Raw genomic sequence first — 56,570 nt, forward strand, 5'->3', positions numbered from 1 at the left:
GGTCCCCCCGGCGGGATTGCTCTGGTGCATCGGCTGCCCGTCAGGGCTCGTGTCCCGTCCATAGTCGCGGTTCTGCTGGCTGTCGGCAGCCGAGGGCGGCCTGTTCGGCTCGGGGCGATTGGCGCCCGGCGCATGCTGTGTCGCGCCGCTGCCAGTGCCCTGCTGGGGCGCCATTCCCGACGATCCCGAGCCAGTCCCGGTGCCCTCCTTGTGTTCCGGCCCGGCCATCGAGGGGGATGGTGCCGGCTGGGCCTGTGCATGAGCCGCGCACAGCAAGGCAGTCAGTGCCGTCCCGAAGAGGAACGCTCGCATGGGGTTTGAACTCATTGGATTCCTCCAGCGCGATTTCGCCTCACACGGAGGACCACAATCAGCTAACGTCAGCGCCGCGAGCAGGGTTCCAGCGGCCCGGAACCCGACTTCGAGGCATGCAGAGGGCCGGAGGTTCAGCCAATGCCTGAGAACGTGTCCAAGCAGGATCTCGACGACCAGATTGCGATCGCCCGACGGAATATCGCCGATCTGATGGAGCAAGCCACCGCGACCTCGGGATCGGGCGCGGAAGAGGCCATCGCGAACCGGATCGAGGAACAACAGGACCGGCTCAACACATTGCTGAAGCAGCGCGAGGCGATGGGGTAAGGCGGCGACCGAGGGTCTGGGCTGAAGGCGCTTCGCAGCCACGACACCACAATTGCATTTCCTGCCATTAATATACGGCTAAGGAATCACTCCGTCATAATGCGGCGCACAGAACAACGGGCGCCTGAAAAACCATGCGGCGAGCAGGTGGTGTCGTAGCGCTCTTCGCTGGCGCAATTGGCGTTGTCACCGGCTTCGTGATGCTCGGGCAGCAGGGCTTTGGAGCGAGCATCGCGGCGCCCACTGCGCACGCGATCTTCATTCATGAGGGCGGCGGACTGCTCTGCGCCCACGCCACGCTCGTCCTCGGAGCCGTCTGCATGAGAGCGACCTCCTGGCTGTCCGGAGGGCTCCTGGTGATGACCGCGCTTTGCGGGGTTTTCCTCGGCAGTCCCCATGTGTCGGCCTGCATGGTGCTGGCCCTTCTCGGCGGGCTTCTCGTCATCGCGGAAGCTGAAGCCATGCGCCGATGAGCACAATCTCCTGGGCCGCTGCTCCCGACCGATCCTTGCTCCCGATGTCGGGCCGGCGACGACGGCACCTGCCCCCCTGCGCGTCAAGGGCCGGTATTGCGGCCAGCAGCTACCATTGCGGCAATGGCTTGTAGCGACGCTCGGCAACGATCTCGCGGACATGGTCGCGGCCGGCCAGTGCCTCGCCGCGAAGCCTGTCGATATCGATCGTCGTGAAAGCACCGTTGGAATAGAGCACCTTGCCCGCAACGATCGTGCTCGTGACCTCGGCTCGGCTGGCATAACGCAGCAATTCGCTCGAGAGATGCTGCATCGACATCAGATGCGGACCGCTTCCATCCAGTACGACGATGTCGGCCGCCTTGCCGGGCTCGAGCGATCCGGCGATGTCGTCGATTCTGAGCACCGAGGCGGCCTCGATCGTCGCCATGTCGATGATGTCGCCGGCGGCGAGAAAATCCGCATCATAGCCGGCGATGCCCCATTTCGCGCCATGGATGAGCCAGGCTGCGCGCATGTTGACGAAGATGTCGTTGGCCTGGTTGTCGCAGCCGAGAGCGACCCGGATGCCGGCCGCACGGAAGCGCGGCAGGTTCGGGATCGCGTTGAGATTGGCGACGCATTCGACCGGGGAATGCGCCAGGCCGGCATGGCCGCGCGCCAGCAGCTCGATCTCCTTTTCGCTGGCAAGCACCGCATGGACGGCAACGAGATGCTCGTCGATGACACCGAGATCCGCCAGGCGCTCGACGGGCCTGCGGCCGAAGACCGACAGGCAGAACTCGACCTCCTCGCGATCGCGCCCGATATGGACCTGGATCGTCGTATCGTGCCGCCGCGCCAGCTCCGCCCCGCCGCGGAAATAGGCCTCGGAGAAATTCATCAGGGCCGACACGTTGACGGAGCCGCGGATCAGGCCGTCGCCGCGCGGCGGATGGCGTCTCAGGAACTCCTCGGTGGCGGCGAGCTCGCGCTCGGCCTCTCCCTCCCGGGCCTTGTACCAGGAGCGGTCGGCGATCTGGCTGTAGAGCGCGGCGTGATGGAAATCCTGGTCGGCGGCACCGCGCGCCATGACGCAGCGTATGCCGGTCTCCTCGATCGCGGCGACGATTGCCGGCTCGTGGGCCGGGTTCAGCGTGCCCTCGCACATCGTGGTGATGCCGGAGCGCAGGAGCTGGGCTGCGAGCAGGCGCACCGTCGTACCGGCCTGTTCGGCGTTCAGCGAGCGCTGTGCCGGGCTGTAAAGACGCGGAATCATCGGCAATTCGCCGCTGGTCAGCGAGCGCACGAAACATTGCGTGCAATGGGTGTGGGCGTCGATGAAGCCCGGCATGATGATGGCGTGCTCGTCGCCAAGAACCTGCTCGCAACGGTAGCGCGAGGCGATCTCCTGGCGCGGGCCGACTGCGAGGATACGTCCGCCGCGCGAGACGACCATGCCGTCCTCGATGACGGCCCGGTTCCTGTCCATGGTGACAATGCGACCGCGGACTCCGAGGTCGACGCTTTCCTGCTGCACTGACGGCTCCTGTATCGGGTTCAGAGGATGAAAGGCTCGCCCGGGCGCAGTGCGTCATAGGCTTGGGAAATCGTGTCCATATGCGTCATCACGGCCTGCCAGGCCTCATGGGCATCGCGCCGGGCGATAGCCTCCGCGATCCGCCGGTGTTCGGCGCTGAAATGGGCGCGCCGCTCCGGCCGCAGCACGGCGCGGCGCATGGCGCCCCAGACGATCTCCTTGCGAGCCCGGTTGACGGTCTCGAACAGCTCGATCGCCAGCGGATTGCCGCAGGCGGCGGCGATCGCGCGGTGAAACCCCTCGTCGAAGACCTCGTAGGCATCCATGTTGCGCGCAGCCGCACAGCGGCGGCAGGCGGCCTCGATCTCGGCGATCTGAGCGGCTGAGGCGTTCACGGCAGCGAGCGAGGCGAGCGACGGCTCGAGCATCCTGCGCGCGTCGTGGATATTGCGCGGACTGCAATTGGCCACCGTGCCTTCCGTCGCCGCCTCGGTCTCCGTGCGCCGGCCGCGAAAGGTGCCCCGGCCGACATGGCGCCAAAGTGAGCCGCGGGCCTCGAGACGCTCCAGCGCGTGCCGGACGGCATGCCGGGTCACGCCAAGGCGCGCCGCGAGTTCACGCTCGGTCGGCAGGCGGCGGTCGCTGTCCTGAATGGTCCCCTCGAAAATCAACTCGATGCTCTCCTCGAGCGTCGATCTAATCTCATCGGTCATCCGCTGGCGAGTCATAATTGCAACCAATCATCTGTCTGGTTGAAAAGCAGATGCCTAAGCTTTGCGCCACATGTCAAGAAATAACGAGCACATACCCCATTGACAGCGCCCATCGTGACGTGTGGATTATCAACCAGACGGGACACAATGCGATAAAAATCGCAACCAATATAGCAACCAATCGATCGGGATGGAGATCTTCGACATGGCGGTACGGAACGGACTGGCTGCCGGGCTGGCGCTCTTCGCATGCCTTCTGCCCATGGCGGCGGCCGCGGATTCAATCACGGTGGCGAATAATGGCGGTGCTGCCGGCGCGGGTTATCGCGAGGCCTATTACAAGCCCTTCACGGCGAAGACCGGTCACGTCGTCGTCGACGATTCCTTCAACCAGGAACTCGCCAAGCTCCGTTCGCAGGTCGAGACAGGCAATCTCGTCTGGGATGTGGTCAGCCTGACCGCGATCAACGAGGCGACAGCCTGCGAAGAAGGCCTGATCGAGCGCATCGACTGGGCGCGCTATGTCGATCCCAAGGACTTCGCCGCTGTCGGCGGCTTCGGCCAATGCGGATTGCCGAACAATTTCGTGTCCGGCTCCCTGGTCTACGACACCAAGCGCTATGAAGGCGGGGAGGCCCCCAGGACCTGGGCGGATTTCTGGGACGTCAAGAAATTCCCCGGCAAGCGCGGCCTGCTCTACCGCGCCGAGCAAACGCTCGAGGTCGCGCTGATGGCCGATGGCGTGCCACCGGCCGAGGTCATGACGGTGCTCGCGGCGCCGGGCGGCGTCGACCGCGCCTTCAGGAAGCTTGCCGAGCTCAAGCCCCATATCAAATGGTGGAAGAGCGGCGACGAGTCGATGCAGAACATCCTGACCGGCGAGGTCGTCATGACCTTCGCCTGGAACGGGCGGGTCGCGATCGCCAACCGCACCAATAATCGCGCGCTCAAGATCGAATTCGGCGCCGGCCATGTCTCAGGCAGCCAGATGATCGCGATCATGAAGGGCACCAGGAAAAAGGACATCGCGCTGGATTTCCTGGCTCTCGCCTCCTCTCCCGAGCCACAGGCGGCCTTCGCGCGGACCATCGACTACGCCCCGGCCAATGCGAAGGCCTATGCCTTCATGAGCGAGGCCGAGCGCGCCACGCTGCCGGCCAATCACCTGCACCTCGCCTCGCTGCAAAGCGGCCAGCTCTATCTCGACTTCTGGCTCAACAATGGCGACGCGCTGCTGCAACGCTTCATCACCTTCGCCGCCCAGTAATCCAGCCGTCCCCGGCACAGGGAGCCGTGACATGAAGACCTCGAAGGCCATTCTCGCCATCGGGCTGGCGTTTGCCGGACTTGCCGTCCAGCCCGCCACGGCCCAGTCGCTTACGGTCGCGAACCAGGGCGGCCAGCCCGGCGAGCTTCAGCGCAAGACCGTGTTCGAGCCCTTCACCGCCGAGACGGGCATCAAGATCAATATCGACACGTTCAACCAGGAACTTGCCCGCATCAGGACGCAGGTCGAAACCGGCAACCTTGTCTGGGATGCCATCAGCCTGAACCCGATCAACGAAGCGGCCGGCTGCGAAGAGGGGCTGCTGGAGAAGATCGACTGGTCGAACTATGTCGATGCGAAGGCCTTCGAAGCAGTCGGCGGCTTCGGTGCCTGCGGTGCCCCCTATCTCGCCTCCCCCGGCACGCTGGTCTACGATTCCGACAAGCTCAGCGGCGATGCGGCGCCCCGTAGCTGGGCCGATTTCTGGAACGTCGCGAAATTTCCCGGCAAGCGCGCGCTGATGTACCAGCCCGACCAGACCGTCGAGATCGCGCTGATGGCTGACGGCGTCGCGCCCTCAGACGTGGTCAAGGTGTTGACCGGACCGGGGGGCCTCGACCGGGCCTTCCGCAAGCTGGCCGAGATCAAGCCGCATGTGAAATGGTGGAAGAGCGGCGACGAGTCGATGCAGCTCCTGCTCACCGGCGAGGTCAGCATGGGCTATGGCTGGCTCGGCCGCGTCAACGCCGCCAATGCCTCGAACAACCGCAAGCTGCGCATCGTCTGGGATGCCGGCTACACCAACGCGCTGATCTATTTCGGCGTCCTGAAGGGCTCGCCTCGCAAGGATGCGGCGGCCAGGCTGATCGCCTATCAGCTGTCGCCGCCCGCCCAGGCCCGCTACATGGAGCAACTCGGCAACCCGCCGGCCAATTCCGACGCGAATGCACTGCTCAGCGAGGCCAGGCGCGCCGCCCTGCCCGATCCCAAGGCGCGCAACGGCATGATGCAGGCGGGCCCGACCTATATCAATTTCTGGCTGGACAATGGCGACGCCATCCGCCAGCGCTTCGCAACCTTCGTGGCCCAGTGATGAGCATGGCCGCGACCTCTCACGAGATGGCAGCAGCGCCGACGCCACGGACGGCCAGTCTCGCCGCCCAGGTCGGCGCAGCGGAGCGCCGCCATCTCTGGCGGATGCTGGCGCTGCTCGCGCCGAGCGTGCTGTTCACCGCCTTCTTCTTCGTCGTGCCGCTGGCGCTGTTCATGTTCCGCAGCGTCGACAATCCCGAGGTGCCCGGCTACCTGCCGCAGACCGCGGCAGTGATGCAGGCCTGGTCGGGCCAGGGCGAGCCGGACGAAGCGGCCTTCGCCGCGCTTGCCGCGGACCTGCGGGCAATCCGCGACACCCCGGCGCTCGGGCTGATCGGCCGCCGGCTGAATTACGCGCTGCCCGGCTTCCGGGGTCTACTGACCCGCACGGCGCGGCGCCTGCCGGCCGCAGATGACGGCGCGACGAAGGCTGCCTTCCTCGCCATCGACGAGAAGTGGCGGGATCCGGCGATCTGGGGCGTGCTGCACCAGCAATCGGGCCGCCTGACGAGCTTCTACCTGCTGACCGCGCTCGACCTCGAAAAGGCGCCGGACGGCGAGATCCGCCGCGTCGCGCCGGAGCAGCGCATCTTCATAGATCTCTACGGCCGCACGCTGACGGTCAGCCTCGGCGTCACGGCGCTGTGCCTGCTGATCGGCTATCCCGTCGCCGCCGTGATGAGCAGGGCCGGCCCGCGCGCCGCAAGCTGGATGCTGATGCTGGTGCTCGTGCCGTTCTGGACCTCGCTGCTGGTGCGCAGCACCGCCTGGGTCATCCTGCTGCAGAACGAGGGGCTGGTGAACAAGAGCCTGATCGCGCTCGGCCTGATCGACCAGCCGCTGGCGCTGATCTTCAACCGGGCCGGCGTCTTCATCGCCATGGTCCATGTGCTGCTGCCCTATGCGATCCTGCCGATCTACAGCGTGATGAAGGGCATTTCCGGCAATCACCTGCGTGCAGCCGCTTCGCTGGGCGCGCCGCCGCTGCGGGTCTTCCGAACGGTCTACCTGCCCCTGACGCTGCCCGGCCTGGCAGCGGGCGGAACGCTCGTCTTCGTGCTCTCCGTCGGCTTCTACGTCACCCCGGCGCTCGTCGGTGGGCCTGGCGACCAGATGATCGGCTATTTCATCGCCTATTTCACCAATTCGGCGGTCAACTGGGGCCTGGCCTCGGCGCTGGGCGCCCTCCTCCTGCTCGTCGTCGCGGCGATCTATCTCGCGCTCGGCAAGCTCGTCGGCTTCGACCGGCTCAGGGTGCGCTGACATGGCCGCTGCAACTCACATCCCCGCCACCGAGCGGGCCGTCCTGATCGGGTCCCGGATCTTCGCGACCCTGGTCTTCATCTTCCTGATCGCGCCGATCTTCGTCGTCGTGCCGCTGTCGCTGACCGCGGGACAATTGCTCGTCTTCCCGCTGCCGGGGCTTTCCCTGCAATGGTATCGCGAGTTCTTCACCAACCCGCTCTGGACCGGCGCGCTCGCCAACAGCGTCTTCGTCGCCCTCGTCACCACGGTCGCGGCGACGACGTTGGGAACCACGGCGGCGCTCGGCCTGCACGGCGCCCGCTTCCGGTTCAAGCCGATCCTGGTCGCCCTGCTGGTGACGCCGATCGCAGTTCCGGTGGTGATCATCGCGGTCTCGGCCTTCTATTTCTTCGCGTCGATCAATCTCGTCGGCACCTATCTCGGGCTCATCCTGGCCCATATCGCGCTGGCGCTGCCCTTTGTCGTGATCACCGTGTCGGCGACGCTGCAGAGCTTCGACCCCAATCTGCCGCGGGCCGCGGCCAGCCTGGGCGCCTCGCCGCTGCGGACCTTGCGTACGGTGACGCTGCCGATCATCGCGCCGGGCGTCGCCTCGGGCGCCGTCTTCGCCTTCGTCACCTCCTTCGATGAACTCGTCATCGCGCTGTTCCTCACCAGCCCGCAGCAGCGGACCCTGCCGCGCCAGATCTTCAGCGGCGTCAGCGAGAACATCTCGCCGACGATCACGGCAGCGGCCGTGGTGCTCCTGGTCGTCTCGGTGCTGCTGATGCTGGTCATGGAGTGGCTGCGCGCCCGCTCGCAACGCTTGCGAAACCCCTTGGAGACCGCCTGATGCCCGCCGCTACCGTAGACCTGCTGATCGAAGGTGGAACCGTCATCGCCTTCGACGGACAGGAGCACCGCTATCTCGAGGGCGGCAGTATCGCCATCTCCGGAGACGAGATCGTCGCCGTCGGACCGGGCTTTGCCGGAGAGGCGAAGCGGCGCATCGATGCGCGCGGGAGGATCGTCATTCCCGGCCAGATCAGCACGCATGCCCATATCGGCGCGCATGAAGGCCCGCGACAGCTGATCGACAGCGGCCGGCGCGACTTCATCCGCTCGAGCTTCCTGCATTTCCTGCCGGCGAGCCGCTCCGGCCGCCCCGGCTTCCTCGCTCCGCAGGATGCACGCGCCTCGTTGCGCTATGGCTTCGCCACGCTGCTTCGGCATGGCGTCACCACCGTCCTCGCCTTTGCCCCAGCCGGGCCGCGCGACGGCGAGCTGATGCTGGAGGTGGCGCAGGAATTCGGCATCAGGCTCGTCTGGGCACCGATCGTCGCCGGCGGGCGCTACTGGCTCGAGGATGACGGACGGGTCGTGCGCGAACTCGACGACGCCGGCGGCCTGAAATCGCTGGAGGCCAGTGCCCGTTTCATCGAGACGCATCGCGGCGCCCTGGACGGCCGGCTGTCCGGCGTGATCGCGCTCGACGAATATTATGTCTCGACTCCGGCGCTGCGGCGCGAGGCCAAGCAGGTGGCCCGCACGCTCGGTGTGCCCTTCACCCTGCATTTCGTCGAGCAGCACCGCGAGTTCTTCGAGACGATGGGTGCGACGGGCAAGACCCCGGTCCAGTGCCTGGCCGAGGAAGGCCTGCTCGACGAAGCAACCATCCTGGCGCATTGCGTCTATATCGCCTCGCACCGCGCGGTCGGCTATCCGCTCGAGGACGACATCGCGATCCTCGGCGCGGCCAAGGTCAATGTCGCGCATTCCCCGGTCGCCTTTTCCCGGCGCGGGCTCGCTCTCGAGAGTTTCTCCCGCTATCGCCGGGCCGGCATCAATGTCGCGCTCGGCACCGATACCTATCCGCTCGACATGTTCTCGGAGATGCGGATGGCGGCGCTGATGAACAAATTCGCCGACAACAATCATGAGGAGGCTCCGGCGGAGAGCGTCTTTTCCGCGAGCAACCTTGCCGGCGCGCAGGCGCTGGGACGCCCCGATCTCGGGCGGATCGCGCCCGGCGCCAAGGCCGATCTCGTCGTCATCGACCCGCGCTCGCTCACCTTCGGCCCCAATCCAGACCCGGTCAGGGCGATCGTGCATCTGGCAACGCCGGAGATGATCGACAGCGTGATCGTTGCCGGCCGTCTGCTCGTCGACGGCAAGCGGCTGCTGGTCGCCGACGAAGACGAAATCATCGACGCCGCCGCCCGTTCGAGCCGGGCCGTCTGGGACGGTCACGCCGCACATGACATCCTCGGCCGCAGCGCGGCCGAGCGCTTCCCGCCCTCCCTGCGCGCCTGGACGGAGTAGGCCATGACCCTCACCGCAACCACACATCGCGACGCGCCTGTCCCCAGCGCGCCGCTCGTCAGCTTCTCGCATGTCCAGAAGAGCTATGACGGCCAGGTCCTCGTCGTGAAGGATCTGTCCCTCGACATTGCCCGGGGCGAATTCCTCACGCTGCTCGGCCCCTCAGGCTCGGGCAAGACGACGAGCCTGATGATGCTGGCCGGCTTCGAGACGCCGACCAATGGCAGCATCACCTTGCAGGGCCGCGACATCACCGCGCTGCCGCCCTACAAGCGCGGAATCGGCATGGTCTTCCAGAACTATGCGCTGTTTCCGCACATGACGGTGGCCGACAATGTCGCCTACCCCCTGCGGGCGCGAAAGCTATCCGAACCGGAAATCGCGCGGCGGGTGGCGACTGCGCTCGACATGGTCAAGCTCGGGGCGTTCGGCAAGCGCATGCCGGCGCAGCTTTCAGGCGGCCAGCAGCAGCGCGTCGCGCTGGCCCGCGCGCTCGTCTTCGAGCCCGAGCTGATCCTGCTCGACGAACCGCTGGGCGCGCTCGACAAGCAGTTGCGCGAGCGCATGCAGTACGAACTGAAGCAGATCCACGAACGGCTCGGCGTCACCATGGTCTATGTGACCCATGATCAGGAAGAGGCCCTGACCATGTCGGACCGGATCGCCGTGTTCGACCAGGGCAGGATCCAGCAGCTCGCGACGCCGGAGGAACTCTACGAGAGCCCGGCCAATGCCTTCGTCGCGGGCTTCGTCGGCGAGAACAACAGTCTCGACGGCGTCGTCATCGGCCGCAGCGATGCAAGGGTCACCGTGCGCCTCGCCGACGGGGTCGAGGTGGTGGCGCAGTCCATCGATGCGCTCGCGATCGGGGACGAGGCGGTGCTGTGCCTGCGCCCGGAACGGATCGCCCTGACGCCGGGAGAGACCGAGAACAAATATGTGCTCGAGGTCGAACGGCTGGTCTATCTCGGCGAGGCGACCCGCGTCGTCTTCCAGCTCGGCGGGCAGGAGCTGATCGCGAAGGCCGATCCGATGCGCTTGCCCCAGGAGCTCGCGCGCGGCGCCCGGATCGAAATCGGCTGGCGCGCGGACGAGTGCCGCGCCTTTCGCAAGGGCTGAACCGCTTGAACGAGAACCGTGCGAGCACGCAGAGCACGATCGTACGGGGCCGCCATGTCCTGTGCGGCGTCGACGGCGATGACCGCGCCCGGATCATCACCGACGGCGCCCTGCTCATCGAAGCTGGCCGCATCGCCGAGATCGGGCCGGCCTCTGAGCTGATCGCCCGCCATCCCGGCGCCGCATGCATCGGACGGCCGACCGATCTCGTCATGCCCGGGCTGGTCAACGCCCATCACCATACCGGACTGACGCCGCTCCAGCACGGCACGCCCTTCCTGCCGCTGGAGCTCTGGCTGCCGCGCTTCCTCGGCTGGCGCGGGCTCGACCCCTATCTCGACACGCTCTATTCGGCGATCGAGATGATCGAGTCGGGGGTGACCTCCGTCCAGCACCTGCATGGCGGCCCCGTCGGCCCACGCGAGCGCTGGCTCGATGCGCCGGACGCGATCATGCGTGCCTATGCCGAGATCGGGATGCGCGCGTCCTTCTCCTTCATGTGGCGCGACCGGAACAGGATCGTCTACGGGGCCGACGAGACTTTTCTGGCAAGCCTGCCGCGGCCGCTCCGCGAACAGCTGGTGGCGATCCTGGCAACAGCCCAGACCTCGGTCGAGACATTGACGGAGCATTTCGAAGCCCTGGCGGAACGCTGGGGCCGACCCGCCGATGGCATGAGCCGGGTCCAGCTGGCACCGTCAAACCTGCAATGGTGCACGCGCGAAAGCCTGATCGCGCAGGGCGACCTCGCCCAGCGCCATGATGTGGGGCTGCATATGCATCTGCTGGAGACGCCCTATCAGCGCCGGTTCGCGGAGATGGACACCGGCGGCTCCGCGGTGCGTCACCTCGCCGATCTCGGCCTGCTGGGCCCGCGCATGACGATCGGCCACGGCATCTGGTGCAGCGACGCCGACATCGCGCTGCTTGCGGAGAGCGGCACCTGCGTCTGCCACAACGCGAGTTCGGGTCTGCGGCTGCGCAGCGGCATCGCGCCGGTCAAGGAGTTCGACCGGGCCGGCATCCCGGTCGCGCTCGGCATCGACCAGGCCGGCATCAATGACGACCGCGACATGCTGCAGGAGATGCGCCTCGCCTGGAACCTGCAGCGCACGCCGGGGCACGCTTACGAACCGCTCTCCGAGGCGCGCATCTTCCGGATGGCCAGCGAGCACGGCGCGGCGACGACGGGCTTTGCCGGCCTGATCGGCCGTCTCGAACCCGGGCGCGCGGCCGACATTGTGGTGATCGACTGGGAACAGCTGGCGCGGCCCTATCTCGATCCCGACACCGAGATCGTCTCGGCGCTGGTGCAGCGCGCCAAGACCGGAATGATCCGCGATGTGCTGATCGACGGGCGCCATGTGCTGCGCGACGGGCGCATCGCCACGATCGACAAGGAAAAGCTGCTCGGCGAGATCGAAACGGCTATGCAGCGCCCCCCGAGCGAGGCCGAGACGGCACGGCGCGCCTTCGTCAAGGCGCTCGACCCGCATCTGCGCGCCTTCTATGCGGACTGGCCGCGGCCATCCGCGGCGGAGGCCTATCGCAGCTTCAACGCGCGGCGCTAGGTTCTGCTGGCGAGATCGGCTGGGTGCGGTCACTCACATGGCTGAGGCAATTTTCGTCGGGCAGAGAGGCCAGATTGCAAGAGGCAGCGACCTGCCGTCGAACAGCCGACGTGCTGCACCATCGGGGACCGGCTCGGCCCTTCGGTTACATCGTCACCAAGTCGACGAGAAAACTAAACCCCAACGCCAGCGCCATAACTCCGCAGCTTAGACCGAGGTCGCGCCTTCTTTCTGAAGTCCACCGCGCCGCTCCAAAGAGAGGAATGTTCCAGAACACCGCCGCAGAAACCCCGGCGAGAGCAAAGACGTTTCCCAGTCTCACGACCACGCGGCCAGAATTCCAAAGATCAGGGCAAGGAAAACCAGAACAGAGGGAATGATTGCGAGCGGTCGGGGGATGCGATCGCCTGGCATCGAGAACTCCTGGCGCCGGCAGCCGTCAGCCCTTCGAACCGGCAAGGCATGCATAGCACGGACTGTCCAGAGGTCAGCAACTGGCGCAAACGACCATTGCGGACCAAACCTTTGAGCGGCAGGAATGGCTGGGACATTTCCGCGGCGCCCTGGTTCCCTGTGGACTGAACCGGGAGCAGCCTGCGCTGCCTGCGGATAGCGCCTATGCGACATCTGCAGGACAGGCGCCGCCATTTTGGGTCAGTCTAGCGACGTTGCCTGCCGGTCGGCTCGCACGTTACTCACGGTGCCTCCTGATGAACAAGCACACGCCCTCAGCGGAGCTTTCGACGATGCCATTCGAGGTCGGCCAGCCCGTCCCGCGCAACGAGGACCCCGTGCTCGTGCGCGGCGAGGGCCGCTATACCGATGATGTCTCGCTGGAGGGGCAGCTCTACGCGGCCTTCGTCCGCAGCCCGCACGCGCATGGCGTCCTGCGCGGCATCGATATCTCGCAGGCCGAAGCCATGAAGGGCGTCGTCGCGATCTATCGGGGGGAGGATCTCGCGGGCCAAGGCTACGGCTTGCTGAAATGCGTTGTCGAGCATCCCAATCGGGACGGCAGCCCGATCAGGAAGCCCGCCCGCAACGCCCTGGCGACCGACAAGGTCCGCTTTGTCGGCGATCCCATCGCGATGGTCGTGGCTCGCACGGCCGTCCAGGCGCGCGATGCGGCCGAGGCCGTGCTGCTCGATATCGAGATCCTGCCCGCGGTCACGGCCAGCGAGGATGCCCTCAAGCCGGACGCGCCGCAACTCTATGACGACGTCCCCGGCAATGTGGTCCTCGACTATCATTTCGGCGATGCCGGCAAGGTCGCGGCCGCTTTTGCCAGCGCCGCCCATGTCACGAAGCTGCGCATCGTCAACAGCCGCATCGTGGTGAACCCGATCGAGCCGCGTGCGGCGGTCGGAACCTATGACCGCAAGACCGGCCGCTACACGCTGCATGCGCCGAGCCAGGGCGCGTTCGGGATGCGCAACAACCTGGCCGCAGCAATGGGCGTGCCGGCGGAACGGATGCGGCTGCTCACCGGCCATGTCGGCGGCTCCTTCGGGATGAAATCCTCGGTCTTCCCCGAGTATGTCGTGCTGCTGCACGCGGCCCGCCTGCTGAAGAAGCCGGTGAAATGGACCGATCAGCGCTCCGAGAGTTTCGTCTCGGACTATCATGGCCGCGACATGGTCTTCGAGGCCGAGCTGGCGCTCGACGCGCGCGGCCGGTTCCTGGCGACGCGCTTCAGCGGCATCGGCAATATGGGCGGCTATCTCTCGCCTGTCGGGCCGATGATGGCGACGACGAATATCGGCAAGAACAGCATCGGCATGTACCGCACGCCGCTCGTCGAGGTGCAGACCAAATGCGTCGTCACCAACACGGCACCGATCGGCGCCTATCGCGGCGCCGGGCGCCCCGAAGGCAATTACTTCATGGAGCGGCTGATCGATGCGGCCGCCGTGGAAATGGGGATCGACAAGACCGTCCTGCGGCGGCGCAACCTCGTCGCTCCGCAGCAACTGCCCTGGGCGACGCCGGTCGGGACGCTGTATGACAGCGGCGATTTCCCGGCCCTGTTCGCAGAAGCGCTCAAGGCGGCCGACTGGAAGGGCTACGGGGCGCGGCAGCGTCAGAGCCGGAAGGCCGGCAAGCTCCGCGGCCGCGGCATCGGCTGCTATCTCGAGGTCACCGCGCCGCCGAGCAATGAAATGGCCGGCCTCCATTTCGAAGCCGATGGCAGCGTGACCATCGTCACCGGCACGCTCGATTACGGACAGGGCCACTGGACGCCCTTCGCCCAGGTGCTGACGAGCAAGCTCGGCGTGCCCTTCGACAAGATCCGACTCGTCCAGGGCGACAGCGACCGGCTGATCGCCGGCGGCGGCACCGGCGGCTCCAAATCGATCATGGCGAGCGGCTCGGCCATCATGGAAGCGGGCGATCGCGTCATCGAGAAGGGCAAGCTCCTGGCCGCCCATTTTCTGGAAGCCGGCGTCCCCGATCTCGAATTTGGCCGTGGCCGGTTCACGATCGCCGGGACCGACCGCTCGATCGGTATCATGGAGCTCGCGGAACGGGTGCGCATGACCCCCGACCTGCCCAAGGAACTGCCCCAGAGCCTGGATGTCGACCATGTCTTCAAGTCGGCGCCATCGGCCTATCCCAATGGCTGTCATGTCGCCGAGGTCGAGATCGATCCTGAGACCGGAGAGGTCGCGGTGGTCAGCTATGTCATGGTCAATGATTTCGGCACGATCGTGAACCCGTTGATCGTCGCGGGGCAGCTGCATGGCGGCGTCGCGCAGGGCATCGGCCAGGCCCTCTACGAGATGACCGCCTATGACGAGGCCGGCCAGCTCATGACGGGGTCCTATATGGACTATGCGATGCCGCGCGCAGCGGACCTGCCCTTCTTCTCATTCGCCAGCCAGGGCAGCCCGACCGCGACCAATCCCGTCGGCGCGAAGGGCTGCGGCGAAGCCGGCTGCGCGGGCTCGCTGCCCTCGGTGATGAACGCGCTCGTCGATGCGCTCTCGCCCTATGGCGTGCGGCATGTCGACATGCCGGCGACGCCACAGGCGATCTGGCGGATGATTCACGGGGGGAAGTGAGAGATCATTTCGGCAGGGAGCCCGCCCCGAGCTGCTGCGCATATCTATCGAAATGCACCTGCACATGCTGGAGGCGCTGGTCGGCGAAGGGGCGTGCGGCTGCCGCGTCACGGGCTTCACCCGGGGCCATTCCGAAGCGCGCGCGGAAGGCACGGTGAAACTGGGCGCTGTTGGAGAAGCCCTGTTCATGCGCGATCTGCGTGATCGAGCGTGATGGCCCGGCGGGGCTGGCCAGCTCGCGAAACGACGCGTCGAGCCGCTTCTCGCGGATGATCGTGGCGACACCGCCATCGCCGGCAAACATCCGGTAGAGATGCGCGCGCGAAACCCGGAAGCGGGAGGTCAGCACGGCCGGGTTGAGGCCAGGATCCGAGAGATTGGCCTCGATGAACGCCAGGATGCGCTGACGCAGGATGTTTCCGAGCGCCGGGTCCTCAAGAGCTATCCCCGGCGCGTGACGTGCGAGGCCCGAGGCGATGAGGAAGATCGCCGATTCCTCGATCGCCCGCAGGTCGTCGTCGCTCATCGCGGGCGAGACATGGGACAGGCTGACGATGAAATCGCTCAGAAGGCGCGTGACCGGAGCCCCGGCCCTGAGCACCAGGCCATGCAGGTTGCGGCCGCCCGCCACCCGGTCGACCCGCTCCCGCGGCAGGACCAGCGACAGCGTGGAGCCGGCCCGGACTCTGCTCCTGAAGGTCCGGGCGAGATCGAAGACGCAGATATCGCCGGGGCCGACCGATATCGCCTCCCCCTCGCAATCGGCCTCAAGCGTGCCGGCGACGAAGAGCTGGACGAAATACTGATCCAGTCCGCCCTGCAGGATGCTGCGCCGGTCCCGGCTGTATTGCTGCTGGTTGAAGCTGGTCGGGCCGATCAGCAGCGCGCCAAGCGCCCGCGAGCGGATCGAGCCCTCGAGCCCGGCCGCGCTATCGTCGGGATGCGCAGTCGTCTCGAAGAACGGGCGGGAGATCTCGCGCCAGAGATCGCTGCGCAGGTCAGGCTCGACCATGTCGGTCGACAGGACGAGCTCTTCCGCCGCCACCGGAGCAGTCGCCCCCCGGGCCTGCCGCATCGCTCGCTCTCCCCCGCCAAGATCGGAACTTGCCCCGCACGTTCGGAACCTGCGCCATCACTCCTAGGGTGATTTGCCTGGTGGAACCAATGCCGCCGACGCAGGGGCATAGGCCGTCCCAGGACGAGACGACGTCCGGACGATTGAGACGCAGCGTCATCACAAATGAGACGCAGCGCTACAGGCGGGCGCTCGCGAATATGCGATCCTGGCAGCGCGGCGGCACTGCTGGGGGGCATGTTGCGCGGCCTTTTCGGCTGCGCGCGCCGCCTTCGGCACCTTTCGGCATGGCCTCTCATATCGCAGCGCGCTCCGGGGGATGAGGCCTCCGGTTCTGGAGTGGCCTATGCCTATCGATTCGACCCGTCTTTCGACGAGACGCCCGTCTTCATCCAGGTCTCGTACGCTCAGCACAGGCGTCTCGGCGTTGTCGCTCGCGATCGCCTGCCTGGCGTCGGCGCAGGTGCAGGCCCAGAGCTACACCTATGCCGATGGAGAAATGCGCGGCATTGGCGTCACGGCTCCCTCGACACTGACCGTGGGCGCGGGGGCCAGCGCAACGCAATCGGGAGTTATCACGGGCCCCGGCACTGTGACCAAGGCGGGTGACGGCACGCTGATCCTGACGGCTGCGAGCAGCTTCGCGAAGATGACGATCTCCGAGGGCGCACTGCAGATCCGCAATAGCGGCAGCGTGATAACCAGCGGCAATCTCACCTTGAGCGGCGCCAATGCCAGCCTGACGATCAGCGGAGCGGGGTCGAGCCTCACGACGTCCGCCAATGGCGGCCTCATCGGCTCGGCGGCCGGCGTCACGATGACGCTCGAGAACGGCGGTACGTTCCGCGAGACGGTTGGAGCCGTCGGCGTAGCGCAGCTTGCCGGCACCAAGGCGACGCTCAACGTCATCGGGGCCGGCTCGGTGTTCAACGGGGGGTCGGCCATCAATTCGCAACATGGCGACGCCACCTACAACGTCATCGGCGGCGGCACGATCGTCCATGCCGGGCAGCTTGCCATGGGGGCCGCCATTTCCGGCGCCGGTTCGGGAAGCGCGACGATCCTGATCTCCGGCGCCGGATCGCGCTGGCAAAGCTCCCACGGCTATTTCGGCAATGTATCGCTCAGGATCCTCGATGGCGGCGTGATGCAGAACGGCAACCTGTCGATCGGCCATCTCGCCGGCAAGACCGCCAATATCCTGATCTCCGGCGCCGGTTCAGAGCATCGCGTCAACAGCCTGACCTTCGGCACCAACGGAACCGGCGCCATCACCGTTGCCGACGGCGGCACCTTTGGCTTTGTCGCAGTCGCGCCTTCACGCGTTCTGACCATCAACAAGGGTGGGACGATCAATATCGGCGGTGCGGTCGGCGGACCGGCTGCGGCCGCCGGCACGCTCGATGTCGCCTCCATCGTCTTCGCAGGCGGCACGAGCGCGCTGAATTTCAACCACAACAACAGCAATTACGTCTTCGAGCTGCCATTCACCGGCAATGGCACCATCAACCAGACCGGCTCCGGCACCACGCGCCTGAACGGGGACTACTCGACCTTCACCGGCGTGACCACGGTGCAGGCCGGCACACTGTCTGTGAACGGCGCCCTTGGCGGCACGCTCGCGGTGCGGGGCGGCCGGTTGCAAGGCATCGGCACGGTCGGCTCCACGACCAACGCGGCCGGTGGGACCATCGCGCCCGGCAATTCGATCGGCACGCTGACGATCAACGGCAATTATCTCGGCAATGGCGGCAGGCTCGAGATCGAGACGGTGCTCGGCGGCGATGCCTCGCCTTCCGACCGGCTGATCATCACCGGCAGCAGCGCCGGGTCGACGCTGGTCAACGTGCTAAACCAGGGCGGGACTGGCGCACCTACCGTCGAGGGCATCAAGATCGTCGATGTCGGCGGCGCCTCGAATGGCAGCTTCACCCTCGCCAATGGCGACTATGCCTTCCAGGGGCAGCCCGCCCTGATTGCAGGCGCCTATGCCTATACGCTGCAGCAGAACGGCGTCAGCACGCCCAACGACGGCGATTGGTATCTGCGCTCGGCCTATGTCCCGCCGGCAGCCGCGGCGGCTCCAGTCGGCAGCCCGGCGCGCACCGTGCCGATCCTGCAGCCCGGCGTGCCGGTCTACGAGGCCTATGGCCAGGTGCTGCAAAGCCTGAACGGCCTGCCGACGCTGCGCCAGCGCGTCGGCGACCGCATGCACAGCGACGGTACAGCCCCGGCAGGCACGCCCGAGAGCCGGGCGATCTGGGCCCGGATCGAGGGCGCCCATAGCCGGATCACGCCCAGGCTCTCGATCAGCGGCACCTCCTACGAGATCGATAGCTGGCGCCTCCAGGCCGGGCTCGAAGGGCAGCTTCTGGCCAATGGCGCCGGCACGCTGGTCGGCGGCCTGACCGCGCATCACGGCGGGGCCACGGCCGATATCGCCTCGGTCTTCGGCCGCGGCAAGATCGCGACCAGCGGCACCGGCTTTGGCGGCACGCTGACCTGGTATGGCGAGAGCGGGCTCTATGCCGATGCCCAGGCCCAGGCGAGCTGGTTCGACAGCGATCTCAGCTCGACGACGCTCGGGCGCCGGCTCGCCGACGGCACGGGCGGGTTGGGCTATGCCTTCGGCCTGGAGCTCGGCCAGCGGATCGCGCTGAACGGCGCCTGGTCGCTGACCCCGCAGGCGCAGCTGATCTATTCCAGGGTCACCGCCGACAGCTTTACCGATCCGTTCGGCGCCCGCGTCTCGCTCGGGGACGGCGACAGCCTGAAGGGCCGCCTCGGGCTCGCCGCGGACTACCGCAGCAGCTGGCGCGACAGCGCCGGACAGCTCGTCAGCACCACGCTCTACGGCATCGCCAACCTCTCCTACGAGTTCCTCGACGGCACCACCGCCAGTGTCGCCGGCACACGCTTCACCAGCGCCGAGGAGCGGCTCTGGGGCGGGGTCGGCCTAGGCGCGAAATATGATTGGGGCCGCTACTCGCTCTATGGCGAGGCCTCCGTCAGGACGAGCCTCGCCCAGTTCGCCGACAGCCACGAGCTCAGCGGACGCGCTGGCTTCCGCATGAGCTGGTGAGCCCTCCCCTGAACCAAACGAACCCGAGAGGAGGACCCATGCGTCTTCGTGCATCGTCCCCATGGCGCCACGCCAAGCGCGCCGCTATCGCCACGCTGGTCGCGGCGATGCTGGCGACACCCCAGTCCGTGCTCGCCTGCACGAGTTTCCTGATCCGGACGACCGATGACGGCGCCGTCTATGGCCGCACCATGGAGTTCGGCTTCGAGCTCGAATCGCGCGCGATGGTGATCCCGCGCAACTACAAGCTGGCCTCGACCGGGCCTGGCGGAAAACCGGCGATGAGCTGGACCGGCAAATATGCGGCCGTCGGGCTCAATGCGCTCGGCGTCTCGGCCCTTGTCGACGGCATGAACGAGAAGGGCCTTTCCGGCGGCATTCTCTATTTCCCGGATTATGCCGGCTATGCCGACCCGGCGAAGACCGACCCGGCCAAATCCCTCGCGCCCTGGGACCTGCTCACCTGGGCTCTGACCAGTTTCGCGACGGTCGCCGAGGTCAAGGCGGCGATCGGCGACGTCGCCGTCATCCATGTCGTGCAGGAGGCGATGAAGATCGCGCCGCCAGTGCATTACACCTTGCACGATGCCTCCGGGGCCTCGCTGGTGATCGAGCCGGTCGATGGCAAGCTCAAGGTCTATGACAACCCGCTCGGCGTGATGACCAACTCGCCATCCTTCGACTGGCACCTCACCAATCTGCGGAATTATGTGAAGCTGTCGCCGGTCAACGCGCCGCCGCTGAAGGTCGGCGAGCAGTCCTTCGCGCCGCTCGGCCAGGGCTCGGGCATGCTCGGCATTCCCGGAGATCCGACGCCGCCATCGCGTTTCCTGCGGGCGCTCGGCTATACGATGTCCGTCGAACGCAAGCCGAGCGTCCCGGAAAGCGTCCGGCTGGCAGAGCATATCGTCAATAATTTCGATATCCCGAAGGGCTGGATCAGGCTGCAAGACAAGGGCAAGGACAACAAGGGCCAGGGAGACAAGGGCCAGGGAGACAAGCCCAAGGAGCCGCTGGAATACACGCAATGGTCGACGGTGGCCGACCTCGTGAACCGGGTCTACTACGTCAAGACCTATGAGGACCCGGTCCTGCGCGGCATCGACCTGAAGAGCTTCGACCTCGACGCCAAGACGATCGTCAGCGCGGCGCTGGTGCCGGCGATGACGCCTCCCGCCCTGCCCTTCGCCAAACCCTGATCAGTGATCGCGTCCAGGCAGGCGCCGGCGGCCATGGCCGTCCGGCCGCCTTGCCGCGGCGCACATCCTTCATCCGCATCTCATCGATATCGCCAGGGCCGGGGGGCCATAGCACCATGACGTCAGCGACATCCGGCAAGCGGCATCGCTCCCGCCGGACCAGAGCCATGATCGGCGCGGCCGCCCTCCTTGCGGCGGCGGCGCCTGCTGCGGCAGCCGATCTCACCCCTGTCCGCACCGCGCAGGCAGGCCCCCCCTCGCCCAGAGCGACTGGTCGGTCACCCTCAGCCCCTATCTCTGGGCCGCCTCGCTCAACGGGGACGCCGCCGTGCTCGGGATTCATCGGCATGTCGACGTCTCGTTCCGCGACACGCTGAAGAATCTCGACCTCGGGCTGATGGGCAATCTCGAGATCCGCCGCGGCGCCTTCGGCGCCTATGTCAATGGCGAGTATGTCGATGTCTCCAGCGACGAAAAGATCGCCTCCCTCAACATCGGCACCGGCATGAAGTCCTATCTGGTCAGCGCCGGCGTCTTCTACCGCGTCCATCAGTCCGAACTCGGCGGCAATACCGTGTTCGGCGCACCCCGCGTCTTTGCACTGGAACCGACGGCGGGCGCCCGCTGGACGCGCCTGACGGGCCGCATCCGGATCGCCGGGCTGCATGTCTCCGACAGCGAGAGCTGGCTCGACCCCTTCGTGGGGGCGAGGCTGAATCTCGACCTGACCGACCGCTGGAATCTCTTCATGGAAGGCGATGTCGGCGGTTTCGGCGCCGGCTCGCGGCTGAGCCTCAATGGCCAGGCGCTTCTCGGCTACCGCACCACGCTGGCGGGCTACAAGACCATGGTTCGCGCCGGCTACCGCGTCCTGCACCAGGACTACCGGGATGGCGGCTTCCAGTGGAAGGTCACCCAGCACGGGCCGATCATCGGTGCGTCGATCGAGTTCTGAGCCCCAAGGACTGCGCCAAGCGCGCTATCGCGGGCGGGCCTGGCAAGCGGCGGTTGAGGCAGAAGCGGTCCGGAAGATGTCGATGAAGAGGCTGTGAAACTGGCGTGGGGCGACGACAAGGCTGCGGCAGTGCAGCGGGTCGCCCTCGCCATCGATTTCCGTCGCGATGCAGCCGGCTTCGCGGGCGATGATCACGCCCGCAGCAAGGTCCCAGAGATCGAGCTTGGCGCCCGAGGTCCAGAACCCGTCGAAGCGCCCTTCCGCGACATAGGCGATCTCGAGGGCGGCGGAGCCCGGACTCCTGATCCCTGAAACCTGCGGCATGATCGCTGCCATTTCACGCGCGGCTTTCTCCGTGTCGCCCTTGCCATGATAGGGGAAACAGGTGCCGACGACGGCATGGGCGAGCGAGTTGCGCTTCGAGCCCGTGAGGCGCTGGTCGCCGAGAAAGGCGCCCTCTCCTTTCGCGGCCCAGAACATGTCGTGGCTAAGCGGATGATAGGTGACGCCCGCTGTCACCTCGTCGCCCTCCATCAGGGCGAGCGACACGGAAAACTGCGGGATGCCGTGCAGGAAGTTGTTGGTGCCGTCGAGGGGATCGATGACGATCCTGCGACCGTCACTGGCGCCTGGGGATGCGCCGCTCTCTTCGCCGAGCACCGCGATATCGGGCAGCGTGTCCCCGAGATGCGCGATGATCAGCCGCTCGGATTCGATATCCGCGGCAGAGACGAAATCCGACGGTCCCTTCTCCAGGATCGGCAGGGCGGCGAGGCGGGCAAAATTCCCGGCGAGCGATGCGCCGCCGATCCGGGCAGCCTCCTTCATGCACTCGACGATATGGCTCCTGGAACGGTTGCGGTCATGCATGGCAAAATCTCGACTGGGGATTGTGAGTGCTGCGCCCGGCGCGGCTGCGTGAGCCCTGGCCGAACACCGGTTTGGAATGCGGCATCGCTCGCCGCGTCAGGCTGCCGGCAAGGTTCGGTGCGCGGGCGCGATCCTGCCCAGCGCGGCAGCGTGCAGGGCGGGGTTTGCCGCGGCCAGGCAATGCCCGCCCGAGCGGATCGTCAGCGGCGCGCCGTCCCAATCCGTCATGACGCCGCCGGCATGGGTGATCACGGCGACATGGGCGAGGTAGTCATGCGGATTCTCGAAGCGGTCGATGGCGATGTCGATCGCCCCGGAGGCTAGCCGTCCATAGGAATAGCAACTGCCGCCATAGACGCACCAATGGACGGAGGATCGGAGGGCCTTGAAGGTCGGCAGGCTGTCCGCGTCATAGAGTTCGATATTGCTCGTCGACATCACCGCTTCCGACAGGACGCGCCGGCCCGAGGTCGTGACGCGCGCGCCGTTCAGCGTCGTCGGAAAGCCCTCCGCGCCGACCCAGCGTTCCCGCGTCATCGGCTGGTCGATGACACCGAGGATCGGGACGCCACGATGGGTGAGCGCGACGAGCGTGCCGAAGACCGGGATGCCGGCGACGAAGGCCTTGGTCCCGTCGATCGGGTCGACGACCCAGACGAAATCCTCGTCCATTCCCTGCGAACCGAACTCCTCGCCGAGGATGCCATGGCCGGGATAGGCCGCTTCGATGCGGCGGCGGATCTCGGTCTCGGCGCGCCGGTCGATCTCGGTGACGGGGCTGTCGTCGCCCTTGGAGATGAAGGCGTTGTTGTGCCTTGCCGCCTCGCGGATGATCTCGCCGCTCGCCTCGACCAGCTCCTGGGCGAAGGCGATGAAATTCCTGATATCGCTAGTCGGCATGTCTGACCTGTCCGGGGATCGCTACGCTGCTCTTGAGCGGGCGCTGGTGCTTGCTGAGGCTGTATTCGGCGAATTTGAAGCAACGCGTGATGACGAGCGTGATCGAGAGATAGATCAACGCAGCCATGATGAAGATCTCATAGGGTGAGAACGTATCGGCCACGATGGTATTGGCCACGCCGGTCAGCTCCATCAGCGTGATCGTGCTTGCGAGCGAGGTGCCCTTCAACATGCCGATAGCCTGGTTGCTATAGGCCGGCAGCATCAGCCGCAGCGCGATCGGCAGCACGATCAGCCGCTGGACCTGGAAGGCCGACATGCCGCAGGCGCGCGCCGCCTCGACCTCGCCGGCTGGCACCGCCTGGATCGCGCCGCGCAGGATATTCGCGGTATAGGCGGCGGAATGCAGGGCACAGGCCAGCAGGGCACAGATGAAGGGCTTGCGCAGATACGGCCAGAGAAAGCTCTCGCGCACGAACTCGAACTGCGCGAGCCCGTAATAGACGATGAAGATCTGGACCAGCAGCGGCGTGCCGCGAAAGAAATAGACGAAGCAATAGATCGGCGCCCGTACGCCCCTGCTGCCATTCGCGTAGAGAATGCCGAGCGGCAGGGCGAGCACGAAGCCGATGATCTCGGTCAGCAGCAGAAGCTGCAGGGTGACGACCGCGCCTTCGAGCAGGCGCGGGATGCTCTCGATCATAAGCGAGATGTCCATGATCAGACCCTCCGCACGCCGCGGTTCGCGCGGGTCTCGAGCCATTCGATGGCGAGGGAATTGATGATGGTCAGCGTGAGATAGATGACCGCCGCGAGCAGGTAGAAATGGAACGGGCTGCGCGTCACAGAGGTGGCGAGATAGCTGACGCGCATCAGCTCCTCGAGGCCGACGACCGAGATCAGCGACGTGTTCTTGATCAGCGAGATCCAGATATTGCCGAGGCTCGGCAGGGCATAGCGCCACATCAGCGGCATGCGGATATGGATGAACAGCGTCAGCGGCGACATGCCGAAGGCCTTCGCCGCCTCGATCTGCCCCGGCGGAATGGCGAGAAAGGCGCCCCGGAAGATCTCGGCCGCGTAAGCACCGAAGACGAGGCTGAGCGCGAACACGCCGGCCGCCATGGCCGGGATCTCGACATAGATCTCCGGTCCCGCGATCCAGCGCAGCATCGCCGAGAGCGCAACCGTGCTGCCGAAATAGACCAGCAGGATGATGAGCAGTTCGGGCGTGCCGCGCACGCAGGTCGTGTAGAAATCACCCGCCGCGCGCAGGAACCGTGACGAGGAGAGCTTGGCGAGCGCAACCGCCAAGCCGATCGCGAGGCCCGCCAACAGCGACAGGAACGCAACCTGGAGCGTGACCATCGTGCCCCAGAAGAGCTGCGTTCCCCAGCCCTGGAAGAGGTCTGCCGTCATGAATCGGTCCTGTCGGGGCGAAGGTCACGCGGGGCCGTTTCAGCCGCGCGGGCTGTGCCGGGCAGCGGCAGGCGCCGCCCGGAGAGGGTCATTGGGTCCAGACGCTCGGGAGCACCGTGAACTTCCAGTATTTCTGGTTGATCGCCTTGAAGGTCCCGTCGGCGAACATGCCCTTCAGCGCATTATTGACCTTGTCGAGCAGTTCAGGCTCGTTCTTGCGCAGTCCGACGCCGACACCGGGCCCGAAATACTTGATGTTCTCGAGCTCGGGGCCGATATACTTGAAGTTCTTGCCCTGGGCGTCGTCGAAGAAGCCCTCCATCTTGATCGGCCCGGCCATGATCAGGTCGACGCGGCCGGAGACGAGGTCGAGCAGCAGGGTCTCGTAGTTCTCGTAGCGCGAGATCTGGACGCCGGGGAACAGCTCCGTGAAATAGCGGTCATAGGTGCTGGAGCGGATCAGCCCCACGACCTTGCCGTCGAGCGCCTTGGGATTGGGCTGCCCCTCGGCGGTGACGGGCGCGAGCGTGGACGATTTCGGGCCGACGAACCGACCGGTCGACGAGCGGTAGGGGATGCTGAAATCGATGCTCTTCTGGCGCGCTTCGGTGATCGAGAGACTGGCGAGGATGAGATCGAATTTGCGCGCCGTCAGGGCCGGGAGCGCGCCATCGAGCGACTGGCAGACGAATTTGAGGTCGAACCCTTCGCGCTTGCCGATCTCACGGGCGATATCGACGTCGAAACCTGCCAGTTCGCCGCTGGCGGTGCGGTAGTTGAAGGGTGGATTGGTGCAGTCGGTGCCGATCTTCACCTCGCGGGCGAAGGCTGGGCCAGACAGCAGCAGCGCTGCGCCCGACAGGAAGGCGAGAGCGGTCTTTCTCATGGTTCTTCTCCTCAAAGAACGCGCTGCAGAAAGCGCCTGCACCGTTCCGACGTCGGGTTGCCGAAGATCTGATCGGGACTGTTGCGCTCTTCGATCTTGCCTTCGTGAAGGAAGAGCACCTCGTTCGAGACCTCGCGGGCGAACGCCATCTCATGGGTCACGACGATCATGGTCCGCCCCTCCTCCGCGAGAACGCGCATGACGCGCAGCACCTCGCCGACGAGCTCGGGGTCGAGCGCCGAGGTCGGCTCGTCGAAGAGCAGCAGCTTGGGCTCCATCGCCAGGGCGCGGGCGATGGCGCAGCGCTGCTGCTGGCCGCCGGAAATATGAGCGGGGTAATGATAGCGCTTGTCGAACAGCCCGACCTTCGCCAGCAGCGCCTCGGCGCGTTCGATCGCCTCGGCCTTCGCAACGCCCAGCACCTTGATCGGCGCGATCGTGACGTTCTCGAGCACGGTCAGGTGGCTCCACAGGTTGAAGCTCTGGAACACCATGCCCATCCGGCTGCGGATTCGGCTGATCTGCCTGGCGTTCAGGACCGGCGGGCGGTCTCCGCTGCGCTGGAGCTTGATCTCCTCGCCCTCGAAGGAGATCGTGCCGGATTCCGGGGTCTCCAGCAGATTGATGCAGCGCAGGAAGGTGCTTTTGCCCGAACCGCTGGCGCCGATCATGCAGATCACGTCCCGTTCGCGGGCCGCGAGGCTGACACCCTTGAGAACGGGAAAGTCGCCATAGCTCTTGTGGATGACGTCCGCGGTGAGGACGGTCTTCGCCTCCGGTCGAGACACGTGATCCTCCCCTTTGCACTGCTGGATCGGCTCTGTCCGACCTCGATTGGCAGGGACGGTATCGGCGGCCCCTGGCCGCCTCAAGTACCAATTCTTCCAAACGGTACAGACCAATTACGCCGAGCGGCTTGACCCTGCCCCCTGCGGGCGGCTCAATTCGCCCCGTGAAGGGTGAGGTGGCGACGCGCACGCTTTCGGCCTCGCGAAGGGTGCAACGGGACATGAATTCGGCCTTCAACTATCCGTTCTGGAATGCGCTGGCGCTGGAGCGGGACGGGCCGGAACCGCTCTACGACCAGATCGCGGGGCAGCTCCGTGCGATGGTCGTGGCCGGCGCCATCCCCCGCGGAGCACGGCTGCCACCGCAGCGAAAGCTCTCGGACGAACTCGATGTCTCCCGCTCGACGATCGTGCTCGCCTATGCCCGCCTGAAGAACGAGGGCTATGCGCATGGCCGCACCGGCGCTGGGACCTATATCGAGACCGACCTGCCGGAGGATCTGCACCGCCGCCTGGACGCCCCGGCCCCGGCCGGGCCGCCGCGGCAGCCGCGCATCCTGGCAAGGCGTGGCAGCGCGCTGATGGGCCTGCCGCTCCCGAGCGAGCGTGAGCTCGGCTACGATCTCAGCCCCCTGCTCCCGGCGCTCGACGAATTGCCGTTCAGCGACATCCGCCGCAGCACCGCCGAATACTGGGGCTCTGAGCCCTGGCCCCAGTTCAGCTTCAGCGAGCGCCTCGGGCTCCCGGCCCTGCGTCAGCAGATCGCCAAATATCTCGGCGAATACGAGGGCGTGCCCTGCGCGGCCGAGCAGATCGCGGTCGTCGCCAGCACTACACAGGCCTTCATCCTTCTCGCCCAGCTGCTGCTCGACCCAGGCGACGGCGTCATCGTCGAGGATCCGGGCTATCCGACCCGGGTCGCCGCGCTCGTGGCGAATGGTGCCCGCGTCCTGCCGCATGCGGTCGATCATGACGGGCTCTGCGTCGATCGCTTCAGCGCGGAGACTGAGACCGCCCGGATGGTGATCGCCTCGCCGACCAATCAGTTTCCCTACGGCTCGACGATGCCGATGGCGCGCCGGCTTTCGCTGCTGGCCTGGGCCCGCGCACGGGACGCCTGGGTGATCGAATATGATTACAGCAGCCCGATCGGCATCAACCGCCAGCCCCTGGCTTCCCTGCTGTCGCTCGATACCGACCAGCGCGTCATCTTCATCGGCAACATCAACCGGATTTTCTCCCCGTCGCTCGGCCTGACCTATCTGGTCCTGCCTCCCGATCTGGTCGAGCTGTTCTACCGGGCCAAGCTGGTCTTCTCCTGCTATTTGCCGCCGCCGCTGCAGCAGATGGTGGCCGATATCATGGGCCGGGGCGTGCTGGCCCGGCATGTCAGGCGGATGCGGCTTCTGTATCGCGAGCGGGCGGCCATCCTCGTCGGAGCCCTGCGTGAGGCGCTCAGCGATCGGCTGGTCATTCCCGAGGTGACGGCGGGGTTGCATCTGACCGCCCATGCGCGCGGCCCGCTCGACGACCGCGCGATCACCGATGCGGCCCGGCAGCGCGGCATCGATGTGCCGGCCCTGTCCCGCTACCGGCTGCAGAGCCAGGAGGCGACGGGGTTCATCTTCGGCTTCGGCAATACCGCGCCCGAGCGCATTCCGCCGGCGGTGCGGCGCTTTGCCGAGATCGTGGCGGCGACCTAGCGTGGCCGTGGCGAAGAATTTTGAATTTGACGCCGGGGCTCGAAGAAGCACCGGCCTGGGGGAGAACGAGATGATCGATGAGAATGGATTGGCGCAGCGCTTGATGCGCGAGCACGAGGAACAGGTGCGCTTCCGCCCCTTCGCGGCGGCGAGCGGCATCGCTTCGCTCGAGGACGCCTACAGGGTGCAGGACCGCTATGTCTCGCTGCTGCAAACCCGGTTCGGTGACGGGATCGGCTACAAGATCGGCCTGACCTCGCAGCGCATGCAGACGATGTGCGGCATCGACCAGCCGATCGCCGGGGTCGTCCTGGCCGACCGGCTGCACCATTCCGGCGCGAAGGTCGCAATCTCCGGCTATGGGCGGATCGGTCTCGAATTCGAGATCGCCGTGCGCCTGGCGAACGATCTTCCCGTCGGCGGCCCTGCTTTCACGCCCGAGACGATCGCTGCCCATGTCGGCGGCGTCTGCGCCGCGATCGAAATCGTCGACGACCGCGCCGCCGACTATGCCGAGCTCGACGTGCTCTCGCTCGTCGCCGACAATTCCTGGAACGGCGGCATCGTCCTCTCCGAATTCCGCAGCGCATGGCCCGCGCTGGATGCGGTCACCGGCGTGGTCCACCGCAATGGCGTCGAGATCGACCGCGGCCACGGACGGGACGTGCTCGGCCACCCCTTCTCGCCGCTGGCCTGGCTGGCGAACGCGCTCGCTGCCAAGGGCCGGACGCTACGTGCCGGCGATGTGGTCATGACCGGCAGCCTGGTCACCACCCGCTTTCCGACCGAGACGGAAACCTACACTTTCGCGTTGGACGGCATCGGAGCCGTCGAACTCACTGTCGAAGCCGGCAAGCCTGGCTGAAACAGGTTTGCTCCCGCCCCCTCTCCTTGCAGGCGTTTGTACCGTCGTGGCTGACTGGAAAGCCCCCGGTGCAGACGGTAAGCAAGAGCCATGGCGCAGCAGGACCATGATCTCTGTGTCCCGATCGGTGCCGGACTTGTTCGACGATTGATCGCCGCACAATTCCCCGCATGGGCTGACCTGCCCATCGAGCCGATCGAGCCGGGCGGCTGGGACAATCGTACCTTTCGTCTGGGCGATCAGATGTCGGTCCGCCTGCCGAGTGCGGCTGCCTATGCGCCTCAGGTCGAGAAGGAGCACCGCTGGCTGCCAAAGCTGACGCCTCACCTCCCATTGCCGATCCCCGTGCCAATTGCCCTGGGCGCTCCAGCGGAGGCCTACCCGTGGCCATGGTCCGTCTATCGCTGGCTTGACGGCGAGCCAGCCGCGACCAATCCGATTGCCGATCTCACACACTTGGCCCATTCGCTTGCGGACTTTCTCGTCGCACTTCAGCGCATCGACGCGACTGGCGGGCCGGCGGCGGGGCAGCATAACTTTCATCGGGGCGGCAGCCTGGCGGTCTACGATGCCGAGACCCGGTCCGCGCTTTCTGCGCTTGGCTGCCGCACCGACATCGCTGCGGCCGAGAGCGTATGGGCCGCCGCGCTCGGTTCGCAGTGGCGCGGCGCGCCTGTCTGGGTCCATGGCGATATCGCCCTTGGCAACCTGCTCATGAGGAATGGCAAGCTCGTTGCTGTGATCGACTTCGGGAGTTCGGGCGTCGGCGACCCGGCCTGCGACCTCACGATCGCGTGGACGGAGTTTACCGGAGCGAGCCGCGACATGTTCCGTGCCGCGCTTTCCCTCGACGACGACACCTGGGCCCGCGCCCGCGGCTGGGCCCTGTGGAAGGCGCTCATCACGGTTGCCGGCCACGATCGCAACCAGCGCGATGCGGACAAATCATGGCAGGTGATCGAGCGCGTATTGGCGGACCACCGGCAGTTCAAAGGCAAATAGGTGAACCCACACATCCCCGCCGGGAGCGCGCCTCTCCGGGCTTATCCCGGTCGGCGGTTTGATCCATGGGATCCGCCGCTGTCCAGGCCATCCAGGCAATCTTCGAGCTGCCGAAGCAGGCTTTGCAATTCGGCAAGACGCTCGCTGCCGTAACGTCCCGTGATCTCGCGATAGATCGCCTCGGACTCGACGCCGGCCCGCTCGATCAGCTCAAGACCCAGCGGCGAGATCGAGACGAGCCCCCGGCGCAGATCGGCCTGCGAGGTGCGCCGCAGGATGAGGCCGCGTTCGTCGAGGTCCTTCAGGATGCGCGAAAGACTGGGCGCGAGCAGGAACGTGTCCTCCGCCAGCGCCGTCACCTCGATCGTGTTCACGGCCGTCAGGGCGCGCAGAACGCGCCACTGCTGCTCCGTCATGCCGAAATGCCGAAGGCTGGCACGGAAATGGCGCATCACCGCTTCCCGGGCCCGCAGCAGGGACATCGGCAGGGATTTGGAGAAATGGCGCAGGCGCACGCGCGCTGCCGGCTGCCCGGTTTCGGCAGGCAGGTCCAGGCCCTCGGCTGGCGTCCGGTCGCTCATCAATCCCCCCGCTGCCAGGAATGGCCTGGCCAGCCCCATTTTCCGGCCTGCCGAGTCGCCCTTTTCAGGCCGACATCTTCTCTGGAATACCGCGCTGCTTCAAATACTCGCGGTAATTGCTCGTCTTGAAATTGACCGTCTCATCGGCCTCTTCCATCTGCACGGAAATGCCGAGGGGCCGCGACGCGCTGACCGGGGCGAGCAGCGCCTTCACCGCCTCGAACACCCGGCTGCCCGCCGTCTTGCGGTCGGCCTCGGAGCGCCCGGCCGCGATCCGCAGCAGGACATGCACGAACGCGTTATCGGGGTGACCGTCGACGATGAGATAGTTCGCGACGGGCACGCCGCGCGTGCGCGCCCCGGCGAAGGGGAAGATGCTGCCGTCGCCGATCAGGGCATCCTGCACGGTCTTCAGCAGCGCGGGCACGTCGACGCTGGCTTCGAGATTGGTCGAATACTCGACCCAGATATGAGGCATGGATACGATCCGTTGCTGGATTAGCGGAGGGCGGCAGCGGCGGCAGTGATGCCGGCACCGACTGAGGGGACGGGGTGACCGAGCGCAACAAGCGTGCGTTCGAGAAAATGCAGGTCGGTCAGGATATCGGCTTCGCTGATCTGGCCCATCGTGCCGATGCGGATGACCCTGCCGCTCAGCCGGTTGCGCGCACCGGCGATCATCGTGTTGTAGGTCTCGTTGAGGTGCTTGACGATCGCCCCGCCCGTCAGGGGCTCGGGCACCGACGCGACGACAACGGTCTGGGAGGCCACGGCAGGATCGCCGAAAGCCGGCAGGCCAAGCGCGACACAGCCGGCGCGGAGCGCGCCCGAGAGCCGCTCGTGCCGCGCGAAGACCTGCGGCAGCCCCTCCTCGTGAATCATCTTCAGCGCCTCGTGCAGGCCAAAGAGCAACGAGACCGGGCAGGTGAAGGCGGTCTCCTGGTTGTCGACGACGGCCAGCGCCTTGCGCATGTCCCAGTAGAAGCGCGGGCAGCGGTCGGTGCGCTCGATGACCTTGCGGGCCTTGTCGCTGACGCTGGCGAGGCCGAGGCCGGGCGGGCACATCAGCGCCTTCTGCGAGCCGGTGACGACGATGTCGACGCCCCACTCGTCCTGGCGCAGCTCCATGCCGCCGAGCCCGCTGATCGAGTCGACGAGGAACAGCGTCTCGCGCTCGCGCAGGAGCGCGCCGATGCCGGCAAGATCGGTCACCGCACCGGTCGAGCTCTCGTTATGGACAGCGATCACGGCGCGGTACTCGGCCTTGTCGAGCTCGGCGGCGACCCGCGCCGGGGTCGGCGCATGCCCCCATTCGCTCTCGATGACGTCGACCTGCGCGCCCAGTGCCCGCGCGATCTGGGCATAGCGCTCGCTGAACTGGCCGTGGACCAGCGCCAGCACTTTCTCGCCGGGAGCGAGAATATTGACGAGGCTCGCCTCCATCACGCCGGTTCCGGAGCTGCCGAAGACCAGCACCGGCGCCTGCGTGCCGAAGAGCGGCTTGATCAGGCGCTGGATCTCGCCCAGCACGACACGCATCTGCGCGCCGCGATGGTTGACGATCGGCAGCGCGGTGGCACTGCGCACGCGCTCGGGGATCGAGATCGGCCCGGGGATGCGCAGGCGATAGGGATAAGCGGCGGAAGGCGTCGTGCTCACGGGGTTCAGGCTCCGGACTGGAATGATGGCTGCGGCTGGGCCGGCCGGTTAGTGAATGACCTGCTGGATGAACTGGCGGGCGCGCTCGGTTCGCGGCGCAGAGAAGAAGGCGTCCGGCGTCCCGACTTCGGCGATGGCGCCGTTATCCATGAAGACGACCCGGTCAGCCACGGCGCGCGCAAAACCCATTTCATGGGTGACGCAGATCATCGTCATGCCGGTGCCGGCGAGCTCGATCATCACGTCCAGGACCTCCTTGACCATCTCGGGATCGAGCGCCGAGGTCGGCTCGTCGAAGAGCATGACGTCCGGTTCCATGGCGAGCGCCCGGGCGATAGCGACGCGCTGCTGCTGGCCGCCCGAGAGCTGGTTCGGGAACTTGCGGGCCTGCTGGCCGATATGGACGCGTTCGAGCAGCTCCATGGCCTGGGCTTCCGCCGCGGCGCGCGGCAGGCGCCTGAGCTTGATCGGGCCGAGCGTCAGGTTGTCGAGGATCGACAGATGCGGGAACAGGTTGAACGACTGGAAGACCATGCCGACGCGCTGCCGGATCTTCTCGATATTGTCGTCGCCCTGAGACACGGTCTCGCCGCCGACCGTGATCCTGCCACCCTCATAGTGCTCGAGGCCGTTGATGCAGCGGATCATCGTCGACTTGCCCGAGCCCGACGGGCCGCAGACCACGATGCGTTCGCCCTGCTTCACCGCAAGGTCAATGCCGCGCAGGACATGGAACTGCGAGAACCATTTATCGACGTTCTCGAGCCGGATGATGGGATTTTCCATGATTGCAATACCCAATGCGGTCAGGCCCGGTCGGCCCGTGCGAAGCCGCCCTCGATGGCGCGGCTGTAGCAGGACAGCCCAAAGCTCATGAGCCAGAAGACCAGCCCGACGACGAAGTAACCCTCGGCCTGCGAGCCGACCCAGAGCGGGTCCGCGACGCCGGCGGAGACGATGTTGAGCAGGTCGAACAATCCGACGACCATCACCAGCGTCGTGTTCTTGAGCAGCGAGATGGTGGTGTTGACGATGCCGGGCACGACCTTCCGGATCGCCTGGGGCAGGATGATGTAGAGCATCGTGCGCCAGTAGCCGAAGCCGAGCGCCATGGCCGCCTCGTACTGCCCCTTCGGCAGCGCCTGCAGGCCTCCGCGCACCACCTCGGCCATGTAGGCAGCCTCGTAGAAGATGATGCCGACCACGGCGAGCGCGAGCGGATCAGGCTTCATGCCGGAAGGCAGGAAGAAGGGCAGCATCACGATGGCCATGAACAGCACCGTGATGAAGGGCACGCCGCGGCAGAATTCGATGAAGCCGATGCAGAACCAGCGGACCAGCGGCATCTGGCTGCGCCGCCCGAGCGCGAAGAGCGCGCCGAAGGGCAAGGAGAAGCTGATGCCGGAGACGGCAAGGATCAGCGTGAGCAGGAGCCCGCCCCATTTGTCGCTGGGCACCACCGGCAACCCGGCGACCCCGCCATGCAGCAGGACGAAGGTGACGACCGGCAGGACCACCATCATGAACAGGCCGGCATAGCCCTTCCCCGGAATGCGGGGCACCATCAGCCAGGTCAGCCCGGCGATCAGCAGGGCAAAGACGGTATCCGGGCGCCAACGTTCCAGCGGAGGGTAGAAGCCGTAGATGAACTGCGAGGCCTTGGCTGCAACGAAGCCCCAGCAGGCACCGCCCGGCACGCAATCGGCCCGGCTTGCAGCGGTCCAGGTCGCCTTGAACAGCGCCCAGGGCAGGATGGTCCAGGCGATCGCCCCGAGGATGAGGGCGACCGCGAGCGACAGCAACGCGTCGCGCCAGGAGGCGAAGATGCGCCGGCGCAGCCAGAGCGCGATCCGGGCCGGCGCACCGGCATGGGCGGCCGGGCGGCGCGGCGTATCGGAGATGAGGGCGGCTTCGGTCACCGTTCGACGATCCTGGTCATGTGGTTGAACAGGTTGATCAGCGCGCCGATCAGCAGGCTGATCGCGAGATAGACGGCCATGGTCATGCCGACGATCTCGATGGCGCGGCCGGTCTGGTTGATGCTGATGCCGGTGAAGACGCCGACGAGATCGGGATAGCCGATCGCCACCGCGAGCGAGGAGCCCTTGAGGATATTGAGATACTGGTTCGACAGGGGCGGCAGCAGGACGCGCACCGCCTGCGGGATCACGATGAAGCGCAAGGTCCACCACCAGCCGAAGCCGAGCGCGGCCGCGGCTTCGCGCTGGCCCTTGCTCACGGACTCGATGCTGGCGCGTACCAGCTCGCCGATGAAGGCAGCGTTGTAGATCGCCATGGCGAAGACGAGTGCCGTCAGCTCCGGCACCAGGGCCCAGCCGCCGATGAAATTGAACCCTTTGAGCTGCGGCACGGAGACCGAGACCTGCGTGCCTGTCAGCGCGACAGTGAGGACCGGCAGGAGCACGAGCACCGCCAGCGACGGCAACCAGGCGTTCACCGAACGCCCCGTGCGCTCGGCATAGGAGGTCAGGCTGCGGAACAGGGCGAGCGCCGCAACGACTGCAATGAGGATGGCGATGACCAGGAGCCCCGGGCGATCGCTTGTCAGCGCCGGCAGGAAGACGCCGCGGTTCGAGAGATAGACCATGTCGCCGATACCGACGGCGACGCGCGGAGCGGGGAAGGCCCGGAGCGCGACATTGTACCAGATCAGGATATGGAGGAGCTGCGGCAGGTTGCGGACGAGCTCGACATAGATGCGAGCGGCGCGCGACACGGCCCAGTTGCCGGAGAGCTGCGCGATGCCGATGGCGAAGCCCAGGATCGTCGAGAGCACGATGGCGATCGCCGTCACCAGCAGCGTGTTGGTGATGCCAACGAGGAAGACCCGCCAGTAATTGTCGCTCGACGTATACGGGATCAGGTGGAACGCGATCTCGAAGCCCGCCTCCTGCCACAGGAAGTCGAACCCGAGCTTGAGGCCGCGGGCCGCGAGATTGTCGTAGAGGTTGCCGATGGCGACATGGGCCACCCAGGCCAGCGCGACCACGAGCAGCGCCTGGAAGACCCAGCCCATGACGCGGCGGCGTCCCGGCAGCGCAGTACGCTGAGATGATCGAACGGCAGGTGTGGTGGTCATTGTCCGGCTTGTCTGCGTGTGGGGAGATCGAGGCCGGCGGCTGGCGCCGGCCTCGCGCCTTTCGCTCAGCGGAGCAGCGGCGACGACATCAGGCCCTTGTTGTTCCAAAGGTTGTTGAGGCCGCGCTCGAGCTTGATCGGGCTCTTGTTGCCGAGATTGCGCTCGAACATCTCGCCGTAATTGCCGACGGCCTTGATCGCGTTGAGCGCCCAGTCATTGCCGAGCCCGAGCTTGACGCCGAAATCACCGGTCACGCCGAGCAGGCGCTGGACCTCCGGCGAGGTCGAACTCGCCTTCAGCTTCTCGACATTGGCCTGGGTGATCTCCAGCTCCTCGGCGGCGATCAGCGCATTGAGCGTCCAGCCGACGATATCCCGGAAGCGGCTATCGTCCTTGCGCACGACCGGGCCGATCGGCTCCATCGAGATCAACTCGGGCAGCACGACCCAGTCATCCGGCTTGCCGAGCTTCGACACGGCTCCGGCCAGGGCGCTCAGAACATTCGCATAGACGTCGCAACGCCCGGTTTCGAGGTTCTTCTCGTTCTGGTCGCGCGAATTGGCGGCGACCGGGGTGAACTTCAGGCCGTTCTTGCGGAAATAGTCGGCGAGGTTCAGCTCGTAATTGGAACCAGCGGAGACGCAGATCGACGCGCCATCGAGCTCCTTGGCGCTTTTGACGCCGAGCGACTTCTTCGCCAGGAAGCCCTGGCTGTCATAGAGATAGGCGCCGGGCCAGGCGACGTTCAGCTCGATATCGCGAACAAAGGTATGCGTGGCGGTGCGCGCCAGCAGATCGATGCCGCCCGACTGGAGCGTGGCGAACGCCGTCTTGATCTCGAGCGGCACGAACTTGATCTTCTCGGCATCGCCCAGCACGGCGGCGGCGACGGCACGGCAGAAATCGACCTCGAAGCCATTCCATTTCGCTGCGCTGTCGAGCGTGCTCATGCCGGTCTGCACGCCGCTGGACACGCCGCAATTGAGCAGCCCGCGCGCCTTGATCGTCTTCTGCGTGTCGCCGCTCTGGGCCGAAGCCACTGTCACGGCAGCCAGCATGCAGCCGGCAGCGAGGGTCCATTTGTTGCGCAGATATCCGAGCATTCCAATTCTCCCAGCAATTCCTACGGAGCGGTCATCGCGATCGGGGCCGCTCCGAAAACCGGACCCCGATCTCACATAACAAGTTAATTATCAAGTTAATTATATCGGAGCGGGGAGCCGAAGAGATTGCATTCCCATTCCGATTTGATCTGGTTTGTCAGATGCTTGACTACGCGCCGGGGCTGCCGTCGCCATGACCGGGGCTGCATGGAGAGCCGACGGCTCCCCTGCCGAACGCATGCGGTGCGGCGCCCCCGCCAGCACTCCACCACTGGAGCCGAACGCCGCAAGCCGGCGCCGGCGCGACACGGCGCCGCGGGGGCCGTGGCCGCCCTCCGGGGACGCCGCCCCTTGCCCTTAGGGCAGAGGGAGCGACAGGCGTCTGCCTATTCGAAGAAGCAGCTGACGCTGCCCAGCGGGCCGTAATCGCCGGTGATGGTGTCGCCATGCCGCGCTTCCACCGGGCGAATGAAGGAGCCCGCCAGGACGATCTGGCCGGCCTCGATATGGTCGCCATAGGCGGCGAGCCGGTTCGCAAGCCAGGCGACGCCACGGGCGGGATGGTTCAGCACGCCAGCTCCGAGCCCTGTCTCCTCGACCTGGCCGTTGCGCGAGACGATGGCGCCGACCCAGCGAAGATCGACTTGGTCCGGCCGCATGGCACGGCCCCCGACGACGATGCCGGCATTGGCGGCATTGTCGGCGATCGTGTCGACGATAGTGCGGGCCTTCCCGCTCTGCGGATCGACGCGCAGAATGCGGGTATCGAGGATCTCGAGCGCCGGAGTGATGTAGTCGGTGGCATTGAGCACGTCGAAGATCCCGATATTGGGGCCCTTCAGCGGCGCCTTCATCACGAAGGCGATCTCGGCCTCGATCCGCGGCTGGATGAAGCGGTCCTTCGGCACGCTGTCGCCATCGGCGAACATCATGTCGTCGAACAGCACGCCTGAATCCGGGATGTCGATATTCAGCGCGTATTGCATCGCCTTGGAGGTCAGGCCGATCTTCCAGCCGATCACCTTTCGACCGGCGGCGATCTTGTGCTTCACCCAGGCGCCCTGGATGGAATAAGCGTCATCCATCGTCATCTGAGGATGCCTGAGCGACATCAGCCCCGTCTGGCGGCGCGTCCGTTCGGCCTCGTCGAGGCTCAGCGCCGCGGCGGCGATTTCATTGGCGTTCAGCATCGATCAGGCCTCGTCGGCAATGGTGTTGCGGAGAAGGCCGATCCCCTCGGCCTCGACCTCGACGACGTCACCGGGCTTCAGCCAGACCGGCGGCTCCAGGCGAGCCCCTGCCCCGGTCGGCGTGCCGGTGACGAGGATGTCGCCCGGCACGAGCGTGGTGAAGGTCGAGATGTAGCTGATGATCCGGCGGAAGGAGAAGACCATCCGGCTGGTCCGGTCCTCCTGGCGCAGCTCGCCGTTGACGCGGGTCGTCAGCGCGATATCGGCGATCTGCGCCTCATCGCTGAAGGGAACGAGCCATGGCCCGATGGAGCCCGAGCGGTCGAAATTCTTGCCCTGCGTGACGTTGAACTTGGCGTGCCGAACCCAGTCCCGGATCGTCCCCTCATTGCAAAGCGACAGGGCCGCGACATGGTTCAGCGCGTCGCGCTCGGCGATGCGGCGCCCCGCTTTGCCGATGACGATGACGATCTCGCCCTCATAATCGAGCTGCACGCTCTCGGGCGGGCGGATCAGCGGCTGGTCATGACCGGTGAAGGAGCGGGGAAAGCGCGGGAACAGGGAGGGATTGGCCGGGGCGGCCTGACCATCCTTGTATTCGGCGTTGCGGTCGGGAAAATTGACGCCCACGCAGATGATCTTTTCGGGCGCGGCAATCGGAAGCTCGTAGCGGATCGCCTGGAACGGCAGATCCGGAGACAGCCCCGCCGCCGCGTCGGCAAGCTTCGCAAAGGCGCCCTCGGCTACCACCTCCTTCAGGCTCGGCCACCGAGCCGAGAAGCGGCTGGACAGGTCAATGACGCCCCCTTCCACGGCCAGGCCGTATCCGGCGCGGTTTTCAGCGGAGAAGCTGATGAATCTGGGGGCAAGCATGAATCCGGTCCTTCTGTCGCCTCGTGCCTTTGGCCGAGATCGACGTCTTCGAGAGTTGATTGCCAGGGGGATGGCGACGCGGCGGGCTGGCTTCAGCAACGGCGCAGGACCACACCGCCACGCAGGATTTATGATTATCATGTTAATTAGATAGCATGACCCGATCAAGAGGCGATCCGGCCTTATCCCCTACCCTGCCCTGACGTCCTGAGGTCGCGGCGGACATGTCGGGAAACCGCGCAGCGAAACCTGCGGTTCCGCATCGGCGCGCCATCGCTACGTGATCGATAGACGAGCAGTGGGGCCACCGGCGCCCGCCTTCACATCTGGGGAAGGCCGCCCTGACCGTTGGCGCCCATGCCGACGTCCCGTCAGCATTCCAGCCATCTCGACGCCCGACTGACGCTTGACAGCCCGCTCGATCAAACCATAGCATATCAAATAACAAAATGATGTTTCATTATATGAAATGAGACACAGAGGGACGCTCCTTGACGCTCGATACCGACAAAGCCTCCGCCAAAGCTGTGCCTGCCGGCACAAGCACGCTCGACCTCGCCCTGCAGGCAGTCGAGTATCTGGTCCGGCAGAGCCGCCCCGTCGCGCTGGCGCAGATTGCCGAGGCGCTCTCCTCCTCCAAGGCCACCATCTACCGGCATCTGGTGACGCTTCAGCGCCACGGCTTCGTCCGTCAGGATCCGAATACCGGCCGCTACGATGCCGGCATCAAGCTGATGGTCCTCGGCGAGGCGCTGCGACAGCGCTTCGATATCGTCTCGGCAGCGCGCGAGGAGTTGATGACGCTCCGCGACCGCTCCGGCCAGGCTGTGACGCTTTGCGACGTGATCGATGAGGAATTGATCGTCCTCGAGCTGATCCAGGGCCGCACGATGATCGAATTCGCGATGCGGCCGGGCACGCGGCTCGCCTTCCACGCCAGCGCGCATGGCAAGATCTGGCTCGCCTTCGGCTCGCCGGAACGCAGTCGCACCGTTGCAGCCGGCGAGTTGAAGGCGTGGACGCCGAGCACGATCGTCTCCGGAGAGGCGCTTCTGGCGGAAATCGCACGCGTCCGCGAGTGCGGCTGGGCCACTGCGCCCGACCAGGTGATCACCGGCGTCAACACGCTGGCCGCCCCGGTCTTCGACCACCGCAAGGCGCTGGTCGGCTCGATCGCCATCGTCGGCTCCACGCAATTCATCGCGCCAGAACCCGATCCCGAACAGATCCGCGAAGTCGTCGGCGCAGCCGCACGCATCTCGCGCGGATTGACCTGGAAAGACTGAGATCATGACCTATTCCTTGGCCGTCGATATCGGCGGCACCTTCACGGACATCGTCCTGCGCGACTCCCGCGGCAGCCTCAGCGTCGACAAGACACTGACCACCCACCACGACCTGCTGGAGGGCTTCTTCCGCGGTGTCGATTCCGTGCTGGGCAAGGCCGGCATCGCGGCCGGCGCGATCGATGGTGTCGTGGTCCACGCCACAACGGTCGTCACCAACGCGCTGATCGAGCGCAAGGGGCTGCCGACGGCGCTCGTCGTCACGGAGGGCTTCCGCGACGTGCTCTCGATCCGCAACGAGCACCGCTATGACATGTACGATCCGCAGATCGAGTTCCCCGAGCCGCTGGTGACGCGCGAGCTGACCTTCGGCATCAAGGAGCGGGTCCTGGCAGACGGCACCCTCGCGCTTGCTCCGGCAGCCGAGGACATTACCGAACTCGCAGCCGAGATCCGCGCCTCCGGTGCTCGCGCCATCGCGATCTGCTTCCTCAACAGTTTCGCCAATCCTGAAAACGAGGTCGCGGTCGCGGCTGCCCTCTCTCGCGAACTCAACGACGTGTTCATCTGCACCTCGGCCGAGGTCGCGCCGCAGATCCGCGAATACCAGCGCGCCTCGACGGCGACGGTGAATGCCTACGCCATGCCGATCTCGCAGCCCTATCTCAAGCGGCTGAGCGACCGGCTGCGCGTCGAGGGTTTCGCCAACACGCCGCTGATCATGCTGTCCTCGGGCGGCGTCGTCGGCGCCGAGACAGCGGGCAAAAATCCCGTGCGCATGATCGAGAGCGGTCCGGCAGCCGGCGCCCTTGCTGCCTGCCACTATGCGGAGCTGCTCGGTATCGATCGACTGATGTCCTTCGACATGGGCGGCACCACGGCCAAGGCCTGCCTGATCGAGAACCGCACGCCGCTGATCACCGGGCTGTTCGAGGTCGACCGGCGCTACCGCTTCCGGGAAGGCAGTGGCCTGCCCGTCACGGTGCCTTCGATCGACTTGATCGAGATCGGGGCCGGCGGCGGCAGCATCGCCCATGTCGACGATCTCGGCCTGCTCAAGGTCGGGCCCGAAAGCGCCGGCTCCAATCCGGGACCTGCCTGCTACGGCCGCGGTGGCAAGAACGCGACCGTCACCGATGCAGATCTCGTGCTCGGCCTTATCGATGCCGAGAACTTCCTCGGCGGCGACATGTCGCTCGACAAGGCAGCCTGCGACGCCGCGATGGCGCGGCTCGGCGATGCGCTCGGCCTCAACGCCGTCCAGGCGGCGCGCGGCATCTACCGCATCGTCACGGAGGCCATGGCCTCGGCGGCGCGGACCCACGCCACCGATCGCGGCGTCGATTATCGCGGCCTGCCGCTCTTCGCCTTCGGGGGTGCCGGTCCGTTGCACGCCTGCGGCGTCGCGGACCTGCTGCAGAGCACCAGCGTGATCGTACCGCCGCAGTCGAGCGTGCTGTCGGCCTTCGGCACGCTCGTCACGCCGGTCCGGCTCGATCTGGTGCGCAGCGACCTGACGCGGGTCGATCATCTCGACTGGGGCCGCGTCGACCGTGTGCTCGGCGAGCTCGAGAGCGAGGGGCTGACGGCGCTCGGCGTATCCGGTTGCGCGGCGTCCGACGTCACGATCCTCATCGGCGCGGACATGCGCTATGTCGGCCAGCAGCACGAGGTCACGATCATCTTCGAGACCGACCCGCGCAAGAGCCGTGACAGCGCAGCGCTGACGGCACAGTTCGAGGCTGCCTATCGCACCCTCTACGGCGTCAACCCCTCGCATGTCCCGATCGAACTCGTGACCTGGCGCGTCGTGGCACGCGGTCCCCTGCCGCATTTCGACGGCCAGGCCAGGCCCCAGAACACAGCCGGTGCACCCAAGCGTCATCGTCCGGTCCATGCCTGGGAAGACGGTCAGTCGGTGCCGGTCTACGAGCGCTCCGCCCTCGCCACCGGCCAGACCATCGCCGGCCCCGCCATCATCGAGGAGCGCGAGACCACGACCGCGCTGCCTCCCGGCTGGAGCGCGACGATCGACGCGCTCGGCTGCATCGTCGCCACGAAAGGCTGAAATCCGATGGACGGAGTCGAACTCGAAATCCTCTGGTCGAACCTGATCGGTATCGTCAACGAACGCGCCAAGGCGCTGCAGCGCATCGCCTTCAGCCCGATCGTGCGCGAAGCCGGCGACCTCGCCTGCGCGCTCTTCGACCAGCGCGGACGCATGGTGGCGCAGGCCAATACCGGCACGCCCGGCCATATCAACTCGCTCGCCATCGCGGGAGCCCATCTCGTGCGCCTGTTCGAAGGGCGCTGCGAACCCGGCGACGTGCTGATCACCAACGACCCCTGGCTCTCGGCCGGGCACTTCTTCGACATCACGATCCTGACGCCGATCTTCAACGGCACGAAACTGCTCGCCTATATCGGCTCGACCATCCACCACACCGATATCGGGGGCTACGGCATCGGCGCCGGCGCCCGCGACGTGCATGAGGAAGGCCTCTGGATCCCGCCGCTCAAGCTCTACGAGCGCGGCAAGCCGAGCGAGATGCTGCACGACATCATCCGCCGCAATGTGCGCACGCCCGACGCCGTCTTCGGCGACCTGTCGGCGCAGGTCTCTTCCGGCGAGGCCGCCGCCGAGCACCTGATCACGCTGTGCGAGCGCTACGGCATCGAGGACATCGAAGCCCTGTCCGACGAGATCATCGATCGCTCCGAGGAGGCGACGCGCAACGCCATCCGCAAGCTGAGGCCCGGCACCTATCATGGCGAGGCCGTCTTCGACGTTCCCGGCGGCGAAATCATCACCCTGAAGACGGCTGTGACCGTCGATGCCGAAAGTGGTTCGATCATCGTCGACTTCGACGGCTCCTCACCGCAGACGACGACCGGCATCAACGTGGTGCTGAACTACACCCACGCCTATTCGACCTTCGCGATCCGCTCCTGCCTCAATCCGGACCTGCCGAACAACACCGGCTCGCTCGCGCCGATCGAAGTCCGCGCTCCCGTGGGCTCGATCATCAACTGCGCCTATCCGGCGCCGGTGAATGCGCGCCATGTGGTCGGCATGTACGTCCCGATGCCGATCCTGAAGGCGCTGCATCAGGTCATGCCGGAACGGGTCCTGGCGGAAGGATCAGGCGCGGTCTGGACTATTCAGATCCAGGGCCGGCGTCCGAGCGGCGAACCCTTCACCTCGTCGATGTTCAACTATTCCGGCGGCATGGGCGCGCGCGCCGGCAAGCCGGGGCCGAGCGCCACCTGCTATCCGACAGGGGTCGCGGCTGTGCCGATCGAGATCCTGGAAGCAGCGATGCCGATCGTCTTCGACCGCAAGGAACTGCGGCCGGGGTCCGGCGGCAAGGGCCGGATGCAGGGCGGGGACGGCCAGATCATCCAGTTTCACATGCGTACCGACCATGCCTGGCTGCTCAACGCGGTGCCGAGCCGGCTCGAACGCGGGCCTGACGGGATCGATGGCGGCCTCCCGGGGGCGCCCGGGCGCTTCCTCGTCAACGGCACATCCGTCAGCGAGGCGAAGAAGCTGACGATGAAGGCCGGCGACGTCGTGCTGCTGGAGACGCCCGGCGGCGGCGGCTACGGCAAGCCGGCGGCCTGAGAACTGCCATCGGGCGCAAGACCAAATCGTTGCACAAGACCAAGAAAAAGGCGGAGCCCCGCACCGGGGTGACCAGTCGAAGCCAAGGGAAACCGGGAGGACAGTTGATGAAGCAGACCCTATTTGCGGCCGGCATCGCCGCAAGCGTCGCGATGGTCGGCGCGGCGCCCGCCCGCGCGCAGGAGCCCTACAAGATCGGCGTCTCGGCAGGTCTGACCGGCTATGCTGCGACGGTCGATCGCGCCTGGCGCGACGGCGTCGAACTGGCAGTCGCGGCGGTGAACGCCAAGGGCGGCGTCATGGGCCGCAAGATCCAGGTTGTCGTCGAGGACAACCGATCCGAGCCGCAGGAGGCGGTGACCGTCTATCGGAAGATGCTGAGCTCGGACAAGGTCGACGTCTTCGTCAGTGGCTGCGTCTCGGCCGGCAATTTCGCCGCCGCCGGCCTGCTCTTGCGCGCCAAGGTGCCGATGATGCTGTGCTCGATCCTGCCGCAGCAGGCCGAGCACCTGCCCTGGGCCTTCACCACCCTGCCGCCGGCCGGCTTCGAGGTCGACAAGCGCCTGGAATACCTCAAGGAAAAGACGCAGATCCGAAAGATCGCGGTGCTGCATGACCCGACCCCCTACGCCAATCTCCAGAAGGGCGTGGCCGAGCGCAACGCGGCCAAGTACGGCCTCGAGGTCGTCTCTGTCGATCAGTACAAGCAGGACGACCCTGATCTCAGCGTCCAGATCAGCAAGGCGCGTTCGGCGGGCGCCGGCGCGATCCTGAAGATCGGACTCGGCGGCACGACGCTGACCGCGGCCAAGAACATCAAGCAGCTCGGCGCCGACATGCTGCTGCTGACGAGCCTCGAGGACCTGGCCGTGTTCGGTCCGGTCTCCGAGGTGCTGGGCGACAAGTTCTTCTTCGTCGCCTCGCCGTCGCAGGTCTATGAGGCGCTGCCCGAGGGCACCCTCAAGACCGGCATCAAGGCCTTCCTCGAGCCCTGGCGCGAAAAATACAGGGATCGCGACCCGAACTGGGCCTCGCGCGGCTGGGACGGCGTCATGCTGACGGTCGCCGCGATCGAGAAGGCGAAGTCCTTCGAGGGCGAGAAGGTTCGCGCCGCCTATGAGGAGTTGACCGGCTTCCAGGGCACGACCGGCATCTACAATTTCCGGCCGGACCTGCATCAGGGCATCACCGAGAACCCCTTTGTGCTGGCCACCATCGAAGCCGGCAAGGTCAAGGTGGTGCAATGAGCCTCGCGGTCGCGACCAAGATAGAAGCGAGCGCTGCTCCGCCGATCCTGGCCGCGACCGGCCTCTCGGCGCGCTATGGCCATGTCGAGGCGCTGCACGGGGTCGATCTGCACATCGGCGAGGGCGAACTCGTCGCCGTGCTCGGCCCCAACGGGGCCGGCAAGTCGACGCTGCTGCGCGCGATCATGGGGCTCTCCGCCAATAGCGGCGAGGTCCGTTTCCGGGGCCAGGCGCTGTCGCGGCACGATGCAGTCGCGGTCGCTTCGCGCGGCATCGTGCTGGTGCCGGAGGGGCGCGGTCTCTTCGCCCCGATGTCCGTTGCCGACAATCTCGAACTCGGCGCCTATCGCTTGCGGGACAAGGCCGAATTCAACCGCCGGCGCGAGCGCGTGCTGACCCTGTTCCCGCGCCTGAAGGAACGGCTCGGACAGGCCGCAGGCTCCATGTCCGGCGGCGAGCAGCAGATGCTCGCCCTTGGCCGTGCGCTGATGGCCGGGCCGAAGCTGCTGCTGCTCGACGAGCCCTCGCTCGGCCTCGCGCCGCGCGTCACCGAGGAAATCCTGGAGACGCTCGGCCTCCTGAACCGCGAAGGCCTGGCGATCGTGCTGGTCGAGCAGAAGGCGCCGCTCGCGCTCGAACTTGCCAACCGCGTCTACCTGCTTTCGCTCGGGCGCATCGTCGCCGAACTCGATCCGCGTGACATCACCTCCCATGACGAACTCGCTCAGCATTACTTCGCCTGAACGGCGCCCGCTCAGGCTGGTGGGCCTGCTGCCCTGGCTCTTCGCCGGGCTCGTCGTCGGCTATGCCATGATCGTGGGCGGCTATGCCGCAACGGTCGTCGCCTTTGCGCTGATCTACGCGGTCTTCGTGACCGGGCTGAACCTGTTCATGGGCTTCGCCGCGCAGGTTTCCTTCGGGCAGAACGCCTTCGCCGCGATCGGCGGCTATATCTCCGCCGTGCTGACCGCCACCCATGGCTGGAGCCCCCTGCCCGCCATGGTGCTCGGCATCGTCGCGGCCGTGATTGCCGCCGCGATCGTCGGCTATCCCGCGCTCAGGCTGAAGGGCCATTACCTCGCGATGGGTACGCTGGCCATCGGCCTGATCACCTACGAGATCACCGTCGAATGGCAGTCGGTGACGCAGGGCTATATGGGCATCTCCGGCATCCCGCCCTTCGGGATCGGTCCCTATGAGATCACCTCCGACCGCGGCCAGCTCATCCTGCTCTCGCTGGTTGTCGCGGCTTGCGCCTTTGCGGCAGCGCGCATCCGCCGCTCGCGTTTCGGCCGAGCGCTCTCGGCTGTCGCCGGCAGCGAGGAGGCGGCGACGGCGCTCGGCATCGACGTCGCGCGCTACAAACTCGCGGCCTTCCTGCTCTCGGCCGGTTTTGCCGCGCTCGCGGGCTCGCTCTTCGTGCATGTCGTCGGCTTCGTCAGCCCCGAGGTCTTCGGGCTGCACATGGTCATCGTCACCTTCACCATGCTCTATGTCGGCGGCATCGGCACGGTCGCCGGACCTTTGGTCGGGGCGCTGATCGTCAGCCTGCTGCCGGAGACTTTTCGCGCCTTCAAGGACTATCAGGACCTCGCCTATGGCGCGGCGCTGATCCTGCTGCTGATCTATGCGCCGCGCGGCCTCGCCGGCCTCTTTGCCCCGCGGGGGCGCTCGTGAGCCGGCTTCGCCTGGACGGCGTGACGCGCCGCTTCGGCGGCCTCGTCGCAGTCGACGATGTCTCGTTCGAGGTCCCTGCCGAGGGCGTCACCGCCGTGATCGGCCCCAATGGCGCCGGCAAGACGACGCTGTTCAACCTGATCTCCGGCTTCCTGCCGCCGAGCGCAGGCCGGATCGTCTTCGAGGGCAAGGACATCACCGGCCGGCCGCCCGCAGAGATCGCCACTGCGGGACTGGTGCGGACCTTCCAGCTCGTCAAGCTGTTCGAGGATCTGAGCGTGCTCGATAACGTCAAGGTCGGGTGTCACCTGCAGGGCAAGGCCGGCCTGTTCTCGGCATTGCTGCGGCCGGCCTCTGCCCGCCGCGAGGAGGCAGCCGTCGAAGCCCGGGCGCGCGACCTCCTCGCCTTCGCCGGTCTCGCAGGGATGGCCGACGAACCGGCATCGGGCCTGCCCTATGGCCGCCAGCGCATGCTTGAACTGGCGCGCGCCATGGCGGCGGGGCCACGGCTCATCCTGCTCGACGAGCCGGCGGCCGGCCTGAATACCGAGGAATCAGCCGTGCTCTCGCGCACCATCCGGCGCATCGCCGACGAAGGCACCAGCGTGCTCCTGATCGAACACGACATGACGCTGGTGATGAATACCGCCGACCGCGTCGTCGTGGTGGATTTCGGCCGCAAGATCGCAGAGGGCACGCCGGCCGAGGTCCGCGCCGACCCGGCCGTGATCGCGGCCTATCTCGGCACCGGCAAGTCTTTCTCGAACAAGTCCTCCTCGGACAAGTCTTCCCTGAACAAGTCTTCCACCGACACGCCCGGCACGCAGGAGGCGGCCCATGGCTGACTTGTCCTATATCCCGCAAGTGCTCGTCAGCGGGCTCGGCATCGGCTGCGTCTACGGCCTGATCGGCATCGGCTTCTGCGTGATCTACAACGCCAGCGGCATCGTGAATTTCGCGCAAGGCGCCTTCGTGATGCTCGGCGGCTTGATTACCCAGGTGCTGTTCGCGCGTAACGGCGTGCCGCTGCCGGTCGCCGCCCTGATCGCGATCGCAGCCGTCGCCGTGCTCGGCGTGGCGATCGAGCGCGTCGTCGTCAGGCCGCTTTGGAACCGCAAGGCGACGATGTTCGTGATGATCCTGGCGACGCTGGCCGCCCAGATCGTGATCGAGCGGCTGACGCTGATCGCAGTCGGCGACCAGCCCAAGACCCTGCCGGTCTTCACCGACCTCCCGCCGCTGATGATCGGTAGCGTCGCGATTGGCTACCAGCTGATCTGGATCGTCGGGGGATCGCTTGCGATCGTCGCAGCGCTTGCCGCCTTCTTCGGCCTGACGCGGACCGGCAAGGCCATGCGCGCCTGCTCGATCAACCGCGAGGCGGCTGCGCTGCAAGGCATCCCGGTCGCGCGCATGCTGGCACTGGCCTTCGCGCTGAGCGCGGCGCTCGGCGCCATTGCCGGCATCCTGATCACACCGACGCAGTACACCGCCTTCAATGTCGGCGTGCCCTTCGCGATCAGCGGCTTCATCGCCGCGATCGTCGGCGGCTTCGGGCGGCCTTTCGGCGCCTTTCTCGGCGGGTTGCTGCTCGGCCTGCTGCAGGCACTCGCCATCGTCGGCTTCGGCGCGGGCCTGAAGAACGTCGCGGCGCTGTCGGTGCTGCTGCTCTTCCTGTTCATCCGGCCGTCCGGCATCCTCGGCGCGGCCAAGTAGACAAGCGACGCACCCGACCGCCCGGACGGTCGCTCTTGTTCAATCGGGAGATCCACCATGGACATTCACAAGATCGACTGGAGCCAGATTCCGTGGACGCCGGTGCGTCCAGGCGTGGACCGCAAGGCCTTCTCCGGTAGTGCCGCGACAGTGGCGTTGCACCGGCTGATGCCTGGCCATGAGCCCAGGCCGCACAGCCATCCCCATGAGCAGATCGCCTATATCGTGAGTGGGACGCTGCGCTTCTTCATCGGCGGCGAAGAGCATCTCGTCGGCCCCGGCGGGCTCGTCGTGATCCCGTCCAATGTCGAGCATTGGGGCGAGGTCGTCGGCGACGAGCCCGTGCTCAATCTTGACGTCTTCACACCGCGCCGCCCGGAATACGCCTGAAACCAAGGGGTTCCAGGCCCAAGGGGGGCGCATTCGAGGGAAAAGTCACAGCCCACGAGGGAGCCGAGGGGCTGGTCGATCGCGTCTGGCCGCATCCCGCCGGGTCGCGCCAGTGCCGGACGTCGGCCTCTTGGCCGAATACGGACCTAGGCGGGACGGCGCGGCAGCACCCGATGTCGCCCATTGCGGGCAATCACGACGGGCTTATCGTCATGGCCTTGGTGGCACTCATGATGATCAGCTGGCGGTAGACTATGGCTCGCATCCCTCCGCAACATTTGACAACGGATCGCCTGGTTCTGCGCCCAACGAGCCTCGCGGATGCTGATCGCGCCTTTGAAATACAGTCGGACTGGGAGGTGACGCGCATGCTGCGAATGGCGTCGTTTCCGCCCGATCGAGCAGACATCGCGCAATGGTTCGCCGACCATCCGCGCGAATGGGCAGCGGGAGAAGCCTATCGTTTTGCGGTCGAGCTCCAGGGCAGAGCCATCGGGGTCATCGACGTCGATGAGATCTCTCAAGGCGAGGGGGAACTCGGCTATTGGTTCGAGCAGGCCAGCTGGGGCTGCGGCTATGCATCGGAAGCGGCACGAGCGGTCCTGAACTTCGCGTTTCGAACAGTCGGCCTGTCGCAGCTTCTCTCCGGACATGCCGTCGACAACGCAGCTTCGGGGCAGGTGCTTCTCAAACTCGGCTTTCGCCCACTGGACACCGTTCAGCGAAGCTCCCGCTCGAGAGGCGAGACAATCCTGCAGCGCCGCTACGTCCTGCCCGCCTCCGTAACGCTGGAGTGAGCGAGGGGCGGCCGCCCCGGGACAGCCGCGTTTCCGTGCGGTGGTCGGCGATCGCGGCACCGCCGGCATTCATTAGCACCGCTTATCTGTCCTAGTGAATCATTGAGCCTAATCGAATATCGGCCAGATCGTTAGGTTCCCCGCGAAGCTGACGCAGCAACCGAGGGGCGCATGCCGACGATCAAGACGCTATTCCTGCTTCCATCCATCCTGATCGCGACCGGTCTGCTCAGTCTGACGCCTGCGCTTTCACAATCTGCCGGGAAGCCAGAGCCTTTGGTCATTCAGGACCAGGGCAGTTTCGCGGTCGGCGGCGTGATCGCCAGCGCCCCGGGCACATTCGATGCGATGAAACCCCTGCAGCCGGCCGGGCAGACCTTCCATGGCGATCATCTCTACGCCTTCTACCAGCTGCCGGTCGCCCCGCGGAAACTCCCCATCGTGATGTGGCACGGGGCCGGGCAATTCTCGAAGACCTGGGAGACGACACCAGACGGGCGCGAAGGCTTCCAGAACATTTTCCTGCGCCGCCGTTTCGCGACCTATCTCATCGACCAGCCGCGGCGCGGCAATGCCGGCCGCAGCACGGTCGAGGCGACCATCAAGCCGACTCCCGACGAGCAGTTCTGGTTCGGCCAGTTCCGCGTCGGCATCTGGCCGACCTATTTCGACGGCGTCCAGTTCGACCGCAAGCCGGAGACGCTGAACCAATATTTCCGTGCCATGACCCCGAACACCGGCCCGTTCGATGCAAACGTGATTTCCGATGGCGTGTCGGCGCTGTTCGCCAGGATCGGTCCCGGCATCCTGATGACGCATTCGCAGAGCGGCGGGCCAGGCTGGCTGACCGCGATCAAGAACCAAAACGTCAAGGCGATCGTCGCCTTCGAGCCCGGTAGCGGCTTCGTCTTCCCGCAGGGCGAGCTGCCGAAGCCTGTGCCGACCGCGTTCGACACGCTTGAAGGCACGCCGGTGCCGATGTCGGACTTCATGGCACTGACCAAGCTGCCGATCATCATCTTCTACGGCGACAATATCCCGTCGAAGGCGTCCGATGTTCCGACCCAGGACGCCTGGCGTGGCCGGCTGGAGATGGCTCGGATCTGGCGCGACACCGTCAACAAGCATGGCGGCCAGGTCACTTTGGTCCACCTGCCGGAGATCGGCATACGGGGCAACACGCATTTCCCGTTCTCGGACCTGAACAACATCGAGATTGCGGACCAGGTCTCGCGCTTCCTGGCGGACAAGCAGCTGGACTGATCACTCCCAGCACTCTCGCCGGCACGACGACGGCGCATGCCTGTCGCGGCCACTCATTCGGACAAGGAAAGCCCCACCATGAGCCCCCTCGCGCGTGCCCTGCTCGCCGCCACATGCCTGTTCGCTGCTGGCCACGCAACGACCTCCTACGCCCAACCCCAGGCGCCAGCCCCGGCCCAGCCGGCGACGCCAAAGCCGCCTTCCCGGGCGCAGCAGCTGATGGGCGATATCGCGCCAAAGCTGGCCGAGCTCACCGACACTGTCCTGTTCGGCGACATCTGGGAGCGGCCAGGCCTCTCCAGGCGCGACCGCAGCCTGGTCACCGTCAGCGCTCTCATTGCCATGAACCGCCCTGATCAGTTGCGGTCCCATCTCGCCCTGGCGCGGCAGAACGGCGTGAAGGAGGAAGAGCTCGTCGAGGCGATCACGCAGCTCGCCTTCTACACGGGCTGGCCGAACGCCGTTTCGGCGGTCGCGGTTGCGCGCGACGTGTTCAAGCCGAAATGAGGCCCGGGATGGTCGTTCCAGAGCTTGCACCACCTGGTCCCGATGGAGCGAACGGTCGGCGCAGCCCCTCTGCAACGCAGGGCGTGGCCATTCCGCGACCTCCCCGGCCCTCGACGGCACGGCCGCGGCCAGAAGCAATCATGTCTCCAATGAGCAATCCAAGGACAACCCATTCATGAAGGTGCCTACGCTTCAGATCGCCCTGGCAAGCCTGTCCATGGCCGCCGTCCTCACGGTGGGCTGGCGGGTCCATGCGGAGGCCACGAGGGTGACGTTTCCCGAACTCGACACGCTGGTCCACTACACCACCGTCCGGCGCGGCAACGTCACCGAACATATCATGACGACGCCCGCGGCGATCGAGGCCGTGAAGAACCGCCAGCCAGTGCCGGCCGGAACCCATTTCGTGCTGGTCGACCATCGCGACGGCAAGCTGTTCCGCTACTTCGTGATGGAGAAGGGCCAGAACTGGGGCGCGGATTACGACGACCGCCGCCGCACCGGCGACTGGCAGTTCCAGTGGTTCTGGCCGGATCGGACGATCAACACGAGCGAGAACACCGCCCGCTGCCAGTCCTGCCACCAGAGCCAGTCGGGCAGCGAATTCCTCTTCACCGGCTATCGCATCCCCCGTTTCGACGGCAAGCCGGTCGAATAGGTCCAGGGGAGCACGAAGGTGAGTTCTCTCTTCATATCCCGGCTATGGCTCGACGCTCTGGCGGCCGGCCTGCTGCTGCTCGGGTTTGCCTATTGGTGGCTTGGCAACCCCATCCATGAGATCGCGGGAACGGCGCTGTTCCTGCTCCTGATCGCCCATAACGTCTTCAACCGGCGCTGGTATGGCGCCGTCGCACGGACCCGGCACGGGCCGCGCAGCCTGTTCAACATCAGCGTCACCGTCGCGCTCCTGATCGCCATGCTGGCGCTGGTCGCGACCAGCGTGCTGATCTCGCATGCCCTTGCCGCCTATCTGCCGGCCTGGGGCGGCTTCACCATTCGGCAGATCCACACCCTTGCCGCCTACTGGGTCCTGGTGATCGTCGCGATCCATCTCGGGCTGCGCTGGCCGATGCTGATGGGCGTGGCCCGCAACCTGTTCGGCATCAGAACGCCCAGCAGGCTGCGAACGCTCCTGCTGCGGGCAGCAGCAGTGACGATCGCCGTCCACGGCGCCTGGAGTTGCATCGTCCTCGGGCTCGGAACCAGGCTTTCCATGCAGACGACACTGGATTGGTGGAATTTCGAGGAAGCGGTGGCGGGCTTCTTCATCCATTGCGCGGCTGCCGCCGGGCTGTTCATGGTCGCAACCTATTACGGCCTGAAGCTCGTCCAGCCCGGCTGGCCCATCGGCAGCAATCGCCAACGGGAATTGCCAGGCGCGGAGCCCGGTCAGGCCAGCCAGGCATGACGTAGCGCGACCGCCATCGGCTTCACCGGCGAGATCATTCCCGGTAGCGCAGGACGTCGATCAGGACGGCCAGGGCCGGCGAGACATGCCGGCGGCTCGGATAGTACAGGTGATAGCCAGGGAATGGCGGGCACCAATCCTCCAGCACGCGCACAAGGCGCCCGTCCCGGATATGCGGGATGGCCTGATCCTCAGGCAGATAGGCGAGCCCCAACCCGTCCAAGGCGGAGTTCAGCCGCATGGCGAGGCTGTTGAACACAAGCTGCCCCTCGCCGCGGACCTTGATCTCGCGGCCGTCCTTTTCCAGCCCCCAGGCAAAGAGGCCGCCATAGGTCGGCAGGCGCGACGCGATGCAGTTATGAGCGGTCAGGTCCTGAGGAGTCTCGGGAATGCCGTAGCGGGCGAAATAGTCCGGCGAGCCAATCACGGCCATGCGCATCTCCGGGCCGATGCGAACCGCGATCATGTCCTTCGCCAGTTGCTCGCCAAGGCGCACGCCGGCGTCGTAGCCAGCCGCGACGATATCGACGAGGCCATAATCGACGATGATCTCGACCGTGATGTCGGGATGATCCGGCAGGAATTTGCGCAGGGCCGGCTGCAACATGGCGACCGCCGCGTGCTCTCCGGCCGTGATGCGTACCGTTCCCGCGGGTTTACCTCGCAACTCGCCGAGCGCCGCGATCTCCGCCTCGATCTCCTCGAAGCGCGGACCGACCGTCTCCAGAAGTCTCTTGCCCGCTTCCGTGGGCGCGACGCTGCGCGTCGTACGGGTCAGCAGGCGCAGCTTCAGTCGTTCCTCGAGTGCCTTGATCGTCTGGCTCAGGGCCGATTGCGAGACGCCCAGCTTGGCCCCGGCCTTGGTGAAGCTGCGCTCCCGCGCCACCATGGCGAAGGCAGCGAGATCGTTGAAGTTCGGCTGCGCCATTGATTAGGGGACCTTATGAGCTCTTGCGGATTATAACTCCTAATCACCGCGGGCCACGCTCGCTACATACGCGCCATCAACATCGTGAGCAGAGTGTGAGGTGGACCATGCAGAAACGGACACTCGGCAAGAGCGGCCTGAGCGTGTCGGCGCTCGGTCTCGGCTGCATGGGCCTGAGTTATGGTTATGGCCAAGCCGTCGAGGGGAAAGCCGGCGTCGAGCTGATCCGCCGGGCCTTCGACCGAGGGGTGACCTTGTTCGACACCGCCGAGTCCTATGGGCCGTTCGTCAATGAGGAGCTCCTGGGTCAGGCGCTCGCGCCGATCCGCGAGCACGTCGTCATTGCGACCAAGTTCGGGTTCGACATCGACCAGAATTCCGGAGAACGGCGCCCAGGGCTGAACAGCCGGCCCGAGCATATCAGGCGCGTCGCCGAGGCGTCCCTGAAGCGACTTCGCACCGATGTCATCGATATATTCTACCAGCACCGTGTCGATCCCGAGGTTCCCATCGAGGAGGTGGCCGGCGCAGTCCGGGCCCTGGTCGCGGAAGGCAAGGTCCGCCATTTCGGGCTGTCCGAAGCCGGCGCGGCGACGATCCGCAGGGCGCATGCGGTTCATCCCGTCGCTGCCGTCCAGAGCGAATACTCGCTGTTCTATCGCGACGCGGAAGCGGAGATCTTGCCTGTGCTCGAAGAGCTCGGCATCGGTTTCGTGCCGTTCAGCCCGCTCGGCGCCGGTTTCCTGACCGGCAAGATCGACGGCAACACGACCTTCGAACCGACGGATTTCCGCAATGCAGTGCCACGCTTCTCGGTGGAAGCCCGCAAGGCCAATGCAGCCTTGGTCACGCTCATTGAGGACGTCGCCGAGGACAAGGGCGCGACGCCCGCGCAAATCGCGCTGGCCTGGCTCCTGGCGCAGAAACCGTGGATCGTTCCCATCCCCGGCACGACGAAACCTCATCGCCTCGAGGAGAACATCGCAGCGACCGCGGTGCAGTTGACCGCGGCCGATCTCCACGAGATCGATCAGGCCCTGTCGACGATGACCTTGACCGGGGAGCGTTTGCCCGCAGCCGCATTGAAGATGACAGGACTCTAGCCCCGTCAGGCCCCGCCTCAGATCTGCGGCGTCGCGTAGAGCACTTTGCCGTTCACCTTGATCTCGACATCCTGGAGATACTGGCGGATGCCGTCCTCGTCGATCTCCAGCCCCAGCCCGACCGCGTCCGGGACGCTGATGTCGCCATTCCCGTCCCTTTCCAGGTGGTTGCGGGTGAAGGCGAGCGCGACGGGCTTTGGCATGGCCGGATACTCGCAGATGACGTGGTCCTTCAGGCCGGCATAGGGCTGGATCGAGGCCGAGAGCGCCAGATGCGAGGTGAAGCTGTGATTGACGAAGGTCACGCCCCTGGCAACGGCGTAGTCGGCCACCTCCTTGGACGGGCCGACGCCGCCGATCCGGCCGCAATCGATCTGGATATAGCCGACGCCGCCATGATCGATCAGCTGCTTCGCCATATGGACGTTATGGGCACCCTCCCCGCCCGCCAGGCGCACGGTCGAACTGCGCTTGGCCAGGGCCGCATAGGCGTCGACGGCGCTCGCCTGGAACGGCTCCTCGAACCAGAGCGCGCCTGCCTTCTCCAGCGCGGGCAGTCTTGCGGCGGCGCGCTCGACATCCTCGATGAAGATCTGGCCGGTATCGACCAGCAGGATGCCGTCTGCGCCAAGCCCTTCGCGCGCGGCGACGAAATGCTCGGCATCCGCGGCGACGCTGCCCCGCCCGATCGGCCCCCAGCCGAACTTGGCGGCCCGGAAGTTGCGCGCTCTCGCATCGCGGGCGCGCGCCAGCGTCTCCTGCGGCGTGTCGCCGAACAGCACCGAGGCATAGGGCGTCTTGGGGTGGCTGCTGTTATAGCCGAGCAGACGCCAGACGGGCTCTCCGCGCAGCTTGCCGAGCACATCCCACAACGCCATTTCGACGCCCGACAAGGTGTGCGGCGCCTGCAGCAGGTCCATCGAGTTATAGGCGACGTCAGCCGAGATCTGCGCGATATCGGCCGGGCTTTCGAGCGGCTTGCCGAGAACGGAATCGGCGACGGGGCGGCAGACCCCATGCGACATCGGGCAGATGAAGGCTGCGATCGAGGGCAACGGGGCTGCCTCGCACTCGCCCCAGCCGATCTGGCCGCCGGCGGCTACCCGCACCAGCAGGGCATCCTGGCTGCCATCGGCCTCGTCCGTCACCACGGGCATGGACAGGTAGAAGAAATCGACTGCATCGATCGTCGGCACGGGCTTGTCCTTCACAGCGTGTAGATGACGGGGTTCGGCGCGAAGGCCGCATCGGCCTCGAGCGGATACATCGGCCGGGCGCAGATGCTGTGCCCGAGGCTTTTCAGATTGGCCGAGGTCGCACCGGGCGCATCGATGTTGAAATTATGCTCGCACCATTGCTCGAACATGTGGTGCTCGGTATGGGGCGACTTGACCACGACGAGGTCGAAATCCTGCGGGTTCAGGCCGTTGGCGTAATACATCGCCCGGTCGAACAGGCTGACCGAATGGCTCATGACCACGATCGTGAACGGGCCCAAGGTCAGCACCGCCGTCGGGCCTGCCGCAAGCGGCGCCTTCATCGTTTCCAGCAGCGCTTCGCCATCCGAGAGCAGCTTGACCTTGGCCTCGACCTGCATCGGCGTGAAGCGGGCGGGGTCGATGGCGCCACCCAGCGCAACGCTGATCGTCGCGCCGACGCCGGCCTTGTGCGCGGCTGCGGCCGCCCCGGCATCGACCAATGGCGCCAGGACCCTGCCGCCATAGCCGGCCGCGTACAAAGCCGCGATGATGGCGTTGCTGTCCCCCGACGCGCCCGAGGAGGTGGCGTCGGCCGCATCGGTGAAGATCAGCGGCCCTGCCATCGTCTGGGATTGGGCGATGGCGCGCTCGAGCCCGATCAGCTTGCCCTGCATCCGGAAGCGTTGCGGCCAGAATTCCTCGGCGAGGCGAAGCGCCTCGCGTTCAGCCGTGGCCGCGTCACCGTCGGTCAGGATCAGGACCTGCGAGCACAGTTCCGGCACATCGGTGAAGGGATTGCCGATCATGATGCCGGCGGCCAGCGCCCTGCCCTCCTCCTCGAGACGCCGGCAGTCGCGCAGGAGATCGCCATAGCAGCCGGTCTTGGTGATGAGCTCGTCGCCGCGGACCAGCGTCGGCATGACGACGCGTGCGGCGACAGGGCGAAGCCCGCCCTCCATCAGGCGCAGCAGCAGCGCGGCGGCGCGGCGCCCGGTATCGGCGAAATCGACATGCGGATAGGTCCAGTAGATCGCGAAGCCGTTGACCTGCCGCAGCATGCGATCGGTCAGGATGCCATGCAGGTCGAGCGAGATGACAATCGGCATGTCCGGCCCGACGCGCTTGCGCAGCGCCTCGAGCAGGTAGCCC

Annotated in this window: 53 protein-coding genes (2 of these 53 only partly in view); 31 read left to right on the forward strand and 22 right to left on the reverse strand. The window is 66.3% G+C overall.

Features of this window, described 5'->3' with window-relative positions; genetic code table 11:
* Nucleotides 1-327, reverse strand: partial view of a hypothetical protein gene (locus AB4118_RS04165; RefSeq protein WP_441488538.1) — the 5' portion only. The gene continues 15 nt to the left of window position 1, outside the view; only the first 327 of its 342 coding nucleotides appear in the window; its start codon is at nt 325-327; its stop codon lies off the left edge, out of view.
* Nucleotides 328-453: 126 nt separating this feature from the next.
* On the opposite strand from AB4118_RS04165, the gene AB4118_RS04170 reads away from it, so the two are divergent.
* Together AB4118_RS04170 and AB4118_RS04175 are read left to right on the forward strand one after the other, a co-directional pair.
* Entirely contained in the window at nt 454-642 is a 189-nt protein-coding gene (locus AB4118_RS04170) for a hypothetical protein (protein ID WP_441488539.1), read from the forward strand.
* A gap of 134 nt (nt 643-776) precedes the next feature.
* The gene (locus AB4118_RS04175; RefSeq protein ID WP_441488540.1) at nt 777-1,115 is read left to right on the forward strand and encodes a hypothetical protein; all 339 of its coding nucleotides are present in this window, start codon (nt 777-779) and stop codon (nt 1,113-1,115) included.
* A 109-nt stretch (nt 1,116-1,224) separates the two neighbouring features.
* Here AB4118_RS04175 and AB4118_RS04180 read toward each other — a convergent pair whose 3' ends face one another.
* Both AB4118_RS04180 and AB4118_RS04185 read right to left on the reverse strand, forming a co-directional pair.
* Complete coding sequence (locus AB4118_RS04180) at nt 1,225-2,634, reverse strand: amidohydrolase family protein (protein WP_441488541.1); 1,410 nt, start codon at nt 2,632-2,634, stop codon at nt 1,225-1,227.
* Between the two features lie 20 nt (nt 2,635-2,654).
* On the reverse strand, nt 2,655-3,347 hold the full coding sequence (locus AB4118_RS04185) for a FadR/GntR family transcriptional regulator (RefSeq protein WP_441488542.1): 693 nt from the start codon (nt 3,345-3,347) through the stop codon (nt 2,655-2,657).
* Nucleotides 3,348-3,552: 205 nt separating this feature from the next.
* Here AB4118_RS04185 and AB4118_RS04190 point away from each other — a divergent pair, with 205 nt between their 5' ends.
* The 8 genes from AB4118_RS04190 to AB4118_RS04225 all read left to right on the forward strand — a co-directional run bounded on the left by AB4118_RS04190 (nt 3,553) and on the right by AB4118_RS04225 (nt 15,025).
* On the forward strand, nt 3,553-4,614 hold the full coding sequence (locus AB4118_RS04190; protein ID WP_441488543.1) for an ABC transporter substrate-binding protein: 1,062 nt from the start codon (nt 3,553-3,555) through the stop codon (nt 4,612-4,614).
* 31 nt (nt 4,615-4,645) lie between these two features.
* Nucleotides 4,646-5,707, forward strand: a complete 1,062-nt coding sequence (locus AB4118_RS04195) for an ABC transporter substrate-binding protein (RefSeq protein ID WP_441488544.1) — start codon at nt 4,646-4,648, stop codon at nt 5,705-5,707.
* Nucleotides 5,708-5,712: 5 nt separating this feature from the next.
* On the forward strand, nt 5,713-6,969 hold the full coding sequence (locus AB4118_RS04200; protein WP_441488545.1) for an ABC transporter permease: 1,257 nt from the start codon (nt 5,713-5,715) through the stop codon (nt 6,967-6,969).
* Nucleotide 6,970: 1 nt separating this feature from the next.
* Entirely contained in the window at nt 6,971-7,804 is an 834-nt protein-coding gene (locus tag AB4118_RS04205; protein WP_441488546.1) for an ABC transporter permease, read from the forward strand.
* A complete protein-coding gene (locus tag AB4118_RS04210) occupies nt 7,804-9,273 on the forward strand; it encodes an amidohydrolase family protein (protein WP_441488547.1) in 1,470 nt (489 codons plus the stop codon). The genes AB4118_RS04205 and AB4118_RS04210 overlap by 1 nt, the downstream gene beginning before the upstream one ends.
* 3 nt (nt 9,274-9,276) lie before the next feature.
* Nucleotides 9,277-10,392: an ABC transporter ATP-binding protein gene (locus tag AB4118_RS04215; protein WP_441488548.1), complete on the forward strand. Its 1,116-nt coding sequence runs from the start codon at nt 9,277-9,279 to the stop codon at nt 10,390-10,392.
* 5 nt (nt 10,393-10,397) lie between these two features.
* The gene (locus AB4118_RS04220; protein WP_441488549.1) at nt 10,398-11,963 is read left to right on the forward strand and encodes an amidohydrolase family protein; all 1,566 of its coding nucleotides are present in this window, start codon (nt 10,398-10,400) and stop codon (nt 11,961-11,963) included.
* 710 nt (nt 11,964-12,673) lie between these two features.
* Nucleotides 12,674-15,025: a xanthine dehydrogenase family protein molybdopterin-binding subunit gene (locus tag AB4118_RS04225; RefSeq protein WP_441488550.1), complete on the forward strand. Its 2,352-nt coding sequence runs from the start codon at nt 12,674-12,676 to the stop codon at nt 15,023-15,025.
* Between the two features lie 4 nt (nt 15,026-15,029).
* Here the strand turns inward: AB4118_RS04225 and AB4118_RS04230 are convergent, their stop codons facing one another.
* Nucleotides 15,030-16,100: a helix-turn-helix domain-containing protein gene (locus AB4118_RS04230; RefSeq protein WP_441488551.1), complete on the reverse strand. Its 1,071-nt coding sequence runs from the start codon at nt 16,098-16,100 to the stop codon at nt 15,030-15,032.
* Nucleotides 16,101-16,527: 427 nt separating this feature from the next.
* Between AB4118_RS04230 and AB4118_RS04235 the strand changes: the two genes are divergently transcribed.
* The 3 genes from AB4118_RS04235 (at nt 16,528) to AB4118_RS04245 (ending at nt 21,336) form a co-directional block, all read left to right on the forward strand.
* Nucleotides 16,528-19,182, forward strand: a complete 2,655-nt coding sequence (locus tag AB4118_RS04235; RefSeq protein ID WP_441488552.1) for an autotransporter family protein — start codon at nt 16,528-16,530, stop codon at nt 19,180-19,182.
* 38 nt (nt 19,183-19,220) lie between these two features.
* A complete protein-coding gene (locus AB4118_RS04240) occupies nt 19,221-20,381 on the forward strand; it encodes a linear amide C-N hydrolase (protein ID WP_441488553.1) in 1,161 nt (386 codons plus the stop codon).
* 328 nt (nt 20,382-20,709) lie between these two features.
* Nucleotides 20,710-21,336, forward strand: a complete 627-nt coding sequence (locus AB4118_RS04245) for a porin family protein (protein WP_441488554.1) — start codon at nt 20,710-20,712, stop codon at nt 21,334-21,336.
* A 24-nt stretch (nt 21,337-21,360) separates the two neighbouring features.
* Here the strand turns inward: AB4118_RS04245 and AB4118_RS04250 are convergent, their stop codons facing one another.
* The 6 genes from AB4118_RS04250 to AB4118_RS04275 form a co-directional block, all read right to left on the reverse strand.
* Nucleotides 21,361-22,206, reverse strand: a complete 846-nt coding sequence (locus AB4118_RS04250) for an inositol monophosphatase family protein (protein ID WP_441488555.1) — start codon at nt 22,204-22,206, stop codon at nt 21,361-21,363.
* Between the two features lie 96 nt (nt 22,207-22,302).
* Nucleotides 22,303-23,106, reverse strand: coding sequence for an inositol monophosphatase family protein (locus AB4118_RS04255; protein ID WP_441488556.1), 804 nt, complete (start codon nt 23,104-23,106; stop codon nt 22,303-22,305).
* Complete coding sequence (locus AB4118_RS04260) at nt 23,096-23,824, reverse strand: ABC transporter permease (RefSeq protein ID WP_441488557.1); 729 nt, start codon at nt 23,822-23,824, stop codon at nt 23,096-23,098. Before AB4118_RS04260 ends, AB4118_RS04255 begins: the two co-directional genes overlap by 11 nt.
* A gap of 2 nt (nt 23,825-23,826) precedes the next feature.
* Nucleotides 23,827-24,525 (reverse strand): ABC transporter permease, encoded by a 699-nt coding sequence (locus tag AB4118_RS04265; RefSeq protein ID WP_441488558.1) that lies wholly within the window; start codon nt 24,523-24,525, stop codon nt 23,827-23,829.
* A gap of 88 nt (nt 24,526-24,613) precedes the next feature.
* The gene (locus tag AB4118_RS04270; RefSeq protein WP_441488559.1) at nt 24,614-25,411 is read right to left on the reverse strand and encodes a transporter substrate-binding domain-containing protein; all 798 of its coding nucleotides are present in this window, start codon (nt 25,409-25,411) and stop codon (nt 24,614-24,616) included.
* Between the two features lie 11 nt (nt 25,412-25,422).
* On the reverse strand, nt 25,423-26,199 hold the full coding sequence (locus tag AB4118_RS04275) for an ABC transporter ATP-binding protein (RefSeq protein WP_113516391.1): 777 nt from the start codon (nt 26,197-26,199) through the stop codon (nt 25,423-25,425).
* Between the two features lie 221 nt (nt 26,200-26,420).
* Here AB4118_RS04275 and pdxR point away from each other — a divergent pair, with 221 nt between their 5' ends.
* From pdxR to AB4118_RS04290, 3 genes are all read left to right on the forward strand, one after another.
* Nucleotides 26,421-27,902 carry a MocR-like pyridoxine biosynthesis transcription factor PdxR gene (pdxR, locus tag AB4118_RS04280; RefSeq protein WP_441488560.1) on the forward strand — a complete coding sequence of 494 codons (1,482 nt, stop codon included), beginning with the start codon at nt 26,421-26,423 and terminating at the stop codon, nt 27,900-27,902.
* A gap of 70 nt (nt 27,903-27,972) precedes the next feature.
* A complete protein-coding gene (locus AB4118_RS04285) occupies nt 27,973-28,767 on the forward strand; it encodes a 2-keto-4-pentenoate hydratase (protein ID WP_441488561.1) in 795 nt (264 codons plus the stop codon).
* Nucleotides 28,768-28,857: 90 nt separating this feature from the next.
* Nucleotides 28,858-29,769, forward strand: coding sequence for an aminoglycoside phosphotransferase family protein (locus AB4118_RS04290; RefSeq protein ID WP_441488562.1), 912 nt, complete (start codon nt 28,858-28,860; stop codon nt 29,767-29,769).
* A gap of 41 nt (nt 29,770-29,810) precedes the next feature.
* Here AB4118_RS04290 and hpaR read toward each other — a convergent pair whose 3' ends face one another.
* The 9 genes from hpaR to AB4118_RS04335 form a co-directional block, all read right to left on the reverse strand.
* Nucleotides 29,811-30,350 (reverse strand): homoprotocatechuate degradation operon regulator HpaR, encoded by a 540-nt coding sequence (gene hpaR / locus AB4118_RS04295; protein ID WP_441488563.1) that lies wholly within the window; start codon nt 30,348-30,350, stop codon nt 29,811-29,813.
* Between the two features lie 64 nt (nt 30,351-30,414).
* Nucleotides 30,415-30,828 carry a 5-carboxymethyl-2-hydroxymuconate Delta-isomerase gene (locus tag AB4118_RS04300; protein ID WP_441488564.1) on the reverse strand — a complete coding sequence of 138 codons (414 nt, stop codon included), beginning with the start codon at nt 30,826-30,828 and terminating at the stop codon, nt 30,415-30,417.
* A 20-nt stretch (nt 30,829-30,848) separates the two neighbouring features.
* On the reverse strand, nt 30,849-32,009 hold the full coding sequence (locus AB4118_RS04305; protein WP_441488565.1) for a pyridoxal-phosphate-dependent aminotransferase family protein: 1,161 nt from the start codon (nt 32,007-32,009) through the stop codon (nt 30,849-30,851).
* A gap of 48 nt (nt 32,010-32,057) precedes the next feature.
* Entirely contained in the window at nt 32,058-32,795 is a 738-nt protein-coding gene (locus AB4118_RS04310) for an amino acid ABC transporter ATP-binding protein (protein ID WP_441488566.1), read from the reverse strand.
* A gap of 20 nt (nt 32,796-32,815) precedes the next feature.
* A complete protein-coding gene (locus AB4118_RS04315; RefSeq protein WP_441488567.1) occupies nt 32,816-33,928 on the reverse strand; it encodes an amino acid ABC transporter permease in 1,113 nt (370 codons plus the stop codon).
* Entirely contained in the window at nt 33,925-35,109 is a 1,185-nt protein-coding gene (locus AB4118_RS04320) for an amino acid ABC transporter permease (protein ID WP_441488568.1), read from the reverse strand. The genes AB4118_RS04315 and AB4118_RS04320 overlap by 4 nt, the downstream gene beginning before the upstream one ends.
* Nucleotides 35,110-35,174: 65 nt before the next feature.
* On the reverse strand, nt 35,175-36,212 hold the full coding sequence (locus AB4118_RS04325) for an amino acid ABC transporter substrate-binding protein (RefSeq protein WP_441488569.1): 1,038 nt from the start codon (nt 36,210-36,212) through the stop codon (nt 35,175-35,177).
* Nucleotides 36,213-36,598: 386 nt separating this feature from the next.
* Nucleotides 36,599-37,402: a 2-oxo-hept-4-ene-1,7-dioate hydratase gene (gene hpaH, locus AB4118_RS04330; protein ID WP_441488570.1), complete on the reverse strand. Its 804-nt coding sequence runs from the start codon at nt 37,400-37,402 to the stop codon at nt 36,599-36,601.
* 3 nt (nt 37,403-37,405) lie between these two features.
* Nucleotides 37,406-38,275, reverse strand: a complete 870-nt coding sequence (locus AB4118_RS04335) for a fumarylacetoacetate hydrolase family protein (RefSeq protein ID WP_441488571.1) — start codon at nt 38,273-38,275, stop codon at nt 37,406-37,408.
* A 491-nt stretch (nt 38,276-38,766) separates the two neighbouring features.
* On the opposite strand from AB4118_RS04335, the gene AB4118_RS04340 reads away from it, so the two are divergent.
* The 14 genes from AB4118_RS04340 to AB4118_RS04405 all read left to right on the forward strand — a co-directional run bounded on the left by AB4118_RS04340 (nt 38,767) and on the right by AB4118_RS04405 (nt 52,191).
* Entirely contained in the window at nt 38,767-39,561 is a 795-nt protein-coding gene (locus AB4118_RS04340) for an IclR family transcriptional regulator (RefSeq protein WP_441488572.1), read from the forward strand.
* Between the two features lie 4 nt (nt 39,562-39,565).
* Nucleotides 39,566-41,629 (forward strand): hydantoinase/oxoprolinase family protein, encoded by a 2,064-nt coding sequence (locus AB4118_RS04345; protein ID WP_441488573.1) that lies wholly within the window; start codon nt 39,566-39,568, stop codon nt 41,627-41,629.
* Nucleotides 41,630-41,635: 6 nt separating this feature from the next.
* Nucleotides 41,636-43,186, forward strand: coding sequence for a hydantoinase B/oxoprolinase family protein (locus AB4118_RS04350; RefSeq protein WP_441488574.1), 1,551 nt, complete (start codon nt 41,636-41,638; stop codon nt 43,184-43,186).
* A gap of 107 nt (nt 43,187-43,293) precedes the next feature.
* Nucleotides 43,294-44,433, forward strand: a complete 1,140-nt coding sequence (locus AB4118_RS04355) for an ABC transporter substrate-binding protein (protein ID WP_441488575.1) — start codon at nt 43,294-43,296, stop codon at nt 44,431-44,433.
* The gene (locus AB4118_RS04360; protein ID WP_441488576.1) at nt 44,430-45,176 is read left to right on the forward strand and encodes an ABC transporter ATP-binding protein; all 747 of its coding nucleotides are present in this window, start codon (nt 44,430-44,432) and stop codon (nt 45,174-45,176) included. Before AB4118_RS04355 ends, AB4118_RS04360 begins: the two co-directional genes overlap by 4 nt.
* On the forward strand, nt 45,145-46,110 hold the full coding sequence (locus AB4118_RS04365; protein WP_441488577.1) for a branched-chain amino acid ABC transporter permease: 966 nt from the start codon (nt 45,145-45,147) through the stop codon (nt 46,108-46,110). Before AB4118_RS04360 ends, AB4118_RS04365 begins: the two co-directional genes overlap by 32 nt.
* Nucleotides 46,107-46,955: an ABC transporter ATP-binding protein gene (locus AB4118_RS04370; RefSeq protein WP_441488578.1), complete on the forward strand. Its 849-nt coding sequence runs from the start codon at nt 46,107-46,109 to the stop codon at nt 46,953-46,955. The genes AB4118_RS04365 and AB4118_RS04370 overlap by 4 nt, the downstream gene beginning before the upstream one ends.
* Complete coding sequence (locus tag AB4118_RS04375; protein WP_441488579.1) at nt 46,948-47,826, forward strand: branched-chain amino acid ABC transporter permease; 879 nt, start codon at nt 46,948-46,950, stop codon at nt 47,824-47,826. Before AB4118_RS04370 ends, AB4118_RS04375 begins: the two co-directional genes overlap by 8 nt.
* Before the next feature lie 57 nt (nt 47,827-47,883).
* Nucleotides 47,884-48,216: a cupin domain-containing protein gene (locus AB4118_RS04380; RefSeq protein WP_441488580.1), complete on the forward strand. Its 333-nt coding sequence runs from the start codon at nt 47,884-47,886 to the stop codon at nt 48,214-48,216.
* 254 nt (nt 48,217-48,470) lie between these two features.
* Entirely contained in the window at nt 48,471-49,013 is a 543-nt protein-coding gene (locus tag AB4118_RS04385; RefSeq protein WP_441488581.1) for a GNAT family N-acetyltransferase, read from the forward strand.
* 171 nt (nt 49,014-49,184) lie between these two features.
* Entirely contained in the window at nt 49,185-50,276 is a 1,092-nt protein-coding gene (locus tag AB4118_RS04390; protein ID WP_441488582.1) for an alpha/beta hydrolase, read from the forward strand.
* 78 nt (nt 50,277-50,354) lie between these two features.
* Nucleotides 50,355-50,783, forward strand: a complete 429-nt coding sequence (locus tag AB4118_RS04395) for a carboxymuconolactone decarboxylase family protein (RefSeq protein WP_441488583.1) — start codon at nt 50,355-50,357, stop codon at nt 50,781-50,783.
* Nucleotides 50,784-50,958: 175 nt separating this feature from the next.
* Complete coding sequence (locus AB4118_RS04400; protein ID WP_441488584.1) at nt 50,959-51,441, forward strand: cytochrome P460 family protein; 483 nt, start codon at nt 50,959-50,961, stop codon at nt 51,439-51,441.
* 18 nt (nt 51,442-51,459) lie between these two features.
* A complete protein-coding gene (locus tag AB4118_RS04405; protein ID WP_441488585.1) occupies nt 51,460-52,191 on the forward strand; it encodes a DUF4405 domain-containing protein in 732 nt (243 codons plus the stop codon).
* Between the two features lie 34 nt (nt 52,192-52,225).
* Here AB4118_RS04405 and AB4118_RS04410 read toward each other — a convergent pair whose 3' ends face one another.
* Nucleotides 52,226-53,119: a LysR family transcriptional regulator gene (locus tag AB4118_RS04410; RefSeq protein ID WP_441488586.1), complete on the reverse strand. Its 894-nt coding sequence runs from the start codon at nt 53,117-53,119 to the stop codon at nt 52,226-52,228.
* 107 nt (nt 53,120-53,226) lie between these two features.
* On the opposite strand from AB4118_RS04410, the gene AB4118_RS04415 reads away from it, so the two are divergent.
* Nucleotides 53,227-54,222, forward strand: a complete 996-nt coding sequence (locus tag AB4118_RS04415) for an aldo/keto reductase (protein ID WP_441488587.1) — start codon at nt 53,227-53,229, stop codon at nt 54,220-54,222.
* A gap of 17 nt (nt 54,223-54,239) precedes the next feature.
* Here the strand turns inward: AB4118_RS04415 and AB4118_RS04420 are convergent, their stop codons facing one another.
* The gene (locus AB4118_RS04420; protein WP_441488588.1) at nt 54,240-55,418 is read right to left on the reverse strand and encodes a mandelate racemase/muconate lactonizing enzyme family protein; all 1,179 of its coding nucleotides are present in this window, start codon (nt 55,416-55,418) and stop codon (nt 54,240-54,242) included.
* Between the two features lie 11 nt (nt 55,419-55,429).
* A protein-coding gene (locus tag AB4118_RS04425; protein WP_441488589.1) for a M81 family metallopeptidase crosses the window boundary here: on the reverse strand, nt 55,430-56,570 show its 3' portion. The gene runs 347 nt beyond the window's last position; only the last 1,141 of its 1,488 coding nucleotides appear in the window; its start codon lies beyond the right edge, outside the window; it ends in the stop codon at nt 55,430-55,432.

It is taken from the genome of Allobosea sp. 2RAB26, from assembly GCF_052115465.1.
Lineage (GTDB): Bacteria > Pseudomonadota > Alphaproteobacteria > Rhizobiales > Beijerinckiaceae > Allobosea.

Excerpts from the sequence above, each read along its gene's own strand:
- AB4118_RS04365 (WP_441488577.1), top strand. The coding sequence starts at position 45,145 with ATGACGAACTCGCTCAGCATTACTTCGCCTGAACGGCGCCCGCTCAGG.
- AB4118_RS04185 (WP_441488542.1), bottom strand. The coding sequence starts at position 3,347 with ATGACCGATGAGATTAGATCGACGCTCGAGGAGAGCATCGAGTTGATT.
- AB4118_RS04400 (WP_441488584.1), top strand. The coding sequence starts at position 50,959 with ATGAAGGTGCCTACGCTTCAGATCGCCCTGGCAAGCCTGTCCATGGCC.
- AB4118_RS04290 (WP_441488562.1), top strand. The coding sequence starts at position 28,858 with ATGGCGCAGCAGGACCATGATCTCTGTGTCCCGATCGGTGCCGGACTT.
- AB4118_RS04225 (WP_441488550.1), top strand. The coding sequence starts at position 12,674 with ATGAACAAGCACACGCCCTCAGCGGAGCTTTCGACGATGCCATTCGAG.
- AB4118_RS04415 (WP_441488587.1), top strand. The coding sequence starts at position 53,227 with ATGCAGAAACGGACACTCGGCAAGAGCGGCCTGAGCGTGTCGGCGCTC.
- AB4118_RS04195 (WP_441488544.1), top strand. The coding sequence starts at position 4,646 with ATGAAGACCTCGAAGGCCATTCTCGCCATCGGGCTGGCGTTTGCCGGA.
- AB4118_RS04190 (WP_441488543.1), top strand. The coding sequence starts at position 3,553 with ATGGCGGTACGGAACGGACTGGCTGCCGGGCTGGCGCTCTTCGCATGC.
- AB4118_RS04310 (WP_441488566.1), bottom strand. The coding sequence starts at position 32,795 with ATGGAAAATCCCATCATCCGGCTCGAGAACGTCGATAAATGGTTCTCG.
- AB4118_RS04325 (WP_441488569.1), bottom strand. The coding sequence starts at position 36,212 with ATGCTCGGATATCTGCGCAACAAATGGACCCTCGCTGCCGGCTGCATG.
- AB4118_RS04360 (WP_441488576.1), top strand. The coding sequence starts at position 44,430 with ATGAGCCTCGCGGTCGCGACCAAGATAGAAGCGAGCGCTGCTCCGCCG.
- AB4118_RS04335 (WP_441488571.1), bottom strand. The coding sequence starts at position 38,275 with ATGCTTGCCCCCAGATTCATCAGCTTCTCCGCTGAAAACCGCGCCGGA.
- AB4118_RS04255 (WP_441488556.1), bottom strand. The coding sequence starts at position 23,106 with ATGCCGACTAGCGATATCAGGAATTTCATCGCCTTCGCCCAGGAGCTG.
- AB4118_RS04205 (WP_441488546.1), top strand. The coding sequence starts at position 6,971 with ATGGCCGCTGCAACTCACATCCCCGCCACCGAGCGGGCCGTCCTGATC.
- AB4118_RS04375 (WP_441488579.1), top strand. The coding sequence starts at position 46,948 with ATGGCTGACTTGTCCTATATCCCGCAAGTGCTCGTCAGCGGGCTCGGC.
- hpaH (WP_441488570.1), bottom strand. The coding sequence starts at position 37,402 with ATGCTGAACGCCAATGAAATCGCCGCCGCGGCGCTGAGCCTCGACGAG.
- AB4118_RS04355 (WP_441488575.1), top strand. The coding sequence starts at position 43,294 with ATGAAGCAGACCCTATTTGCGGCCGGCATCGCCGCAAGCGTCGCGATG.
- AB4118_RS04320 (WP_441488568.1), bottom strand. The coding sequence starts at position 35,109 with ATGACCACCACACCTGCCGTTCGATCATCTCAGCGTACTGCGCTGCCG.
- AB4118_RS04410 (WP_441488586.1), bottom strand. The coding sequence starts at position 53,119 with ATGGCGCAGCCGAACTTCAACGATCTCGCTGCCTTCGCCATGGTGGCG.
- AB4118_RS04300 (WP_441488564.1), bottom strand. The coding sequence starts at position 30,828 with ATGCCTCATATCTGGGTCGAGTATTCGACCAATCTCGAAGCCAGCGTC.
- AB4118_RS04380 (WP_441488580.1), top strand. The coding sequence starts at position 47,884 with ATGGACATTCACAAGATCGACTGGAGCCAGATTCCGTGGACGCCGGTG.
- AB4118_RS04385 (WP_441488581.1), top strand. The coding sequence starts at position 48,471 with ATGGCTCGCATCCCTCCGCAACATTTGACAACGGATCGCCTGGTTCTG.
- AB4118_RS04250 (WP_441488555.1), bottom strand. The coding sequence starts at position 22,206 with ATGCATGACCGCAACCGTTCCAGGAGCCATATCGTCGAGTGCATGAAG.
- AB4118_RS04350 (WP_441488574.1), top strand. The coding sequence starts at position 41,636 with ATGGACGGAGTCGAACTCGAAATCCTCTGGTCGAACCTGATCGGTATC.
- hpaR (WP_441488563.1), bottom strand. The coding sequence starts at position 30,350 with ATGAGCGACCGGACGCCAGCCGAGGGCCTGGACCTGCCTGCCGAAACC.
- AB4118_RS04175 (WP_441488540.1), top strand. The coding sequence starts at position 777 with ATGCGGCGAGCAGGTGGTGTCGTAGCGCTCTTCGCTGGCGCAATTGGC.
- AB4118_RS04240 (WP_441488553.1), top strand. The coding sequence starts at position 19,221 with ATGCGTCTTCGTGCATCGTCCCCATGGCGCCACGCCAAGCGCGCCGCT.
- pdxR (WP_441488560.1), top strand. The coding sequence starts at position 26,421 with ATGAATTCGGCCTTCAACTATCCGTTCTGGAATGCGCTGGCGCTGGAG.
- AB4118_RS04395 (WP_441488583.1), top strand. The coding sequence starts at position 50,355 with ATGAGCCCCCTCGCGCGTGCCCTGCTCGCCGCCACATGCCTGTTCGCT.
- AB4118_RS04260 (WP_441488557.1), bottom strand. The coding sequence starts at position 23,824 with ATGGACATCTCGCTTATGATCGAGAGCATCCCGCGCCTGCTCGAAGGC.
- AB4118_RS04285 (WP_441488561.1), top strand. The coding sequence starts at position 27,973 with ATGATCGATGAGAATGGATTGGCGCAGCGCTTGATGCGCGAGCACGAG.
- AB4118_RS04215 (WP_441488548.1), top strand. The coding sequence starts at position 9,277 with ATGACCCTCACCGCAACCACACATCGCGACGCGCCTGTCCCCAGCGCG.
- AB4118_RS04265 (WP_441488558.1), bottom strand. The coding sequence starts at position 24,525 with ATGACGGCAGACCTCTTCCAGGGCTGGGGAACGCAGCTCTTCTGGGGC.
- AB4118_RS04230 (WP_441488551.1), bottom strand. The coding sequence starts at position 16,100 with ATGCGGCAGGCCCGGGGGGCGACTGCTCCGGTGGCGGCGGAAGAGCTC.
- AB4118_RS04170 (WP_441488539.1), top strand. The coding sequence starts at position 454 with ATGCCTGAGAACGTGTCCAAGCAGGATCTCGACGACCAGATTGCGATC.
- AB4118_RS04345 (WP_441488573.1), top strand. The coding sequence starts at position 39,566 with ATGACCTATTCCTTGGCCGTCGATATCGGCGGCACCTTCACGGACATC.
- AB4118_RS04270 (WP_441488559.1), bottom strand. The coding sequence starts at position 25,411 with ATGAGAAAGACCGCTCTCGCCTTCCTGTCGGGCGCAGCGCTGCTGCTG.
- AB4118_RS04210 (WP_441488547.1), top strand. The coding sequence starts at position 7,804 with ATGCCCGCCGCTACCGTAGACCTGCTGATCGAAGGTGGAACCGTCATC.
- AB4118_RS04390 (WP_441488582.1), top strand. The coding sequence starts at position 49,185 with ATGCCGACGATCAAGACGCTATTCCTGCTTCCATCCATCCTGATCGCG.
- AB4118_RS04200 (WP_441488545.1), top strand. The coding sequence starts at position 5,713 with ATGGCCGCGACCTCTCACGAGATGGCAGCAGCGCCGACGCCACGGACG.